Origin of the sequence: Saccharopolyspora sp. NPDC049426 (genome assembly GCF_040676935.1) — a bacterium.
In the GTDB taxonomy this organism is placed as follows: domain Bacteria; phylum Actinomycetota; class Actinomycetes; order Mycobacteriales; family Pseudonocardiaceae; genus Saccharopolyspora.
The window spans coordinates 1-57671 of the sequence record NZ_JBFAPZ010000022.1 but is presented as its reverse complement, the minus strand read 5'-3'; the positions used below and the strand labels follow the sequence as shown (position 1 = coordinate 57671).

Here is a 57671-nt window from a genome sequence, read left to right as displayed (position 1 = left end):
TGCGGGAGGAACAGCGCGTCGTCGAGCAGCGCTGCGAGGCGGCGTCCGGCGCAGCCGGGGACTCCGGCGGGCCAGCGCGTGGCGCCGACGACTACCAGCTGAACCGGTGGGGTGATCATGCCCGTGGTGTTCCATGCCTCCAGGCGGGCCAGGACCTGTTCGGCGTGCAGCAGACTGGGCCGACTGGCCCGGCACACCAACACCGGCTGCGGCATCGGCGTGCCGCGCCGCAACCACGCACCGGCACCAGCCAGGGGGTGTGCGGCCACCCGCCACGGGTCGTGTCCGAGATCGACCACCGTGGCCTGCACCGACCACGTCGCAGGCTTGAAGAAGCGTGGGGGCGGGACCATGCCCGGGGTGATCACCGGAAGCTCGGATTCCACCCGCGCCAGCACTGCCTGTGCGCGCCAGGACATCCGGATCCGCACCGACCGATGCGGCCCTTCCAGCAGTGGCCCGTCTGTGCGGGTCGCTGCGGTAAGCCCGGAGCGGGCGGGGTCGGCGGTATCGACCATGAGCACTCGCCGACCAGCGGTGTGCATCGCGTCGGCAAGGACCGTGGCCACCAGTGATGCCCCACACCCGGGCGAGGCCGCCAGCACCGGGATGACCTGGCCAAACCCCGTCCAGTCCGCAGGGGTGGTACTGCTGGTAGCCAAGCCTTGTCGCTGCACGTGGACTGCCGCCTGAGCTGTGGCGGCCGCTGTGTCGGCACCGACGTCGGTCGTTGCATGTCGGCTTCCTGTTTGAGCCCTGGCGAGATTGGCAGCTTCGACGGCTGCGACCACGTCGGCGGAGGGCAACTCATCCCCTTGCTGGCATGCGGTCCGTGCGAGTTGCTGGTCACGCTGCTCAACCTGGGCGTCCGAAAATTGGTCTGAGGTGGTGGAGCGAGAGCACGACCGCTGGACGACGGCGGCCATCCGTTCGTCCTGCGAGCCCGATAGCTGCGTGGCATGCGCCGTCCTGGGATTCGAGGACGCTGCGGCGCCGCGGAGGCTGTCACGCGAGGTCGCACGGGAGTCCTGGGTACATGTCGGAGAAATCCACGAGCCCAGAAATTCATGAAACCCGTTGCGCACCAAGTGTGTTCGCGGCTGATCAATCATGGCGATTCTCCTTATTGGCCTCATGAGCCATCACGAGTGGAGGGAGGGGTGCACGCCCGCGAGGTGTTCGGTCAGCGAGGCGTGTGATCACTGGCGAGGCGGACGGAAACGTCCGCCTTCAGCCGATGAGGGATCGGTCACCGTCATCGATCTCGACGTCGAAACCTTGATTGACCGAGTTCATGGCGAGCATGCGGGCACGGTCCGGCGGGATGGTGCCACCCCAATATCCCCAGCACTCACCGGCTTTGGCTTCGAGAGCGAGGGCGACGCGGAGGCATTCAGACTGCACAGGGCAGCCATGGCACGCTCGTTGTGCGCGTCGGCGCTGTTCGTCGTGACTCCACCGGCCGCGGGCGATGGTTTTGTCATGCCAGGGATCACGGCGCCGCCGGGTAGCCGGCTTAACAGGTTTGGTGCATTTGCCCCGGTACTCGATGTACTCGTGCAATTCGTCGATCGTCGCGTCACGCATGGTGCCCCCCGAATGGGTGATATAGCCGCTAGGCGTGTCGGGCGCACGAACCGCATAGGAATGCCGCCGGTGGTTGCTCTGATCGAGCCATCCAGGATTGCGCCCGCACCTCTACAGCGCGGCTATGTTCTTTGATGTCAACAGGTTTCACTCCGCCAAAGAGGGTCGGAGCCGGTTCTTCCCTGCTGGTATGTCCACTGTGGGACCGCGAGGGCGCGACTTGCGAGCGTTGCCAAGTTGCCATTTTTGGCAACCGTTGATCGTTTTTGCTGGTTACCATCGATGCGCGCGTCGACCGTGGGGGGTGTAGTGAGCGAGCTCGATTCGTTCGTCGGACGTCAGACAGAGACCGCGCGGGTTGTCGAGCTGCTGGCCGACGGTGCGCGGCTGGTGACGCTGACCGGCCCCGGCGGCCACGGCAAGAGCCGCTTGGCTCGCCACATCGCCGCCAACCAGGAGCTGTTCGACGAGGCTGTCGTCGTGGAGCTCCAGAGCATCGACGATCTCGATCTCGTCGCTGGGCACATCGCGCACGAGATCGGCGGCGGGCAACAGGTCACCGCCGGCCCGCACGGGTGGCAACAGTTGGCGAAACTGCTGTCTGACCAGCACTTCTTGTTGGTCCTGGACAACTGCGAACATCTGCTCGGATTCAACGAGCAGGACGGCCTGGACGAGCTGGTGGGGTTGCTGCTCCGAAGCGCCCCCCGGGTGGTGTGCCTGGCGACCAGCCGGATCGCGCTTCAGGTGCGCGGTGAGCATCCGATTCCCCTGGAACCTCTGACCGCGCCTGACCCTGTCCAGCGCCCGAAACAAGCACACGAGTCCGAGGCATTGACCTTGTTCGTCGATCGCGCCCGCTCAGCCGACGCCGCGATCGACCTGCGCGAGGACGGCAACCGCGCGGCCGCTGCTCGGCTGGTGTACCGGCTTGGCGGGATACCGCTGCTGGTGGAGCAGGTCGCGGCACGCATCGGCTCAGTCTCGTCAGTGGCCGAACTGGAGAGCCGCTTCACCGCTGACTCCTACCGGAAACTGGTCTCGCAGGTGATGCAGTGGACCTGGGGTTCCTGCACCGCCGAAGAGCGCACGCTGCTGGCCAGGCTGACAGTCTTCCGAGGCGGATGGTCACTACCAGCCGCCGAGGTGGTAGCTGGTACCGATCTCGACGACGTCGACCTTCTCCTGGATTCCCTGCGCCGACAGGCCCTGATTCTTCGAGTGCCCGGTGTAGTGCCGGCTCGCTGGCGGATGCTGCAGCCAGTGCGCGAGTGGGTGCAGGATCGCCTCGACGACACCGAGCGGGCCGACATGCGGGCTCGGCATCAGCACTGGTGCGGCCAGATCATCGACGACGCCGCCACTCACGGACACGGGCCAGCCGGCTCCGGGCTGCTACGGACGCTGCGACGCGAGCTGCCGAACGTGCGCGCGGCCCTGACCCGCTGCACCACCCCCACCGACGCCGAATGGGGCCTGCCCGCTGCGGTGACCTTGGCCAACGCGCGTGTCCCGTTCGTGCAGGGCGAGTTGAGCGAGTGGGGACGGCACCACCTCGCGCGCCTTCGTGAGCTCTACCCCCATCAGGACTCCACGCGCGTCGCCTCACTCGCGAGTGAGGCCTGGGTCGCGGTCTGCCAAGGCGACCCCGCCACAGCCCAACTGCTGGCGCAAGCACAGCACGCTGCCACTGAGCAAGGCCAACCCGACCATTGGCTGGTGCTCTACGCCCAAGCCGTCGACGCCACCTTCGGAGCCGGGCCGCCCGAGGAAGCTGGTGAGCTGTGGAATCAGACCCTGAACCAACTGCGTGGGCAGGAGCTCCCAGCCACGCACATCTTCTTGGGGTTGGCCGGGATGTGGCGGGCCGTGCGCTCCGGTGGCTTCGCCGAGCCCGCCGAAGGCGCCGAGATCATCGAGGCATTCAGGCAAGAATGCCGGACACATTCCTCGGACCACCTGCTGAGCTGGGGCGACTGGGCATGGGCACTGCTGTGCGTGCGGCGAGGCGATGTCGAGTCAGCGATCAGCACACTGCGCGAAGCGATCACTGCCCAGCAGCACCACCAGGACTTCTGGGGGCTGCCGTGGTCGCTGGTCGTCTCGGTCCTGGTGGCCGCTGAGCGTCGGCAGTGGCGCGACACCGCCCGTCTGCTCGGCGCAGTCGAGCTGGTCATGCAGCGCACCGAGATTTCCTTCCGACGCCTGCGTGGCCTCGGCGACGCAGTCACCTCCGCCGAACAACGCACCAGAGCCGCAATGTCGGCCGACGACTACGCACGCGAGCACGCCGGCGGATTCACGCTGCCGTTCGAGGACGCCTGCACCCTGCCCCTGGCATTGCGATGGTTCCGCGACGTCAACGCCCACGACGAGCCGGTGACACCGGTGCTCACCGAACGGCAACAGCAAGTCGCCACGCTGGTCATCCAAGGCGCGACCAATCGGGCAATCGCCGAACAGCTCGGGGTCTCCCTCGCCACCGTCGACAGCCACGTACACCAGGTCCTGACGCGCACCGGGGCCGTCAACCGGCGCGACATCCACACCATCGCAGCGCACCTCGGCATTACCGCTCAGTAGCAGACATACGCCGGACCGAGTTATTGAGTAGCCGGGCTTCCTATTGAGGCTATATTGATATTTCTGCCGCCCGTCGAAATCAATAGTGACTGTGGATGTAAGTGACCTTGTGCCCTGGTGACCTGGAGTTCGTACCGGTAACCGACGGAGGGCACGCCGTTGTCTCTGGGGTGGAACACACGAACGCGCCGATGGTCCGATGACCACGACGCCACTGGTTCTGACTTCATCTGCCTACCTGATGCCTTGCGCCCGCGGGTCGTCACCGACCCCGCCGCTCTGTCCGAGGCCGAGGGCGACCTTGGCCACCAACACCACCAGGCTCCGGGCCTGCTCCTGCGCCCGCAGGCAGCCGAGGAAGTCGCCGTGGCCGTCCGGTTCGCCGCTGAGCACGGGGTCCCGGGAGTCGTAGCCCGGGGAACGATGCACACCACCGGCGGCCAGGCCCTCTCGCCCACAGGCGGCGCGCTCTACCTCGACATGCGCGGGCTCAACGACCTCCGCATAGGCGACACGCACCTCGCCGCCGGGGCCGGCGCCACACTCCGTTCCGCTGCCGAGGCCGCCTGGACCTGCGGCAAACGTCTGGCCAGTGGGGTGACCGGCTATACCGGTCTTACCGTTGGCGGCGTGCTTTCCGTCGGCGGATGGTCCCTGGATCACGTCGCCGGAACGATCGGCGACTACGCCGACGAGATCGAACTCGTCGACGGCACCGGCACAGTCCGAACGTGTTCGTCGACGCACAACCCCGACCTGCACCGCTGGATCTGCGGTGGGCTCGGCCAGTTCGGCATCATCACCAGCGCCACCCTCCGGCTGATGCCCGCCCGCCCCTACGCCAGCTTCCGCGTCCTTCGCGGCATGAATCGAAACGACATGCTGCACGCCACCCGCAGCCTGATCCGACGCGGCCAGCTCGACTCGGTCTACGGGCGCCGCCGGGGTACCGACCCCTCATGGGAAATCCTCGCCGCGGCCTACCACGACCACTACGACGACCCGATGCCGCAGATGTTGCGCAGCATGCCCGACCCCACCTCCCACGAAGGCAACCCACAGCCCTACATCGACCAGATCCTGGCCCACGACACTCAGCTCTACGACCCGTTGATCGAACAAGGATGGAACATACTGCCGAAAAGGTGGTGGGACTTCTTCTTGCCTGACACCACCATTTCGGGTTTCCTCGCAGCGGCCGAAAACAGCGAACCGCAAGACATCTACGGCGATCCGTCGGCGGTGGCCTTGGCTCTGCCGAAGTATCGCAACTCCATCCGCACCGGGCTGCACTTGCCGCCGCCGGTCGGTAACAGGGCTCACGAGCTCGTGTGGCTCGCCGACGGTCTGCTCGACCCCGGCCTGGAACACCGAGACCTCACAGGCTGGGTCGCGCGGACCCAGGCATGGATCGAGCACTTGGCCGCTGAGGCCGCCCAGCGCGGCGCCACGGTCTATCACATCGGCAACGTGAAGCATTCGGCGTTGCAGCACTACTCCCGCGCCCTCGATCACGTCACGGCGCTCAAAACCGAATACGACCCGGCTGGCCTGTTCGGCCGGGGCTTGTGGACAACCAACACACCAACAGCGCAGCCAGCACCACCGTCCGCAACAGACCGCACATAGCGGCTTTCATCGCCCCAGGGGACACCCAAGGAGAACTTGTCCCGCTGTTCCTGGGGTTTTTCACCACGGGGGGCAGGTTGCGCATGAGCTGGGGGAAGCACATGCGCAGCAGCACACACGCAACAACCGCTGCAGGCCAGCAGAACGACGTCGAAAAAACCGGCTCTGCGCCGGCGGCGAACACACATCTTGGCTGCGTGGTGCAGGCCTGGTGCGCTCGCAACGAGTACACCCAGGGCGAGCTCGCCGACGCCGCCGGGGTGTCACGCGGTCAACTATCGCGCCTGGTCAACGGGGCGAGGTCTGCCACCAGCCAGATGCTGATGACACTGGAGTACGTCATGCACACTGGTGGCGAGCTTGAGGCGGCGGCCTGCCGTGACGCAGAACGACACGACAACCTGATCCCCGCGCGTCGCCGTCCCGCCCCTGCCCAACTCCCTCCAGCACGTGGCGTGTTGTACGGCCGCGACCACGAAATGGCCGCGCTCGCACCTCGCGGCACCGTTCCCGGACTCCGGTTGCTGATCTGCGGCCCACCCGGCGCCGGCAAGACGGCCCTGGCAGTACAGCACGCGCACCGCGTCGCCCCGTCCTATAGTGCGGGCACCTTGTGGGCAGATCTGCGGGGGCACCGCCGCAGATCTGCCGACCCCAGCCACATCCTCGCGGACTTCCTAGCCACGCTTGGTTTGCCGGTGCCCGACACCTTCGAAGACCGAGTTCGGGAGTGGCGTTCGGCGACCTGGTCGTCGCGACTGCTCATCGTGCTCGATGACGCGTGCAGCACCGACCAGATCACCTCGCTGCTTCCCGCAGGAAACCGCTGCGCAGTCCTGATTACCAGCCGCTTCCGGCTCTCGTCGGTCCTGGCCGACGGCGGCTGCCGAACCATGTCACTGGGCCCCCTTCCGCGAACAGCCTCACTGCAGCTCCTGCGCACAGTGCTGGGTGAGCGGGTCAACGACGAACCCGCGGTCGCCGAGGCCATCGCCGAGGACTGCGGAGACCTCCCCCGCAGCCTGGTTCTGGCCGCAGAACGGCTAGCTGTACACCCCACAGTGCCACTGACCAAACTGGTGGCCGAACACGCCGATCGATGGGAACTCACCGAGATCGGCGACGAACCCGAGACCAGCATGCGAGCCACCCTTCACCAGTTCTCGGCGACCCTGCCTAAGAACCACCAGAGTGCCTGGCATCTCATGAGTCGCGCCCGCGGACACTTGACCAGCGCCGAACTCGCAAACCTCACCGGATGGAACGTCGCGCAGGCCCGGAACGTCCTCGACGGGCTGGTGCTGGCACACCTGGCCGTACGGCAGGACTCCGTCTATACGATGCCGCCACTTTTCGCCGCATGGGGCATGCACATGCGGGGCGAGCCAGAACACACCGCCGCCCCTCGCGCACCATACGAAGACGCCCACCACGACGGCTAGCAAGCCACGAAACAAGTCTGGTCAGAGGGCTGTCACACGGCCCCACCCGACCTCTGCCCAGCTCGCGGTACCAGGAGCGTTGCTGTCTACGCCGACCAGCGCGGCCCCTCGGTGCGGCCCAGGAGGCAATCCCTGAACTAACGAATAGACCCTCGACAAGGCATTTCAGTATTTCGGCACAGGACGAATGCCAGCCCGGTTACAGACGTTCTCTAACAATGGCTTTTTGTCCATAGTGGTCGATCATTTTGTCATGTCAATCCCAAGCACGATCAGTGGCATTCGTCCTACCGTCCACTCCTCTCAACCCACCTGGCCCCACAGCACTCGTCAACGCCCGGGGATCCAGGTTCGCCTACTGGGGAGGTTCTGATGACCACCACGCACCACACCGCCATCGAGCGCACCACCGTGATGGCCAGCCTGCGTGAGGCCGAATGGCAGCGCGGGCCGCACAACCAGTGGCTTGCCCACCTCCTGCACCGCGGCACCGCACCCGGCTGCCACACCTCGCTCCGCGCCGTGCTCATGCCGCCCGGTCACAGTGCCGGCGCGCACCTACACCGCGCCCACGAGGTGCAGGTGATGGTCCTCAAAGGAGTAGCAGCGACGCTGCTGGGAGAGACCCTCGAACCGCTGGTGCACGCTGCCGGCGAACCGATTTGCGTTCCCCCGGGACACATCCACGCCGCGGTGAACCTGTCCTCAACGCGGTGGCTCATGGCCATCGAGACCTTCAGCGATCCCCATTCACGAGACGTGGCCACCCTGCCGCACCTGGATGGGCTGGTCAACGAGGTCGCCTCGCGACTGCGCCGCGAAAACGCCGTGACGATCTTCAACCGCGAGACCCGCACGACCGAGGCACTCGTCGACGAGATCATCGCCGACGTCGCCATCCCCACCACCCGGAACGGACGGTGACCCGTCATGACCGCCCTCCACCCCGGCACCAGCAGCACCCAAGACAGCCCGGTGCGCCCGCAGCAGGCCACCTATCCGGCTGACCCATAACGAGAACCCGTGGCCACCGACACCGCGCGTTCGGGCCGCGCTGGAGCGCACCGCACCCGGCCTGCACCGCTACCCCACCGCCTCCGACGAAGCTCCCCTAGTGGAGGCACTCGCCGAACACCACGACGTACCCACAACCTCGATACTGCTCGGGGCGGGGTCGGCCACGCTGCTCGATCTCGTGACCCACGTCTGCACCCGCCCCGGGGCAACCGTCGTCTGCCCCTGGCGAGGGTGGGAGGCCTATCCCCACATCATCGCCCGCTCACGAACCAACTTTGTGCCGATCCCGTTGACCAGCGCTGATGAGGTCGATCTCGACGCGATCGCCCACGCCATCACTAGCGACACCGCGATGGTGCTGCTGACTAATCCGCATAACCCCACCGGACAGGCCCTCGACCGCCAGTCCTGGCGGCGTTTCCTCGCACGCGTGCCCTCTGGGGTCACGGTCGTGATCGATGAGGCGTATTACGAATTCCTCAGCCCGCCCGAACGCGCCACCACAGCCAGCGGCATCGACACTGTCCGCGACCCCAGCAACAACACTAGGGTGATCGTGCTGCGCACCTTCTCCAAAGCCTTCGGACTGGCTGGAGAACGCATCGGCTACGCCATCACTACTTCCCAGATCGCCGCCGACCTACGTCGGTGCCAGATCCCATTCAGTGTCAGCCGCACCGCGCTCGCGGCAGCGGCAGCCACCTTCCACGACACCGCCGCCCGCGAGGCACAGCTGCATGAGATCCGCGCCGAACGCGACCGCCTCGCACGCGAACTCACCGCACTCGGCTACCCGGTCCACCACAGCAGCGCGAACATGCTCTGGCTGCCCCTGCGCAACCGGGCCGAAGACTTCGCCACCGGTCTCGCCCGGCACGGCATCATCGTGCGCCACTGGCCAGGCGACGGGGTGCGCATCAGCGTCGGCACCCACACAGACCACAACGCCCTGCTGGCCGCCGCCCGTGTCCTCCCCCGCTAACCACCACACCCCCACGGCGACGCCACACACCACCGCGTGGGCGCATGCGGCCGGGTTTGCCGGCGTAGGACTGCTCGCCGCCCTCCAACGAGCCCCGATCGCCGGCCTCGGCAGTCTCCTGCCCGACCTCCATCTAGGCAGCCTCCTCAATGCCGTGCTCACCGCCGCACCGCCCCTCTGCATCGCCGCAGCCGCACTTGCCCTGCCCGCATTCCACACCCGGTTGTCCATCGGGCGGCTCCTGGCCATCTCGGCAGGGATGCAGGCCGTGGGACTCGCGTTGCGCGCACTGGGCAGCACCACCACGTTGCTGGTCGGCTCAGCCCTGGCCTACCTCGGCATGGCCGTGGCTGGCATCGCCCTACCGGTCCACATCCACACCTACTACCCGCGCCACGCCGCACGCATCATCGCCGCCGTGGCCGCCACGATCAGCGCCGGTGTCGCCACCGCCAACGCAACGACACCCCCACTACTGCACGCCGCACACGGCCACCCTGCGATTCCTCTCTTGCTCCCATTCCCAGCTGCACTCATCGCCTGGGCCCTCTGGACCGTGTGCAGGCCCGCGGAGAGTCCCACTAGGACACCGGTGGCGCGGGGGACGTGGCGCTGGATGCTCCGCAATCCACGAACCTGGGCACTGATCGTGTTTTTCGCGCTGCAATCCGGACTCGCCATCGCGATGCTCAGCTGGGAAGCCGCCCTCTTCCGTGCCGCCGGAATCCCGGCGGGACAGGCCGGACTGCTCGTCGCGGGCACGATGGCCGTCTCTATCGCAACCGCACTTACCCTTGGGACACGAACCAACCGCGCCACCAGCCAGGCGCCTGGCCTCGTAACCATGACCAGCGCAGGCATCGCGGGAGTGGCCGGATTCCTTCTCGCCCCCACTACGGCGCCGTGGGGGTGGGCCGCTTTGCTCGGTGTGGGAGTCGCCGTTCTCTCGGTCGCCCTCGCTCTGCCAAGCCTGCGAACGACCAGCCCACAGGACGGCATCGTGCTCGGCTCGATCGTCCAGGGCGCCGGCTACCTCCTAGCCGCCGCAGGTCCACTCGCAGTGTCGCTGACGACTCCGACCACCGGCCTCATCCTGCTCATCGCTGGCGGCCTGGCCCAGCTGGCACTCGTGGGAATCGTCGGCCGCCCACACCACATCGAGCATCCTGCACACCGGCACCGACCCGCTGATACTGCCGGCGTGCGACCACACCGCCACGGCGAGAACACCCCTCGCCCCTACCGACGCTGTGCACACGTCAACCTCACCGGACTCACCGACGAGCAGCAACTCCAAGCCGTGACCGAAACGCTCCGCGTCACCCCAGAGAAAGCCGCCGAAATCCTGTCACTGATCCATACCCCTCCTGACGAGCAGTGACACCCACAGCCGCTTCCTGTCGCTGACCACAACCAGCCGTGCGCCCGCACCGCGCCAAACCGGTGTTCATTCGTTGCTGCGTTCAGGACTGTCCGGGAAACGGATCTGGCCGGAGACTCCGTTGCAGCGCTGACCGGACAGATCCCTGCGTTCTCCTGGGTGTGTTGCACAACGTATGCCCATGCCTGCCTGGGGGCGGGGTCACCGTCGATGTCAGTGGACTGGCGGGCGGCTAGCGGCCTGGTCGTCCTTCCGCCCGCGCATGCAGGTGGGGGGCCACGTCCGATGGAAGCGTGTGGGGGTGTGAAGGGTCGAAATGCCTTGGTCGGAGCCTGCCGGCCGGGCGCAGGCTGGCGCTGTGAGAACGCAGTGGAACGGTGTGATCAGCTTCGGGCTGGTGGCGATCCCGGTCGGGTTGGCGGCGGCGACGGAGTCGAGGTCGATCAGCTTCCGGCAGGTGCACCGAACCGACGGGGCCCGGGTCCGCCACGACCGGGTCTGTACGGCGGAGGACCGCCGGGTGCCGTGGGAGGAGATCGCCAAGGGCTACGAGCTCCCCGATGGCCGGATGGTGGTCCTGTCCGAGGATGAGCTGGCGGAGTTGCCGCTGCCCAGTGCACACACCATCGAGGTCGCCGAATTCGTCCCGGCCGGCACGGTGGATCCGATCCTGTTCGACCGCTCGTACTTCCTGCAGCCCCACCAGGTCGCACTCGGCGCATACGCCCTGCTGCGGGATGCGATGACTGACACCGGCCACGTGGGGCTGGGGCGGGTGGCGATCCGGACTCGGGAGCGGTTGGCACTGCTGCGGCCCTACGGGCCGGGCATCAGCCTGGTCACGCTGTTGTGGCCGGACGAGGTCCGCGAACCGGACTTCGGATGGCTCACCGACCAGGCACCGCAACCCCGCGAGCAGGAACAGCGGATGGCCGAACAGCTGGTGCTGTCACTGTCGAGCTCGACCTTCAACCCCACCAGCTACCGCGACCACTCACGCGAGGCCCTGCAAGCACTGATCGACGCCAAACTCGCCCACCGCCAGATCACCGTCCCGGAACCGCGCACACAGGAAGCCGCGGACCTCGAGGAAGCACTGCGCGTGAGCCTCGACCAAGCCCGTCGGGCGCGCACCGCGCGTACGTGACGACTGGCTTGATGCTGCCATCGAAAACCGCCATTCGAGACGCGCACGCCGTTGTCGTTGTCCGGGGAAACCCGCCGCGTCCTCATAGCACGCGGCCGCGAGGTGATGAGCTGCCAAAAATTGGTTCTCCAAGCCCCGCCTGTACGTCGACGACGCGTAGGTGCGAAAGGGCACGTTTGCGCACGTCACGGCACTTGCGAGTGCCGTCAATGGTCAGCGGCACGCGTGCGCTCTCGGTTAGCCTGCGCGGGACACAGAGCTGGACCGAGGGTCGATGCAGACCACATGGCCAACCGAGAGCGCAGCACCATGAGCGTACGCGGGCTAACGCAAGACGGATCTGGTTAGAGTGCGGCGGCTTTGACTCGTCCTGACGCTCACGACACCTCGGTATCCCAACTCACGTCAAGCCGTTTGCTCGGAGTACAGCACAAGGGGACAACGAGATGGAGAGAGTTGGCAGTAGCGGCCAAGACAAACGCACTAGCCCCACGGGTTGGGCCGAATCCATTATCTCCGCCGTCATCCCCGATCGACGGCCATCCACCGACCTGACGATCCCTCCGCTTCCCGTGCCCGAACTAGGTCCGGTGCCAAACGGCTCGTCGGCACACTGCATGGGGCGTGTGGATCGATCCGGCCGGATCGCTGCCCGGAGCGTCCTCGATGGACTGGGATGGTCGCCGCACGATCGGCTTTCATTCAGCCTGACTTCCGGTGTCGTCGTGATCCGCCGCGACCCAGCAGGCGGCACCGTCACGCTGCCCGGACGCGCCTGCCTCGGGATTCCCTCCAGCATCAGAGCACGTTGCAGCATCGAACCCGGCCGCAGCGTCTTGCTCACCGCCGTACTCAGCCACGATCTCCTGCTCGCCTATCCCGAGGCCGTGCTCGAGCAGATGATCCTTCTTTTCCACACCCAGCTCGTCCCACAGGATTAACATGCACGCCGATAACCACGGGGAAGCCACCGGAAGAGCCCGGGAGGAAGTCGAGGCAGTCCGCGTACTCCTGGCACGGCTCAACCTCGACCCCACCGACCTCACGGCCCACACCGGACATTCCTCGGCACCCGCATTCGCCGAGTACGTACCGCTGGTCGCCGCCACGGTCAGTGCCGGCACCCGACGAACCTACGGCCCCTACTGGCGCCATCTCGTCGACCACTGGCCCGAACGACGACTCACCGAGCCCACCAGTACCGAAATCCGGCTCCTCGCAGAACACGTCCAGACACAGGCACTCACCCGACGCAACAGCCGAGGCGGCCGCAGCGCCACCGAGCACTTCATCGCAGCCCTACGCCGCCTCTACGACCAAGCCGAAGCAGACGGCCTGCTCTCGGAAACGGCCAACCCAGCCCGCCGCGTGCCGAAACCAACCCGCCTGCCCAGCACCCGACGCGCTCTCTCCGACCACCACCTCAGCGAGATCAACCACATCGCCGCCACCACCGGCAACGATCCCGCCCTCGATTCACTTCTCCTCCGCTTCCACACCGAAACCGCATGTCGCCGCGGCGGCGCGCTCACGCTTCGACCACGCGACCTCGACTCCGAACTTTGTGTCGTCACGCTGACCGAAAAAGGCGGCACACGACGAACACAACCAATCTCTCCCAGCCTCATGAACCACCTACGAGCGCACCTTCACCACCGCCAAAACACCGATCCCGACGCGACCGTGTTCCGCTACCGCAACGGCCATCCCATCACCAGCCGCCGCTATGACTCCCTCTGGAACCGCATCGGAGACCACCTGCCCTGGGTCGCCGCACAACAGGTCAGCATCCACTGGATCCGGCACACCACCCTCACCTGGGTCGAACGCCACTTCGGCTACGCCATCGCCCGCGCCTACGCCGGCCACCTCCCCCGCGGACACGAACCCACCGCCACAACCACCTACATCCGCGCCGACATCGAAGAAGTCGCCACCGCCGTCTCCGCACTCACCGGCGAAACACACCCCCTCTCACCCGAAAACCAAAGCCCCTCGGTACCAGCCAGGAACGACCTCAATGAAACTGAATAACGGGACTGCCCAGGGTTCGGTTGACACTCGGGGTTGAGTGTTCTCAGGCCGCTGTAGCGGTCGTGTAGATGGTCTCAAACTCGACTGGGGTGAGTTTGCCGAGGCGGCGTTGTCGTCGCCTGCGGTGGTATTTGGTCTCGATCCAGGACACGATCGCCAGCCGGAGCTCGTCCCTGGTTTTCCAGCGTCTGGTGTTGAGAATGTTCTTCTGTAGCAAGGAAAAGAACGATTCCATGGCGGCGTTGTCGCCGCAGGCGCCGACTCGGCCCATGGATCCGGTCAGCCCGTGCCGGCGCAGCAGACGCCGGTAGCTGGTCGACCGGAACTGGCTGCCGCGGTCCGAGTGCACGATCACGCCGTGCGGGTTGCGCAGGGCGATGGCGTTGCGCAACGCGGCCACGGCCAGCGATGAACGCATTCGAGGGCCGATTGAGTAGCCGACGATGCGGTTGGAGTAGCAGTCCTTGACCGCGCACAAGTACAGCTTGCCCTCGGCGGTGGCATGCTCGGTGATGTCGGTCAGCCACTTGGTATTCGGGGCGGTGGCGGTGAAATCCCGGTCCACGAGGTCGTCGTGCACCGGCGGGCCGGCCTTCGGGTTACGGCCCTTTTTCTTGGCATGCGCCGAGAAAATGCCCTGCAGCGAGCAGATCCGCCACACCCGGTTCTCCGAGGCCGTGAAGCCGCGCCGGGTGAGTTCGTCGGCGATGAACCGATACCCCTCGGTGGGATCGTCGAGGTGGATCTCGAGTGCGACGTTGATCAAGTGCGCGTCGTCGACGTCGCGTTGCGAGACCGGGTCGGATTCCCACTGGTAGTAGGCCTGCCGGGAGATCCCCAGCACCCTGCACGTCACCGCCACCGGCACCCTGATCGGGGCGTCGGTGGCGGCCAGGTCACGGACGAGCGGGAACGCTATTTTCCCGGCAGGCTGCCCTGCGCGAGATAGGCCGCGGCCTTGCGCAGCACCTCGTTCTCCTGCTCCAGCAACCGGTTGCGTTTGCGCAGTTCCCGCAGCTCGGCCGACTCCTCACGAGTCACGCCCTCACGGGCTCCCTCGGCGACCTCGGCGGCACGCATCCAGTTCTTCAGGCAGCCGATCGAGATCCCGAAATCAGCGGCCACCTGCGTCAACGACGCCTCGCGACGACGGGCCACCGCGACCACGTCATCACGGAACTCCTGCGGATAAGGCTTGGGCACGGTCGACATCCTTCCAAGCAAGGCCGAAGCCTCACACATCAGGTGTCAAGCGAACCCTAGGCAGACCCGGTTGTCCTGACCAGTTTCCGTAGCGACCGGAACAACGGACGATCGACCCAGCAACGCCCACTTGCGCGACTCAGGGGAGATAGGCGATGCGTTTCCCGAACACCCGTCTCTCCTGTCGTGATGGGGCTCCTCCTGCAGGCGCCGAGCTGAGCTTTTCCGGTCCGAAAATCGTGCCCTGCACCGCTTCGAAGCAGGCGCGGCAGACTCGACCGGAGAAGGTGCTGGGTTGCTCGGCGAACAGACGCAGGGTTGGGACAGCTGTTCCCTGGCACAGCCCACCGTGTCCGGCCGCGTTGCACATGCAGGCACATATCGACGACACGCTTCTCTCCTTCCACACAGTCAGCCCTTGCGTGTGGTGACCTCGTCGGTGAGCTGATTGGTCTGTGTTCACACGTGGTCCTGACGCAACCGCTCACTGAGGGTTTCGCGGAGCGCAACCAGATCGGTAATGGGCACTGCCGCGCCGGCGACGAGAGGACCTCGGCGTCTCGGGCTTGGCATCCCTTTTCGAGAAACTGGCACTGCTTGGGATGGCGGCCCCGCCACACAGGCGACCGCCCGACAATCGGACTACCTCGCCGCTTGGCCTGTATGTAAAGCGCGACTCTCTTCGAGGGCGTGGTCGGGGACGACGCGACCGGCGGCGAGGCTCCGTGCGACTGCTGCGACCACCGCCGTGGCCAAGTCGCGGGGAGACTCCCCGTCGAGCTCGGCGACCACCTGGTGGACCACACCGTGGGCGAGCAGATCCGCGGCACGCACCTGCTGGGCGGCGGCGAGCTCCGCTGCGTGGGCGGTGTCACCGTGCACGATGACGCTTGCGCCTTCGGGCGGCAGGGGTGAGAGCCAGGCGTGCTCGGTGGCGATCACCTCGTGCGCCGGGAGCAGCGCCAGCGCGCCGCCACCGCAGCCTTGTCCGAGGATGACCGAGATCGTCGGCACGGTCAGCGAGGCCATGGTGGCCAGGCATCGTGCGATCTCGCCGGCCATCGCACGTGCTTCTGCACTCGGCGACAGCTCGGCGCCCGGGGTGTCGATGATCGTCACCAGGGGCAGCCAGAGTTCCTCGGCCAGTCGCATCGCGCGACGAGCGGCCCGAAGCGCGCTGGGCCCGAGTTGCTGATGTTGATCCTGCCGTTCGCGGTCCTGGCCGACCACGACACAAGGCTGTCCGTCGAGTCGGGTGAGCGCGATGAGCACGGAGTCGTCTCGCTCACCCTCGTTGGTTCCTCGCAGGCGCACGGTGCCGCTGGCGCCGTACCGCAGCAGGTCCCGCACACCGATCCGTCCATGCGAACGCGTGCGCTCGATCGACTCCCAGGCCGGCAGCGGTGCCTTCGGAGCGGTGAGTCGCACGGGCAGCGTGGGCGCAGACGGCGTGTCAACCAAGACGCTGAGGGCAGCGTCTGCGAAACCTCGCAGGTCTTCCGGTGCGGCCACGGCATCGATGACTCCGCAGTCGGCCAGGTGCTCGGCGGTCTGGATTCCTTGAGGGAAGGGCACGCCTTCGAGCGCCTCGTAGACCTTTGGTCCGAGGAACCCGATGAGTGCGCCGGGTTCGCCCACGGTGACATGAGCCAGCGAGCCCCAGGACGCATAGACCCCACCGGTCGTCGGGTGCCTCAGGTAGGCGAGGTAGGGCAGTCCGGCCGCCCGGTGTCGCATGATCGCCCGCGTGATCTCAATCATCTGCACGAAGGCGGGGGTGCCCTCCTGCATGCGGGTCCCGCCAGATGCCGTCGCAGCGAGCAACGGCAGGCGTGCCACCGTGGCGCGCTGTACTGCGGTGACGATGCGCTCGGCGGCGGCCCGGCCGATGGACCCGGCTAGGAACTGGAACTCGTTGATCACGACGACGACCGGGCGACCGTTCAGCCTGCCGAGTCCGGTGAGCACTGACTCGTCGACGCCCGAGTGTTCGGCCGCCGCGGCGAGCGTCGCACGGTAGTCCGGTGCATGTTCGGAGATGTCGGCGGGCCGGTCCCAGCTTTGGAAGCTTCCCTCGTCGAGGACGATGTCGATGAGTTCTCGGGCCCCGTACCTCCGGCTCACGGCTCTGCCACCCACGCTCGGATCTGGTCGCCGTGTTGGTCCAGGGTCGGCGGTGCGGCGTGTTCGGACGGGGTTACCTCAGCCCCGGCGGCGTCGAAGAAGCGAAGGGGCGGGCCGGGCAGGCTGACCGGGCCGAGGGTGGCGTGCTCGACATCAATGAGCAGTCCTTGGCTGGCGGTCTGTTCCCAGGCGTAGACCTGGTCCAGGGAGCGGACCCGGCCGGCAGGGACGCCCGCATCCTCCAAGTGCGCCAGCAGGTCGTCACTAGTCCAGGTGGCGAAGAGCTTCTCAACGAACTCGATGACGAGCAGGCGGTTAGCGACGCGTTCCGGATTCGTGGCCATGCCCGCGATTTCAGGGTCGACCCCGAATGCAGCGCAGAAGCGCCGCCACAGCCCCTCACTGCCCACCGCGATCTGCACCGCGCCGTCTGCGCAGCAGAAGAGACCATACGGGGAGATGCTCGGATGGTGGTTGCCCTGCGCACACCCGACCTCGCCGGCCACGGTCCAGCGGGTGCCCTGGAAGGCATGGACGCCCACGACCGCGGCGAGAAGCGACGTGCGCACGACCGTCCCGCGGCCGGTCCGGTTACGTTCATGCAGCCCGGCCATCACGCCGTAGGCGCCGTACATCCCGGCCAACAGATCCGCGATGGGAGTGCCGACCCGCTGGGGATCGTCGGCACCGGAGCCGGTCAATGACATCAGGCCCCCCTCGCCCTGCGCGATCTGGTCGTAGCCGGCTCGCCCACCCTCCGGGCCGTCGTGGCCAAACCCGGTGATGGAGAGCACGACCAGACGGGGATTACGCGCGAGGAGATCGTCGGTGCCGAGGCCGAGCCGCTCGAGGACCCCGGTGCGGAAGTTCTCGATCAGCACGTCGGCGTGGTCCACCAGGTCGAGGAGGACCTGCTTGTCCTTCTCGGCCTTGAGGTCGAGCGCGATCGACTCCTTATTGCGGTTCGCCGAGAGGAAGTACGTCGCCTCGCGGCCCGTTCCTTCTCCGACGAACGGGGGTCCCCAGCCACGGGTGTCGTCGCCGTGTCCGGGGGCCTCCACCTTGACGACCCGGGCACCGAGGTCGCCCAGCATCATCGCGGCGTGTGGGCCGGCGAGAGCCCGCGACAGGTCGATTACGACCACATCCTGCAGCGGTCCACGGTTGCCACGGGTTGGCCGCTGCCCGGCCTCGATGTCAAGCATCGGTGTCAACCTCCTCGCCGTCCACGGTCGGAGCAATAACGGCTTCGCGGCCATAGACCGGTTCGTCCGGGCTCGTCTCTGTCACCGTGATCGCGGGCCGCCGGCGCTTGTCGACGCGCAGGTCGAAAATGTCGAACCGGTTGTAGGTGCCGACGATGTCGTGGGCACGCTTGAGGACGATCTCCTCGTGCAGATCGACCGACGCGGTCACGATGCCCTCGGGCGTCTCCGGCGGGCCGGCGATGATCTCACCCCGCGGGCCTACGACGAGGGAGACCGTGGGGGTGGAGAGGAGTTGCTGTTCGATCCGCTCGTTGCCCTGGGCGACGGTGTCGATCGCTTCCTGGTCGAGCACGGTGGAGGCCACGATGGTGAAGACCTTGCCCTCGAAGCTGTGGGCCGCGCTCCGCAGACGGATGCTCTCGGCCAGGTCGTACTCCGGGGCGCCGGTCCTCTGGTCGAACGGCCACGCCGGCGGATACGTGGCAATGTGGAGCCGCTGGCCCTGTGCGAGCAGCGTGTACTTGGCCAGCGTGTTCGTGTTCTCGCCACAGATCAGCGCGCCGAGGAACCAGCCATCGAGGTCGACCGGCTCCAGGCCGTGGGCGTCGCCGTGCGACCACGTCAGCCGCTCGTGCCAGGTGCCGACAAGCTTGCGCCGATGGTTCACCAGGCGGCCCTGACGGTCGAAGATCAGGTTCGAGTTGAACACCTGCCCCAGGCTGTGCGCCGCTCGCTCGTTGACACCGACCGAGAGCACCACGCCGTGGCGTGCGGCGATGTTGCCCAGCCGAACAGCATGCGGGCCTGGCACCGTGATGGCGGACTCGAAAAGCCGCAGGTGCAATTCGTGCTGGTCGACCGGTGGGAGAACCGATCCCCAGATGGGGAACCCCGAGACGAAGGTCTCGCCGAAGACGACGAGCTCGGCCCCCTGGGCAGCCGCGTCAGCGACCAGCGACTCCAACTTCTCCAGCGTGGCGTCGCGATTGAGAAAAACCGGTGCTGCCTGAACGGCAGCCACCCGGACAACAGGCAGGCGGTCGTTTGCCATCGGACACATTCCTTAGTAATCATGTCGATGCGTCTCGACACTCTCAATTGGGCGTGATTTGACCGTAGAAACCTGGATCACGCAGGGTCAATGGGAAGTCTGTCGACGCTTTTCGACAACAGATCAGAGGGTGAGTGCGATGTGGCAGCAACTCGTTGACGCAGGTCTCGATGCAAAGGACGCCCACTTCTACCTGGCCGTCCTACAGCGAGGGCGTGCGACAGTCGCCGAGGCTGCGCGGCTGGCCAACGTGAGCAGGACCAGTGGCTACGACATTGCGCGACGCCTCGAAGCACGTGGGCTCATCGGCAGGGTGGAGTCCGCCCCGGGCGAGAGTCAGGACCTGCGCACGCAGAGCCACCTGGTGGCGAACGACCCGGCCCAGCTGCTCGACGAGTGGGCCATGCGGCGTCGCGTGCTTGATGATCTCGTGCCCCAGCTGCGCGCACTGTTCTCGGCGAGCCGCACCCGGCCCAAAGTCCGCTACCTGGAGGGCGTTTCCGGGATCCGCACAGCGCTGTTCGAAACCCTGGAATGGGACTCGCCGCTGCGCGGCATCCTCTCCATGAGTGATCTCATGACAGTGCCCGGCGAGTCAGCGATGGCCGACTACATCGCAGGGCGGCGCGAACGCCAGCTTGTTCTTCGTGTCATCCGCACCCGAGATCATGACTGGCCCGGTGGCTGGCTCACCAGCGCACGCGACTACCGGGTGGTCAAACATGCCCCGGCCGAGTACCAGTTCACGATGACCGCCGTGATCGGTTCCCACGAGGTCGTCACCCTCTCCTCCGCGCGCGAAACCTTCGCAATGGTGATCGAGAGCGATGAGTACGCCGAGATGCAGCGGAACTTCTTCGAGGTGCTCTGGGGAGCCAGCATCAGCGCTGAGACCGACGACTCCGGCGCTCCTTGATCGAGCACCCGCGTGCGAGACGACGCCCCTCAGCCGCCGTCGAAGTTGCCGATCGCGGTCCGCTCACCGGATCAGCGCATCGCATTCACGCCAGAATGCCCAAGGACTCCACTCGACAACCGTCGAGTGGAGTCCTTCCAGACTCGCCCTTCGCCCGGAAACGAGAGGTACGTCGGGAGCCCCGAAGTGCTGTGCGCTACAGCCGCGCCGACATCGATGGCCGGCGCGCCCCTCCCCGGTCTTGGTGATGAAGAGCGACCGGAACGTGGCCGAGACGGGCCTCGGCCACAGGCGCGCTTCGAGGCGCGGTCGAGAGGTTGACCAGGTCTCGATCAGCGATGCCCATCGGCGTATTCCAATCACGTTGGAGCGGTCATCACCAACTTCCCGTGAGTGCGACCACTGGCTAGTTCGCCCAACGCGTCGGCCACACCTTCGATGTCGAAGGCGCGGGAGATGAGTGGCGCGATCTGGCCTGTCTGCGCCTTGGTGAAGATGTCGGACTGGGCCTGCCTGACCAGGTTCGGCTGGTGCTGCCAGTACAGATTCCAGTGCAGCCCGGCGATGGTGTAGTTCTTCACGAAGGGGTGGCTCAACTTCGCGAGCGGAATCGTCCCCGACGCGAAGCCGACCACGACGATTTGCCCCTCGAATCCGACGTACCTGCGTGCCTGCTCGTAGGAGTCCCCCCCGATCGACTCGAACACGATGTCAGCCCCACCCTGAGGGCAGAGCCGACGGACCTTTTCGACGACGTCTCCTTCGAGTCGGTCGATGACGAATTCAACGCCCTGGGACTCCAACATGGCCCGCTTGTCTGCGCCCGAGACGATGGCAATCAGGTGCGCGCCGCCGGCCATGGCTAGTTGTGACGCTGCGAGGCCCACGCCTCCGGCGGCCGAGGTCACGACCACGGTGTCTCCTCGGGTCATCCGGGTCCGCCGATGCAGGGCTAGCCAAGCGGTGAGGTAGGTGAGGTGGAGGGTCGCTGCCTCCGTATCGGGGATGACCTCGGGGACCTCGATGACGGTGCCGGCGTCCATCAGCGCGTATTCAGCGAAGCCACCATGCGGCAGGACGGGCTGCCCCAGCACGCGGCGACCGACGAGGTCAGCCGGGGCATCACGACCCACAGACTCGATCACGCCGCATGTCTCCAGCCCGGGGGTGAACGGCATATCTGGGTTGACCTGGTACCGGCCGCGGCACAACAGGGTGTCCGCGTAGTTGCAGGCAGTCGCGCCGACTCTTACCAGTACCTGGCTGGACGTAGGACTCGGGAGGGGGGAATGGCTGAGCCGTAGCGCTTCACTCGGCTCGGCGTGTCGAGTGACCTGCCACGCCTGCATCTCTAATCTCCTGCTTCGTTGGGGAGGCATGCCGGCTCGGGTCGGCTTAGCCCGGCCGACCTGTTGGTCGGCCGGGCCGCGACGTGCCGGTGTGCGTGCAGTGGGCTCACGCCCGCTTGCCCTGCTCAGGGTCCGAGGCGCCGACCAGGACGACGGTGTTGCCGAAGACCTCCTCGCCCCGGCCCATCTCTGCGTGGGCTCGGGGGACTTCGTCCAGGGAAAGCACCCTGCCCACGCAGGGGTCAATTCGGCCGTCGACCACGAGCTGGTTGTACTCGATAGCTTGCTGGTCGTTGGTTCCGTGCGAGCCCTGGAACCGCTTCTGCCGCGTCCAGTGGTATCGGAGATCGACCATGGCGTCGAAGCCGCTGGTTCCGGCGCAGATCACCACCATTCCCCCTGGCCGGCACACGAAGATGCTGGTGGGAACGGTGGCCGCGCCGGGGTGCTCGAAGACGATGGCGGGCTCTTCCTTCGCGCCGGCGATCTCCCAGATCTTCTTGCCGAAGGCTCGGGCGCCGGCGGCCCAGACCTTCTGCCCCTCCGTGTCGTCGACGAGCGGAGGAACCCCCCAGTGGCTGAATTCGCGTCGGTTGATGTAGCCGATGGCCCCGTACTTCATGGCGTACGCGCCACGTTCGTCGTCAGAGACGACAGCAATTGCCCGGCCGCCGGCTTCTCGTACGAGCTGGGATGCCTGGGTGCCGAGCCCACCGGACCCGCCCCAGACGAGCACGAGGTCACCGTCTTGGATCGTGTTGCCGGCCCATCCGTGAAGCATCCGGTAGGCGGTCGTGCCGACGAGGGTGGGTGCCGCGGCCTCGGCCCAGGACAGGTGCGGGGCTTTGGGCAGCACTTGGTGGGCCTGGACGCGCGCGAACTGGCCGAACGAACCGTAGTTGGTGTCGTACCCCCAGATGCGGGCACTGGGTGCGATCATTTCGTCGCGCCCTGCCGCGATCCAGGGATCTTCCTCGTCCCACACGCCCGGGTGAATGACGACCTCGTCGCCTACTTCGACGCCGGTGACTCCCGCTCCGATGGCGTATACGATGCCCGAGGCGTCCGAGCCGCCGATGTGGAAGTCCTCTGTCTCACCGCGTTTCTGTCGTGTCGCCACCTGGTCGACCGGGTATCCGCGAGCCGCCCACACGTTGTTGTAGTTCACTCCGGCGGCCATGACGGCGACGAGCACCTCGCCTGGTCCGATGGCTGGCGTCGGGACGACCTCGCGCTTGAATGCCTGGGCAGGATCGCCATAACGCTCGGGGCGGATGACCTGTGCGTGCATCTGTGCGGGCACCACACCGAGGGGCGGCAACTGTCCCAGTTCGGCGGTTGCGGCTGCGGGGTCGACGACGGATTCGCGTTCTTGATCGCTTAGCACCGTGGCTGCTCCTGATCGTTCGAAAGTTGTAGAACTATCGAACCACATGCAGAATGGCGTCACAAGCGGTCGGCGCGAAACGGGCGGGCGCCGGTTCGAGGATCGAGCTGCTGCCCGTGCTCTACACTCAGCAGAGCCCACGAGTTGACGAACGGGAGGAGTCGAGAGTGCACGACGACGCTTCGATGACTCGCGAATCCCATGTCGAGACGCTCAAGGCCATCGCCGACCCAGTTCGTCTGGACCTGTTGAGGCGGGTGGCTTCGGTACCGGAGATGGCGTGCACGGCGCTGGTCGAGGAGACCCACATCTCCAAGTCAACAGTCTCCTATCACATGCGGACGCTGCGGACCGCCGGCCTGATCGACGTGCGCAAGGAGGGACGCAACTACTTCTACACCTTCGTCCCGGACTCGATGCAGGCCCTTACGTCCGCTTTGGGAGAAATCGGCAGTTGAGAGACCCGGTGTCTCGGGCGCACTATGGTTTCCTCGGTTCGTATGAGGCTCTCCCTCCTGCGACGGCATGAGCATCGCCATAGCGGTGCGAGTACCGACCCCCGGACGTGCCTGGGGAGGTGTCCCAGCGGCGTGACACCTTGTGAGGAGATGTCAATGAGAACCTCGACAGACCAGCACCGTAGCCGACACGACCCATGAGCACCGAAGACGCCCCGCTGTCCCCACCTGATCTCGCCGATGCGACCGAGCAGACGTCGTATGCGCGGAGGCGAGAGGAGGTGCTGCACCGCCTCCTCCGGAAGCGGCACGAACTGGCGGCGCTGCTGGTTGACGAATTTCGCAACGTCATCCCGGAATATCAGAAACTCTCCGACGCGACTATCCGCGACGTCGTGGAGATGTCTGTCCACAACATCACACATGTGACGACAACGTTCGCGGACGCGACAACAGACTTCGAGGGCGACATCGAATGGCTGCGCCGCAGCGCCGTTCGACGACTGCATCAGCACGTGAGTCTGGCATCGCTGCTCAGGACGTATCGGCTATCCGGGACGATGCTGTGGCGCGCCATCTGCGAGGAGTGCGGTGACGACGCGGTCGGCCGAGAGGTCGCCCTCGACTGCGCCGACGCAATGATGCGCTACACCGACAGTGTCTCCTCGGCCCTCACGCAGGCGTACCTGCGAGAGTCGATGTCGGTGGCCTCTGGTGGCCAAGCCTTGAGGACCGACGTGTTGGAGACGTTGGTGACCGGAGAGCCGGTCAGCGAGACAGCGCGCCGACACGCCACTACCTTGGCCATGACGCTGCGGAACCGGTCCGTGTTCGTTGTCCTCGTGCACGTCCACGACCTCGATGCTCCGTCTTCCGGGGTGCACGCGGCCCTTCGGACGATTCGCGACCTCCTCGCGACCCGACTCGACACCACCCTCGTGGGAGCGCGCGACGCGGAGATCGTGGCCATCATCTGCCCGGTGGCAGAGGCCGACCAAGGCGTGCTCAACAACGCGCTTCAAGAGCTTGTCACCGAGCATCCCGACTGGTCGATCGGCGTGGGACGCACCTCCGAAGGCGTCGCCGGTGTGCGCAGATCTTACGAGGAGGCCCGCATGGCGGTCGACCTAGGCATCGAAGCCAGCTGGGCGGGCCGGGTCATCCGCTTCGCCGACGTGATGCTCGACCAGATCCTGCGCTCGGCGCACCACCTCGACGCACTGCTTGAAGAGACCGTCCAGCCGCTGGTGGACTACGACGCCCACAAGCGCGCCGACCTGGTGCCGACCCTTCGGGCCTACGTCCGCTCGAACCTCAACATGAGCAAGGCGGCTTCCGTGCTAGGGGTCAACCCCAACACGGTGGTCTATCGCCTGCGACGCATCCGCGAGCTGACCCATCGTGACCCCAACGACTCCGACGACCTGCTGTTGCTCGCGATCGGTCTCCGCCTCCTCGACTCGGTCCCGCCGGATGCCCGCCTGGGGCGCCCGCATCCGTAAAAACCGCGACATCCGCGGCCGCTGGTGGACTACGACGCCCACAAGCGCGCCGACCTGGTGCCGACCCTTCGGGCCTACGTCCGCTCGAACCTCAACATGAGCAAGACGGCTTCCGTGCTAGGGGTCAACCCCAACACGGTGGTCCATCGCCTGCGACGCATCCGCGAGCTGACCCATCGTGACCCCAACGACTCCGACGACCTGCTGATGCTCGCGATCGGTCTCCGCCTCCTCGACTCGGTCCCGCCGGATACCCGCCTGGGCCGCCCGCATCCGTAAAAACCGCGACATCCGCGCCGGAAAGTTCTCGGACTTCCCGATGACGCGACGCAACTGAACGACCGATGCTTTCGCGATGTGGCGTACGACGCGTTCCCCGCATACGAGCCTCGGAGGGCTCCACATCCATCACCGAGCGCTCGGGCTCAGCATCCGTTCAATTGAGGAGTGTCCCCATGAGCAAGCCTTCAGGCTCCCCCAGCGTCGGGTCTCCACTTCGACGCCGTAGCCCCGCCTGGCTCTCCCTGAGTGCCGTCATTCTCGCCGTGCCCGTCGTCCTGGCGTGCGCTACCCCGCTGTACCAGCGTCAGTCGCCCACGCTCATCGGGATGCCCTTCTTCTACTGGTTCCAGTTGGCATTGCCGCTGCTTACCGCTGCTGCGACCGGCACCGTCTACCTGCTGCTGTTCGCAGGACTTAATGACGACGAGTCCGAGGAGGTCAGGGGATGAACGCCCAGCCTGTCACCGTTGCAGTATTCGTCGCGCTGTTCCTCCTCATCACGGGTATGGGATTCCGGGCCACCCGTTGGCGCAACAAGGGCAAGCTCACCGATCTCGACGAATGGGCCCTCGGCGGCCGCACATTCGGATCGTTCATCGTCTGGTTCCTGCTCGGCGGTGAGATCTACACCGCCTACACGATCATTGCCCTGCCCGCCGCGGTCTTTTCCGTCGGCGCGTTCGGGTTCTACGCGCTTCCGTACGCCGCGTTGGCTTACACGATGGGCTTCATCGCACTCCCCAAGCTCGTATCCCTGGCGCACAAGAACCAATACGTCACCCTGACCGACTTCGTTAACGACCGCTTCCAGTCGAATTGGCTCGGCCTCGCGGTCACCATCACAGGGCTTATCGCCCTGCTTCCTTACATCGCCCTTCAGCTCGTCGGCCTGGAAGTCGTCTTCGGTGCTCTCGGCATCGGCGGATCCTCCGACAATTGGCTGGTCAAGGACGCCCCACTCCTCATCGCTTTCGGAGTGCTTGCGGCGTACACGTACTCCGCAGGTCTGCGAGCGCCCGCGCTGATCGCCTTCGTCAAGGACATGCTGACCTACATCGTGCTTATCGCGGCCGTCATCGTCATCCCGATCAAGCTCGGAGGCTTCGGCTCGATCTTCGAGCGCGCCGCGCAGGCATCACCGACCCTCACCTCGGAGTCCCTGGTCACGAGCAACCCGGCCATCTATCTCACCACCGCGATCGGCTCGAGTTTGGCGCTCTTCTTGTACCCACACGCCGTCACGGGCCTGTTCGCCGCCCGCAGCCCCAAGGTCGTGCGTCGCAACATGTCGTTGCTTCCGATCAACGCGGTGTTCATGGGAATCGCCGCCTTGCTCGGAGTCATGGCGCTGGCGGCTGGAATCTCGCCGAAGGACGGGAACCCTCAGTACGCGGTCCCGCAACTCCTGATCGAGATGTTCCCGTCGTGGTTCGTCGGCGTCGCCTTCGCCGCCCTCGCCATGTGCGCGCTGGTGCCAGCAGCGATCATGGCGATCGCGGCCGGAAACCTGGTGAGCCGCAACCTGTACCGACAGTTCTCCCGGCGTGAGATCTCGGCTGCCTCGGAAACCTTGGTCTCCAAGGTCGTGTCCGTGTTCGTCAAGATCGGTGCACTCGTGTTCGTCCTGACGATGGACACCACGATCGCCGTGAACTTCCAACTGCTCGCCGGTATCTGGCTTTTGCAGATCCTCCCGACGATCCTGACCGGACTGATCGGCCGCTACCCGACCATGTCCCGCGCTCTCCTGTCCGGCCTCACGGTCTCTGTCGTGTATGGCACTTGGGCGGCCTACCAGGTCAAGACCCCGGACGGCGCACCCTTCGGAGGATCGACGGCACCCCCGTTCTTCCTCAGCACCCCGATCTACATCGCCGTCTCCGCCCTCGTCGTCAACCTCCTGGTCGTCGCCGTCGTCGGAGCGCTCACCTGGGTCACGCGATCCCGCAACCGCGACAAGGTCGGACTCCCGGTCGAGTCTGCCCCCGCGACGCGCGAAGTCGCGGGCGTAGAGCGCAGCGTCGACCCGACCGCCTCGTCGTCGTGACGAGCGACCTCAACCGGAAGGAACCACAACACATGACGCCAAACGTGCGATCGACGAACGAAGGACCTGTCAGGGTCCTGACCATCGACAACCCCGCCAAGCGAAACGCCTTCTCCGGAGACATGGCATCCACCCTCTACCGGGAGTTGGACCTTGCCGATGCCGACCCTTCGGTGCGAGTCATCGTCGTCACCGGCGCCGAGGGGTACTTCTCCTCCGGTCACGATCTGGACGAAGTACTGGAACACCCCGACACCGGCGGCGACCCCATCGCGAACGCGGCTTTCGCCCGACCGTCGGAAATCCTCACGCCGGTGATCGCTGCAGTCGACGGCCCGGCCTACGCCGCAGGATTCCTGCTCACGATCAACTGCGACCTCAGAGTCGCCACGAGGCAGGCACGCTTCTGTGGCGTCGGCGCGGCGATCGGTCTCGTACCGATCGCGGGGGCATTGAGCAGGCTCGTGGACATCGTGGGATATGCCACCGCCTATCACTGGTTGGCAACGGCTGCGCCGTTTGGTGCCGAGGAGGCAGAGCGCCGGGGCTACGTGACGAGCATTCACGAAGGAGACCGGGCGCTGGATGGTGCGATGGAGCTAGCGCAGGCGATCGCGTCTGTCTCGCCTGCTGTGGTCACCGCGGTCAAGGCCGGCTTCAATCACAGCCTGCGACACGGTGCCGACGCAGGCCGAGCGGCTGAGACCCGGCTCTCCGAACTCGTGCGCGCACTCCCCGACGGAGACGAAGGCGTCCGGTCGTTCCTGGAACGCCGTGCACCCGTCTTCCCTGACGCTCCTGAAGCCCTACGAACGCTCGTGACGGAGGCGCTGGCATGAGCACGATCGAACACGCGCCGGTCAACCGGCTCCGCGACGACGCCATCCGAGACCTGGCGGCTGCCTACGGCATCCCGGCGAACCCGATGAACTTCGCCGTCACACCTGCCGAGGCCGCCGAAGCCGCGGCGTCGTACGGCAGAGAAGTGGCCGTCAAGCTGGTCGCAGAAGAGGTTGTGCACAAGTCCAAGTCCGGTGGCGTGCTGCTCGGACTCGCGCCTCATCACGTCCACGACGCGGTGGTGCGACTCTTCGAGGAACAGCGCGCCCGCGGAATCACTCCCACAGGTGTGACGGTCGAGCCCATGGTGGCTCCCGGACCCGAGGTGGTCGTAGGAGCCCTCTACGAACCCAGCTTCGGTCCCATCGTCATGGTCGGCTCTGGCGGTGTCGACGTCGAGACGCTGGGTGACGTCGCCTTCGCACAAGCTCCGCTCGACGCGGCAGGCGCTACCGAGCTCGTCGACCGTACGCGCATCGGGACGGTCCTGAGCAGGCGCTTCCCTGCGGCCTACTCGCAGTTGGTGGAGCTGCTGGTCAGACTCGCCGGCACTGACGGACTGCTGCTCACCGAGCCCGTCGACCAGATCGACTTCAATCCCGTCGTGGTCGGGTCAGAGGGAATCGTCGCGGTAGACGCACGAGCGGTGGCCAGAGATTCGTCCATGGCGGGTGCCGCGGCGCTGCCCGATCCCTCGACGGCCTACCGCGAACTCATGCCGGCCATCTACCCGACCTCGCTGGCTGTCATTGGTGCGTCTGCCGACCCTGGCAAGATGGGCAACAGGGCGGTGCGCACGGCCATCGAGCAGGGCTTCGAGGGCGCGCTTTACCCGGTGAGCCGGTCCGCGACGGAGATCTTGGACCGGCCGGCGCTCGCCTCGATCGAAGAACTGCCCGAAGGAGTGGACCGTGCCGTGGTGACACTCCCAGCACCCGCGGTCGGCGACGCGCTGCGACGGCTCGCCGCGCGCGGGACCCGGACCGCGCACGTCTACACTTCCGACACCGAGGACTTCGGCGCGGTCGTCGCCGGGAGCGGCATGCGGGTGCTCGGACCGAACGCACTGGGTATGTACAGTCCGTACTCCCGGCTGACGATGATCGGCTGTAATGCGTCGTCGAACGAGGTGGGCTCGATCGCGATGATCTCTCAGTCGGGCACCTACGCCGGCGACGTGGTGCGACGCGGCAAGGAACTGGGCGTCCGGTTCAGTTTCGTAGCCTCGAGCGGCAACTGTGACGACGTGAAGCCATCGGAGTACCTGGCGTTCTGTGAGGCAGATCCGCGCACCAGGATCGCGGCCTTCTATCTCGAGGACGACAGTGACGCCGAGCGGTTCTTCGCATTGGCCAAGCAGGTGTCGGTTCCGATCGTGCTGTTCAAGGGCGGCAGGAGCGTCGCAGGGAGCGTGGCCGCCTCGTCGCACACAGGCGCCTTGGCGGCCAATCCTGCCGTGCTGCGCGACGCGGCCGCCGCAGCCGGCGTGATCCTGGTGGAGAGCATCGAGGAACTTCTCGACACCTTGATGGTCGCCCAGTACGCGACCGGATTCACAGGCCGACACCTGGGCATCGTCGGCGGCGGCGGAGGGGTGGCCGTGGTTGGCGCGGACACCGCCTACGAGCACGACCTGATTCTGCCGCGGACCGCCGAAGAGACCGCCGACGCGCTCGCTCGATTCGATGCCCCTGGTGTCAGTCTCAGCAACCCGATCGACATCTCCATCTGGTCGCTGTACGACGAGACGGGTCCCTTCACCGGATCACTCGTCACGGAACTGGCCCACGATCCGAGCATCGAGGGTCTGTGCGCCTATCTCGACCTGGGGACCGCGTGGGACATCCAGAGCCCAGCCGAGGCCGCCGCACTCATCACCATGCTGAGCCGCGACATGCTGGCCGCGCCGCGCGGCGACGTCGCGATGGTCATGGCCCTGCGCAGCAGCCTCAGCGAGGACCAGGACGCACTCGTGCGACAGCTGCGGTCGGAAGCAGCCGAACACGGTGTGCCCCTGCTGGACTCAGTAGATCGCGCGATCGCCGCGTTGGGGCGCGTGCGTGCCATGAACTTGGCCAGGCAGCGCCTCGCTGGTGGCGCCGCCTGAGGGACCACTCGCCGACGACCCCGTAGACGGCCGATCGCATCGGCAGTCGCGGTAAAGCGCCGTCCGGCAAGGCGGGACGCCTCGCAGCACGGCCGGGTCGTTCGGGCCCTTCCTCAAGCCACGGCTGGGGAAGGGCCCGGCTCGCAGCTGCCCGTGGCGGCACGGGCAGCTGCGAGCCGGCGACAACTGATGCCTGCCTGCGGCCCGTCTGGTGTTCATACACCAAGACGCATCACCGGTTCGCTCGATACTCGACAAGGAGTCAGATGATCCAGGCACGACACGACACCTCGGCACGGGCCACGCGCATCGCCCGCACCGCGATCGGCGGTTTCGTCGTGATGGCCGTGGTGGGCTCGATGTACGGCATGAGCGCACCGCAATTCCTGTTCCCTGAGCGCAACGCATCGGACGCACCGGTATCGGCCGCGGGCTTCGGCGTGGTGTGCCTCGGGCTGGCTATCGGGACACCGTTGGCAGGCAGACTGCTGCGCTTACATGCGCCACGCACGATCGCGACTGCCGGAGCAGTGGTGTGGTCCGTCGCCGTCGTGGTCAGCGGCCTCCTCATCGGATCGGGCGGGTGGGCCCTCGCGCTGGTCCCACTGATCGTGGGCGGTGTGGGTGTGGGATTGACATACCTCGCTGTCGTCGACTGCTTGGGCCCGCAGTTCCCCCATAGGCCTCTGGTGGGCGCGGCAATCGGGCCGGCCGGTTTCACCACTGGCACCGCCGCTGTCTACCTGCTGGCCCTCTTCGTCATCGAGCCTGCATCGGACGACAGGCAGATTGGAACTGTCATCGCAGTAATGGGGGCAGCAGGCGTAGCGCTCAGCCTCACGGGCCTCTGGCTACCCACCAGGCCCGCCGGGACCAACGATGTCGCCGAACCTGTCGGCTGGCGCGCCCAGCAGCTACGGATGTCCATCCTCCTCGCAATCAACGCCATGCCCGGCATGCTGCTCCTGAGCGTGGCGTTTCCACTCGTCTCGGCGTGGAGCTCGCTGCCGTACACGCAGACTGCGACGGTACTGACGGCGACCGTGCCCGCGCTTTTCTTCGGCGGCCTCGTCTCTCCGTGGCTCAGCCGTCGGCTCAGCTCCCGGGGAACGTTCGTGGCACTGCTCACCGTCCGTGCGGTAGCGCTCGTCGTCGCCGCCTTTGTGCACGACCTCAGGGTCCTGATCCCGCTGTTGGCCATCGTGCTGGTCGGACATGGCAGCGGGTTCGCAGTACTGCCGGGAATCGTGCGATCGATGAACCCGGCGCCACAGTTCGCGTCCTACTACGGCACGGTCTTGACCGCGTGGGGCATCTCAGGCGCCTTTGCAGCACTGATCGCCGTCATCTCATGGGCGCCCGCAAGCGGACCCGGTGCGGGCTTGCTAGGACTCGGCATCTTGCTCCTGGTGACCGCTGCCGTCCTTGCACGCGGCGGAATACGGCGACCGCTCGCCCACTGAACAATCGGTTCACGCCGGCACTTTGGTATTTGCACGCATCTGCTACGACCACTTTGGCTGGCGCCCTGGCCTTGGCGATTACCGATGCCCTGCTCTCCCAAGGGCTTATTAACTAGGACTACGGGCCAAGACTCACTCCATCGGGCGCTGACTGGCTCAGAAGGCTGGAGATCGCCGACGAACCAACGGGGACCCGCACCGTCCGCACGTTCGGACATGCCTCGACTGGACGGAACGGCGCCTCCACCTGGCAGGGGAGCGCGGGCGCAGCCATCTTCCACCACGCACTGTCTGAGTCTTGGCTTGTTCCGCATGTGGCAGATTAGGCTGACAGACAGGTGCCGCGATGCGACGCCTGCACCTATGCCTTCCTGACGAAGCGCTGAACTGCGGCTAAGTTCCACCAATTGGGCTTCCGGCATCAAGTCGCTAAATAGTCACTATTTGATTCCACGAGTGAGTTCGCGATCTGCCGAAGAGAGTCCAGCGCAACCGAAACCGCACGTCGAGTTGTCTGTTCAGGACGAGTGAGGGCGTCGATATTGCGCACTGCTCGGACCCCTGAGAGTGGCCGCAGAGTCACGGCAGGTCCTGCCGGCGAACCCGCTGTGTAGCGCGGAAACAACGCCACGAGATTGCTATGAGCGACCATCGCCGCAGCCGTCGTGAAATCGTTGATCCGGTGCACCACCCGCATCGGTTGGCCAGCTGACGCCCCGATCGCTTCGAGCATGTCGGCCGGTGAAAACCCGGCGTGCGTGGACACCCACGATTCGTCGACGAGATCCGTCGGGCTGAGAGACTTGCGCTGAGCGAGGGGATGATCGGCACGCATCGCCACATCCATTGGCTCCCGCAAGAGCGGTACAACGGACAGGCGTTGGGACGGCCACGGATGCGTGTGACTCATCCGGTGGGCAATGACGATGTCATAGGACGCGGTCAGTGCGGGAAATGCGTCCTGGGAGACGTCCTCGTCGACGCATTCCACCGGGGGGTGGTGAGGCTCGCTCGACATCGCGGCCAGGGCGGGGAAGAACGTGACCGTGGCGCTGTGAAATCCGGAGATCCGCACAATGGCTGACAAGTCCCCAAGGTAGTCCTCGACGGCCACCTGGGCCCGCGCCATTGCGGATGCCACCAACACTGCGGCATTCGCCAAAGCTCGCCCAGCATCAGTGAGCTCGACCGAGCGGCCGCGCTTGTGCGTGAGCGGCGTGGCGAACTGGCGCTGCAACGCTGTCAGCACTTGCGAGACGGCAGACGGGGTGACGGATAGCGCCTGAGCCGTGGCCGCGATGCTGCCGTGGTCGGCGAGCTCACGGAGCACCCGAAGCTGATGCAGATCCATTAGGCAAATCTAAACCATTGTTATTGAGATTGACAGTTCATCTTGCGGGTTGACCGCTCTAATATCGGCGTATCCCCGGCTTGCAGCCGAGGGACTCCATCCCCCGTGAGGCACAAACACCACACCGCAAGATCTTCTGTTCGGAGGCCCCTCGAATCTTGATGGATGCTCGAAGGAGAACCTACACATTGTAGATCAGCGACATCCTTAAACTCTTGCATCATAGCCCTCTAAGCCACATGGGCACGTTCAAATGCTCAGAGCTACAAGCAGACGGGCGAAACCCCGCCGCGCGCTCGATGCACCTTACCTCACGACCCGGGCAACCAATCGGCTGATTCGTTGCCCTCAGGGCACCGTCTGGCAACAACGTGCCCTCACCTTCCGTTCCGGCCGCATCCTGCCCGGCCACCACCACTTGCGGCGCAGCCGCACAAGGAGCGAGATGCCCCCCGTAACACCCACGTGCCTACTGCTCGACCTCGATGGCACCCTGGTGGACTCCGCACCCGGCATCTTCGCCAGCGTCGCTACCGCCCTACGGTCGGTCGGCGCTGGTGTTCCCGACACGCGCGTACTACGCACCTTCGTCGGCCCGCCGATGTATGAGACCTTCCGGCATATCGTCGGTCTTGACGAACCGACCGCACGGCGTGCCCTCCAGGTGTACCGAACGGCGTACGCTGAGAAGGGCGCCCTCGACAGCAGACCTTACGATGGCATTCCCGCACTACTGGATACGCTGGCTGAAGCCGGACTCCCGATGGCGGTGGCGACCTCGAAGGTGGAGGATCAGGCCGAGCGAATCGTGAGACACCACGGGCTGGAGTCGCGTCTAGTGACGGTGTGCGGCACGTCTGATGCAGCGGGACGCGAGACCAAACGTGCAGTGATCAAGGAGTGCCTCACTCGGCTCCAAGGCCGCGGGCTCGATGTCTCCAATCCACTCATGGTGGGTGATCGGGGCTACGACGTGGACAGCGCCACTGCCGAGGGCATACCCGCGATCCATGTGCTGTGGGGCTACGGGGAGGCGGACGAGACGGCCGGGGCGATTGCATCCGCCGATTCACCGCAAGTGCTGGCGAAGATCTTGTTGGACGAGACGATGCACTCTTGATAAGCCTCACCGCGGTCGACTGATTGCCGCGCGGAGAGCTGGCCGGCAAGCCATCGTGTATCGAGCCGTGTCCGGACAGTCCAAGGCCATCTCCCCCGGGACCTGCGTTAGCGGGTCCCCGATCACACTCGTCCGTCGACACTCGTTTGAGGTGCGACGCCGAATGAGGTCTGGCCAAGGCGTCGTGTGGCGCTTCGGTGACTGTCGGCCAGATTGGAAACATGCGCCCGTGGCCGAACATGACTACTGGGCTCATGCGAAGGAGATCACCTACTGTGGACGCCATCGACGAGAAGATCCTTTCCGAGTTGTCTCGCAACGCGCGAACCTCGCATGCCGAGTTGGGCCATCGGGTCCTGCTGTCGCGCAACGCCGTGCGCCAGCGGATCGACCGGCTGGAACGGAAGGGATACATCCGCGGATACACGATCGTCCGCGATGAGGACAGCGACACCGGCGATTTCGTGTCTGCGCTGGTGCTCGTCTACCGACAGGACCGCATGCGCGGTGGGGAGGTTCTGGCTGCCCTCAGACGCATCCCAGAGGTTGTCATCTGTGAGGTCCTCAGTGGCGATTTCGATCTCATGGTGCGGCTCGAAGCTCAGTCCCTGGAACGCATACGCGGCATCTGGGAAGATATCGCCCAGATGCCTGGCGTAAGCAACACAGTGACTGGATTCGGGCTGTCCCGGGTGATCAACCGTCCGCGGGTAATGCGCTCTCAAGACTCGGAGCCATGAGCGCAGTCGCCTGCTCCCGGCTGAGCAGGCCGGCCCGCTCGACCAGATCAGCCACGCTGGATCCGGTTGCCAGCGCCTGCTTGGCGATCGCCGCGGCGGCCGCATAACCGATGTGCGGAGTCAACGACGTCACAGAGCCGACCGAAGCAGCGACCTGCCGGGCCAGCCGCTCGCCGTTGGCGGTGATGCCCTCCACACACTTGGTTCGCAATGCAGCGCAGCCACGCGTGAGCCACTCGATCATGGTCAGCAGCTGATGACCGATCAGTGGCTCGAACGCGTTAAGCTGGAGCTGGCCGTTTTCGGCGGCCATCGTAATCGTGACATCGGCCCCAGCCACCGAGTAGGCGACCTGATTGACCATCTCGGGGATCACCGGATTGACCTTGCCCGGCATAATCGATGAGCCCGCCTGGCGCGGTGGCAGGTTGATTTCCGCTAAGCCGCTCTGCGGACCGCTCGAAAGCAGCCGCAGGTCGTTACAGACCTTCGACAGCTTGACGGCCGTACGTTTCAGCACGCCCGAAACCAGCATGAACACGCCAGTATCGGCCGTCGCCTCGACCAGATCGACGGCCGGTCGCAGGTCCAGCCCAGTCAGGGCGCGCAGGTGGCGCACCGCAGCCTCGGCGTATCCGGGTTCGGCCGTGACACCGGTGCCGATGGCCGTTGCACCGAGGCTGGTCTCATGCAGCAGCGGCAAGGTCTCACCGACACGGACACGGTCTTCAGCCAAGGTGACGCCGATGGCGGTGAACTCCTGGCCGAGCGTCATGGGTACAGCATCCTGGAGCTGAGTACGACCGACCTTGACGATGTCGGCGAATTCATAGCCCTTGGCGTCGAACGCTTCCGAAAGCCGACCAAGCTCTGCCAGCAGCCCACGCAGGGCCATGCTGACAGCGAGTCTCAGCGCTGTCGGGTAAACGTCGTTCGTTGACTGACAGCGATTGACGTCATCGAGCGGGGACAGCATGTCGTAACGCCCACGCCCGTAGCCCAGGTGCTCCAGTGCGAGGTTGGCGATGACCTCGTTGGCGTTCATGTTGGTGCTTGTGCCGGCACCGCCCTGGATGACATCAACACGAAACTCGTCGTGGTGACGGCCTGCTTCGACGTCCTGGCAGGCTGCGACGATCGCATCCGCCTTGTGCGGCTCGATGGCGCCGATCTCCTTGTTGGCCAGAGCCGCAGCATGCTTGACCGTGACCAGTGCCCGCACAAGCACCGGGTGCGAGGAGAGAGGGATTCCGCTGATTTGGAAGTTCTCCACCGCGCGGGCAGTATGCACACCCCAATAGGCCTCCGCTGGGACCGCCACCGCACCCAGCGAGTCTGATTCCGTCCGGTACACAGTCACCCTACGTCGTCCCTCTGATTGATGCAGACCACCTTCGACTGGGTCATCTCCTCGTAGGCGAAGCGAACGCCCTCGCGGCCCATGCTGCCGTACTTGAAACCACCGAAGGGCATCGCATCGAAACGGTAGTCGGATGAATCGTTAATCATAACTCCACTCGCCTCCAACAACTGCACGGCTGACAGCGCCCGATCGAGGTTCGACGTGAAAATTCCAGTGTGGAGGCTGAAGTCGACCTCGTTGGAGCGTTGGAGCGCTTCGTCAAAAGAATCGAATGGTTGCAGACACACCACGGGCGCAAACGCCTCCTCGTGCCATATCGCGCACTCCGCGGGCACGTTCGCCAGCACCGTCGGTGTGAAAAGGGAACCGTACAACTGGTTGCCGCACAGCAGCGTTGCGCCGCTGGTGATGGCCGTGTCCACCTTCGCCCGGGCGGTACGGGCAGCTACCTCAGTGATCATGGGGCCCACGTCGGTGCTCTGGTGTTCGGGGTCGCCGACGCGCAACCGCTTCGTACGGGCGACAAAGGCATCGCGGAAGTCCTCATACACCTCGCGGGAAACCAAAATTCGTTGCGTACCCACACAATTCTGGCCTGCCGCCCAGAATGCGCCGGAGACGCACGAGTCGACCGCAAGGTCTAGGTCGGCGTCCTCCATGACGATGACAGCGGCGTTCCCGCCGAGGTCCATAGCGAGTTTCTTCAGTCCTGCCGACCGTGCGATGACCTCGCCAGTTGCAAAGCCGCCCGTAAACGACACCATCCGCACCTCCCGGGCACTCACGATCGCGGCGCCCACCTCGGCATTGCCGTTGACGACCGTCACGACCTCCTCCGGCAGGCCCGCCTCGACGAGCACACGCACCAGGCGCAGCGCCGATAGCGGCGTGAGTTCGGAAGGTTTCAGAATCACCGCGTTGCCGCCAGCAATCGCCGGGCCGAGCTTGTGCGCGACCAGGTTGAGCGGATCGTTGAAAGGTGTGATGGCAGCGATGATGCCAAGCGGCTCCCGGGTGAACCATCCCTTGCGGTGTTCCGAGCCCTCCAAAGCATCGAAAGGAACCATCTCACCGGCGTTACGCCGGGCCTCAGCTGCAGACAAGGCCAGGGTGTTCACTGCACGTGCGGTCTCCTTATCAGCCTGGGTGATCGTCTTACCCGACTCTTTCACAATCAGGGATGCGAAGAACGCAGCACGCTGCTCGACGAGTCGAGCAGCCGCCTCCAGCACATTCGCCCGCGACGCGCGCGACATGGCCCGAGCGGTACGGCTGCCGCTGCGGGCACGCCGGAGGATGCTGTCGATGGCACCAGCGTCCACCGTCGGCACCGAGCCGATCGCCTCACCGGAATAGGGGTTGTACACGGCCGACAACTGGTCGTCGACGGTGCACTCGGCTTTGAGAGCGGTGTCAGCCATGGACGGTCTCCTCGAGGACGTGTCCGCTGGAAGCGGCGGCGCCGTTTGCTTGTGCGTGGTGGATGGCGATGATGTCGGACAACAGGGCATAGGCGGTTTCGATAGGTCCAGCGCCCGGACCGGAGATGGTGACGGTGCCGAGGAGATCGGTGCGGAAAGCCACGGCGTTGACTGGGCCAGAGACGCCGACCAGCGGGTGGTCGGCCGACAGAGCGACCGGTTCCACCCGAGCATCGACGCCGCCGTCGGCGCGGCGCGTGACCGAACCGACCAGCTTCCAACGCAGCCCCTTGTCGGCAGCGTCCTTGATGTCCACCGTGGTGATCCCGGAGATCCCTCGGCAGACGACGTCCTCGCGACGCAGGTCAGCACCGAGGACCTCGTTGGCAAGGATCATGACCTTGAGCTGAACGTCATGTCCCTCAACGTCAGCCGTGGGATCGGCCTCCGCATATCCCAGGTCCTGAGCCTCACTGACGGCAGCTTCGAAGTCGGCACCGTCTTCCAGCCGGCCCAGGACGAAGTTGGAGGTACCATTCATGATTCCTTCAACGCCGGTGATCCGGAGACCGCTAAGCAGACGCCGCGCGGTACGAAGGACTGGCGTACCGCTGAGAACTGCACCCTCGAACTCGAAGCTGACGCCATGCTGGGCAGCCAGTTCGCGGAGCTCGCGGCCGTGCAATGCGACCGGTCCCTTATTCGTCGTGCACACGTGCTTGCCCGCTTCCAGAGCCCAGCGCACGTGCGACACGGCGGGCTCGCCGTCGGCGGGATTGGTGAACGTCGCCTCCGCAACGATGTCGGCCTGAACTTCGCGGATCACCCACTCGTTCCGCGGATCGCGACTACCGCCCTTCATGTCTGCGAAAGCCAGCTCATCGGGAGTCGTGGCCAGCAGAGGGGCGAGATCGACGCCATCGGCGTCAACCAGCGACCCGGCACGCAGGTCGGTGATCGCGACCACCCGAAGTGCGAAGCCCAGCTCCTCGAACAACTGCTCGCCACGCTCCACGATCAGCGCGGCGAGCGCCCGATTGACACCGCCGAATCCGATGAGCGCAAGGTCATATCGCCTCATGTGATGTCTCCTTCACAGTGCGCACCACCCTCACGGTGCGGATGCGGACAAGTCTCACCCTGAGCAGCGTCACCGTGACCATGCCGCGATGCCCTCAAACCATGCCGATCCGCACTGTCCCGATGGCGATTCGCCTCTGAACGCGGCATCGGCATTCGCGACGCCTCGGTGAGCCAGGCCAGTCACAGCCCTAAAGCAGGGCTCTCCGGTGAAACCAGCGCCGGCGATCCCGGCAGGGTTCTGGGCCGCAGACGACCCGAAGTCCCGCTGCGACGAGACCAGTGCTTGCGAGACGGCGAGGGATCGTTTAGCGCCGCCGCGGTCGCCGTGGCGCTGTCGTGGTCTCCGAGTTCACGGAGCACCGCGGCTGATACGGATCCCTAAGGTTCATCTTAAGCGTGCACGTAGTCGCTGACCCTCGATTGTTTCCCTCAGTCGTCGTAGCGTCGTCGGCACCTCACGACTGAGTGTGACCGCACCCGTCGCAACCAGGTCCCGCATCGCCACAAGCGGTCCCGGACCTTCGCCCGGGCGGACGGACGTCGTGGATTCGCCCACGCCTTCGCTCCGTTGCCCCGTCGTCGCGAAGCGGCCTCAACTACAAGAACCAGCCAATCGGCACGAACAAGGATGTTCCATGTCCGAAAGCATTCCGCCCCGTCAGACCCAACGAGCACGGTCGGGGCCCACCGTCGACCTCCGGGCGGAGGACGCCGGGTACCAGCACCGTCTCAAGCCCCGCCAAGTCCAGATGATCGCAGTCGGCGGCGCGATCGGCACCGGGCTGTTCCTCGGTGCCGGCGGGCGGCTGGCGCAGGCAGGTCCAGCTCTCGTCGCTATCTTCGCCGTATGCGGGCTGTTCGCCTTTCTCATCATCCGGGCGCTCGGCGAGCTCGTCATGCACCGGCGCTCGTCGGGATCGTTCGTGTCCTACGCGCGAGAGTTCTTCGGTGAGAAACTCGCTTATGCAATCGGGTGGATCTACTGGCTGAACTGGACGACCGTCGCGATCTTCGACATCACCGCCGTCGCCCTCTACCTGAACTTCTTCAAGAAATACGTTCCCTTGATGGGCGCGGTACCTCAGTGGGCGTACGCTCTCGGCGCGCTGATCCTGGTTGTGGCGCTGAACCTCGCCTCGGTCAAATTCTTTGGCGAGTTCGAGTTCTGGTTCTCCTTCATCAAGGTCGCTGCCCTGGTGATCTTCCTGGTCGTCGGCGTGTGCTTCGTCGTCCTCGGCAGTCCGGTCGCCGGGCAGGAAGTCGGATTCTCCCTGATCTCCGACAACGGTGGCTGGATCCCGAAGGGAGTGCTCGCCGCAGTCGTCCTCACGCAGGGCGTCATTCTCGCCTACGGGTCGATCGAGCTGGTCGGCACCGCGGCGGGTGAAGCGAAGGACGCCGAGAAGGTCATGCCCAAAGCCATTAACTCCGTCGTGTTCCGGATCGCAGTGTTCTACGTCGGTTCGGTGTTGCTACTCGCCCTGTTGCTGCCGTACACCGCGTACCAGGCCGGTGTCAGCCCCTTTGTGACGTTCTTCAGCTCTGTTGGTGTGCAAGGCGCCGATGCGATCATGAACTTCGTTGTGCTCACCGCCGCGCTGTCGTCGCTGAACGCCGGTATGTATTCGACTGGCCGCATTCTCCGGTCGCTGTCCATCGCCGGCTCTGCGCCGAGAGTGGCACAACGGATGAATGCCGCGGGTGTTCCCTACGTCGGCATCCTGCTCACCGCACCGGTCGCGCTCCTCGGTGTGGGCGTCAACGCTGTCGTGCCGGAGCAGGCGTTCGAGATCGCCCTGAACATCTCCGCCCTGCTCTTGATGTGCTCCTGGGCCGCCATCGTGGCCTGCCAGCTGCGACTGTGGTCCTGGTCCCGCACAGGCATCATGGTGCGGCCGTCGTTCCGCATGCCGTGGTCGCCCGCCAGCGGCATCGCGGTACTGATGTTCCTGTTCGCCTGCGTTGTCCTGACGACGCTCGACTGGCCGGTGGGTACCTATACGGTCGCCTCTTCGCCGATCGTGGCGGTCGCGCTCGTCATCGGCTGGTTCGTCGTCCGCCGTCGCGTCCGCGAGATCGCCGCCGCACGTGAGGAGGCGACGGCCACAGCGTCCGGCAAAGCGCACAACGATCACGAATCCCATGTTAAATAGGGAGAGTTGAGGAGGTGCAGGGGACGGACGTTCGTGACGCTGGCTCTCCCGGCATGTTCTTCCACAGGCCGCGGTTCATCGTGATGCGTTGTCCACGGCGCCGACCCACCCAGCGGTACGGCCTTCGCGCCGGATCGGGTCGGTCGTGTGAGAACCGCCGACTCAGAGAAGCTTGCCAGCGCGCATCACGCTCCAGCCAGACACCTCACTCACCGCTATCGCACACCGACCGCGTCCGATCGACCCATCGAAGGATCAGACCTTGAACATCCCTCCCGACAAGCACGACCCGACCACCGTTCAGGACGCCACTTGGGCAGTGCATGGTGGTAACCGCATCGACAGTGGTTCCGGCGCGCTCCGCAACCCGCTGGTGATGGCGAACGCCTACGCCTTGCCTGAGGACCCCTCAGTGATGAACTGGTCGGCGACCGAGGGACTCGTCTACACCCGCAACGGGGCCGCGAACCAGGTCGCGCTTGAGGAGAAGCTGGCCGCCATGGACGGCGGCGAGGCCGCTGCTGCGTTCGCTACTGGAGTCGCTGCCCTGCACGGAATCTTCTTCACCCTTCTCCGTAGCGGAGACCACGTCGTCGTCTCGGACGTCACCTACGAGGCCACCTGGCGCCTGTTCGCCGAGCTCCTCTCGGAGCGATACGGCATCGAAGCCACCTTCGTCGACGTCGCCGATCTCGATGCCGTCCGCGCGGCGATCCGCCCCAATACCCGGCTCATCCACGTGGAGACGATCGCCAACCCCACTACGAAGGTCGCCGACATCCGCGGCCTCGCTGCCATTGCGCACGGAGCCAGGGCATTGCTCACCGTCGACGGGACATTCACTCCGCCGCCGTTCTACCGCCCCCTCGACGACGGTGCCGACCTGGTCGTCCACTCGCTGAGCAAGTACATCAACGGCCACGGCGACGCTTTGGGCGGCGTAGTCGTCGGCGACGCGGCCACCATCTCGCGCATCCGGCACGACGCCGTCGTCGACGTCGGCGGTGTCATATCGCCGTTCAACGCCTGGATGATCATGCGCGGCTCGGTGACCCTCCCACTGCGGCTACGGCAGCAGTTCACCTCCGCCGCGAGAGTGGCCGAGTTCCTCTATGCCGACCCCCGAGTCGCCTTTGTCGCCTACCCCGGCCTCACCTCACATCCAGAGCACAAACTCGCCACCGAGCAGTTCGGCGGACGCGGCTACGGCGCCGTACTCGCCTTCGCACTCGACGCCGATCCCGCCACCCAGAATCGGTTCGTCGACAACCTGGGCATCATTACCTCAGCCGTATCCCTCGGGCACGACGAGTCCCTCATCGTCCACACCGGACCCGAAACCCGAGGCGGCAGCGAGGCCTACCCACCCGCGTTCCTCACCTATGGACACCTGCGACTATCAGTCGGACTTGAGGATCCCGACGACCTCGTCGCCGACATCGCCGGGGCCCTGGATCAGGCTCTCGCCTGAGTCGCTGCGCCCACCCTGTCCGCCGGGGCCCCGGAATCCGAGTTCAAACCGGGGCTTCGGCAGATCACTCATTTTCCGGTTCTGTCTGCAAGGCACCCCGTCATTGCAGCAGGCTGGATCCAGACTCCGGACGTTAGTGGCCTTCAATCACCGTCCGACGGACGAAACCCTTCACACAACTCCGGGATCGACCCACGGCTCCACTGGGACGTAAGCAGGCCGGGAAGCCCGATGACGCACCGTTTTGCCTTCGAGCACGGTGGTCATGCAGGTGCCGCAGACACCTTCCCAGCAGGAGTATGCGACTTCCTGCCCAGATTCCTCAATGGACTTGAGCACGGACTCGCCGGGCGAGACAGTGACGGTGACACCCGCGCGCCAGTGAGACATCAACGGTCTCAGACTTCATCGGGGTGTCCAGTTCCTTGGCCGCGAAGCGCTCGACGTGCAGCAAACCGTATGGCCAGGCGGCGCATCGTTCTTCCACAGCGGCGAGGAGTGATTCGGGGCCACAGCAATAGACGTGCGTCCCGGGACGCGGGGCGCCAAGGAATCGGTCAAGATCGATGAGACCGTACTCGTCTTCCGGGAGGATGCGCACCCGGCTCGGGTGCTGAGTTCGAGTTCTTCGCGAAAACCAATCGACCTGATCTTTCGCCCACCATACACCAACTCCCACTCCACTCCTCGCAGTTTTGCTTCCGCTAGCATCGGGATGATCGGTGTGATACCGATTCCACCAGCAATGAAGAGGTACCGTTCGGCGGGCTCCAAGCGGAAGTGATTGCGAGGGCACGTACCCGCAGGGTGTCACCTTCCCCAACATTGTCGTGGATGTGCCGCGACCCGCCCCGGCCTTCTTCCTCGAGCAACACGGCGATGCGCCATACGCGTGGATCAGGATTCGAGGAGCACAACGAGTACTGGCGCAGCACACCCTCGCCAAGGTCGAGTTCAATACGTGCGCCCGGGTTCCAAGCCGGTAAGGGGCTCCCTCGGCGCGACGAACTCGAGCGAGACCACTCCGACAACCTCCTCTCGCCGGTGAACGACGATCAAGTCGAGCTCGGACTCGATGCCACTCGTGATCATCAGTAGATCTCCACATGCGCCTTGATGGACGAGTGTCCGGTAGATATCAGCTCCAGAGTGCGTGAAAAAGTGCCTCGATCTCATTGACCGTCGGCACCCGGGGGTTATTGTCGGGTGAACCAGATTCCTTGGCCTGCCGTGCCATTACGGGGATCCGGTCTCGCCACTTGTCCTCCGGGATGCCGCACTCCCGCGGACCTGGCACATCGAGATCTTCGTTCAGCACCACCAGAGCGTCGACCATTTGCTGGGCAGCCGCTTCGTCGCTCACCGAATCGGTCGCGACACCCATTGCACGTGCACATCGCGCGTACCGTTCGGTCGCCGCGTCCAGGGAGAATGCGGTGACAGCGGGCATGAGCATGGCGTTGGACAGGCCGTGGGCGATGTGGAAATGGCCGCCGATCGGCCTGCTCATCCCGTGCACCAAGGCGACGCTGGAGTTGGAGAACGCGATGCCCGCCTGTGTCGCGCCGAGCATCATCGCGGCGCGAGCAGACTCATCCTTCGGATCCTCGTATACAACCCGAAGATTGCGGAACAACGTTCCCATCGCTGTGAGTGCCAGGGCATCCGTGAACGGACTGGCGCACTTGCTGACGAAGGCTTCGACAGCGTGTACCAGTGCGTCGACACCGGTGTCAGCGGTGAGTCGACGTGGCATATCCATCGTGAGTTCGTAGTCCACGAGCGCGACGGTGGGCAGGAACGCCAGGCCGGAGCACAGCATCTTCTCGTCAGTGGTGCTGTCAGTGATGACCGTGAAGCGAGTGCATTCCGAACCACTCCCGGAGGTGGTCGGGATCGCGATCAGTGGCAGCGTTGGGGTGTCGGTGACCACGGGCGCCTTGAAGTCACGCATCGAGGCGTCACGCCCCCCTAGTAGGGCCACAGCCTTGGCCGTGTCCATGGGGCTGCCGCCACCAATTCCGATCACGCAGTCAAACACCCCCGAGCGCAGCACGCCGACACCTTGTTCGACCGAGTCTGTGGTCGGGTCAGGTTGAGCGCGGGTGAAAAGCCCTGCCTCAATCCCCCGGCTACGGAGTCCATCTTGAATTTGGGCGAGAAAGGGTTGTTCGCCGAGGAACGAGTCGGTGATGATCAGTGGTCGTTTGAGGTTGAACGACTGCAGCACGTTGGGAAGTTCAGCGGAGCAGCCGCGTCCGATCTTGAGCACGCGGGGAAGGGCGATTGAGGCTGTCATGGTCGCATTCACCTTCCGGGGAAGTTGAGGTCGATGTCTCCGCGTGGCGCCTTCGTGTGCGGCCAGCGGCTGGTCACGACCTTGGATCGGGTAAAGAAGTGAATCCCGTCCTCCCCGTAGGCGTGCGCGTCCCCGAACAGCGACGATTTCCAGCCTCCGAAGGAATATGCGGCAGCTGGCACCGGGATGGGCACGTTGATGCCGACCATGCCCACTTCAACCTCGCTTTGGTAACGCCGGGCAAGCGCGCCGTCACTGGTGAACAGCGCAGTACCGTTGCCATAGATGCTCGCGTTGACAAGATCAAGCGCCCGGTTGAAGGAGGGCACACGCACCACGCTGAGGACCGGGCCGAAGATTTCGTCCTGGTAGATCGAGGTCTCCGGGGAGACGTGATCGAAGAGCGTGGGGCCAAGCCAGAAGCCATCGCTCCCACCGTCAACGTCGACGTCCCGTCCGTCGACGGCGAGCTCAGCTCCAGCCCTCAGGCCAGCCTCGATGTAGGAAACGACCCGGTCTCGATGCACGCCGGTCACCAACGGCCCCATATCAGCGCCAAGGCGGCCGTCGCCGGTTCGCAGCTCTGCGATCCGCCGCTTAATCCCCGCGACCAGTTCATCGCCAATCGGTTCGACCGCCACGACCACGGATACGGCCATGCAGCGCTCGCCTGCCGAACCGAACGCTGCGGACACCGCTGCGTCCGCAGCGGCATCGAGGTCGGCATCAGGCAAAACCACCATGTGGTTCTTCGCCCCACCCAGGGCCTGCACCCGCTTGCCATGGCTGGTCCCGGTCTCATACACATGCCGGGCCACAGGGGTCGAACCAACGAAACTTACCGCTCGAACGTCCGGATGCGTGAGCAACCGGTCAACGGCGACCGCATCGCCCTGAAGCACATTGAACACCCCATCAGGGAGTCCGGCCTCAGCCCAGCACTCGGCGAGGATGACCGCGGCGGAGGGCACTTTCTCGCTCGGCTTGAGCACTACGGTGTTGCCGCAGGCAATGGCGATCGGAGCGAACCACAGCGGCACCATCGCGGGAAAGTTGAACGGCGTGATCAAGGCGCACACACCGAGCGGCTGCCGGATCGACGCCACGTCGACCTGGGTCGAAACCGACTCCGAGAACCCGCCCTTGAGCAAGGCCGGAATCCCGCAGGCATATTCGACGACTTCAAGACCACGGGCGATCTCGCCGTCGGCGTCATCGAGGACCTTGCCGTGCTCTGCCGTGATCACTCGCGTGAGTTCATCCCGGCGACGCAGGACGGCCGCCCGGAAATCGAACAAGATCCGGGCTCGGCGGGACAGGGTCGTCCAGCGCCAGCTTTGCCATGCCGAGCTTGCGGCCTTGACCGCGGTGTCAACATCCAGCTCCGAGGCGAGGGAGACATGCCCGGTCACGCTGCCATGGGCGGGGTCAAAGATCTCGCCGCGGCGGTCTGACGATCCGGTCCAGGGCTTTCCATCGACCCAGTGAGTGAGACGGTCGCTCATCGAGACTCCTTCTGTCGGTGCGCTCGAAAGAAAGTTTCGCCCTGCGTTCTTGCACCGACAATGACCACTCATGCACATCGCTGGGCAAAATTGCACAGCACTGCTACGGTGAGCCATGGTTTCAGCGGATGCCCTCCGTTACTTTCTCCAAGTAGCTCGCCGCGGCCGGTTGGTCTCGGCGGCTTCCGCACTCGGCGTTGACCACACCACCGTCGGGCGCCAGATCAGCCGCCTCGAACGAGACCTGGGTTATCGGCTTTTCGATCGATCACCGACAGGATGGGTGCTCTCCGACGCCGGCCAACGCCTGCTTCCCCATGCCGAAGCCGTCGACGCCGCCGTTCTCGCGGCAACCGCCGACGACCATGAAACGGGCCAACTCAGTGGAACCGTCCGGATCGCCACCCCTGACGCATTCGGTGCTTTCATCCTCGCCCCCGGGCTCGGGACATTCCGGGAGGAACATCCGAACGTCGATGTCCACATCGTGACCTCGACACGAAACGTCGCCCTCAGCATGCGCGAATTCGACATCGCCGTGACACTTCAGGAACCCCAGCCGCGCCACGCCATCTACCGTCGACTCACCGATTACACGTTGCGGCTATACGCCACTCCCGAGTACCTGGCTGAACGCCCGCCGATTCGTGATCGCACGGACCTGCGTGACCACACGCTGATCTGGTACGTCGACGACTTGCTCGACATCACACCGCTCCGCTTGCCCGACGACATCCTGCCCGGACATCGCGTATCGATCCAGACCAACAATGTCACCGGCCACTGGCAAGCTGCGGTCGCAGGCCTCGGCCTGGCTCCGCTACCCCGCTACCTCGGCGATCAGGACCAACGACTCGTACCGGTCCTTGCCGACACCTTGCAGATCAGGCGCACTTATTGGCTCGCCATCCCGAGGGAATCCGCTCGCCTCGGCCGTGTGCGCGCCCTCGCCGCACTGCTAGAACAAATTGTTTCCGACCGCCAGGATGACTTGTTCGGCGATGCCCGAAATCACCACGAGAGTTGATGCTTCAGCCGACGAATCATGCGGCGATCGTCTCCTCACCCACCTCGAGCTGCCACGCCGCGACGTCTCCTGATCTCGCGCCGCTGTCCGCAACACGCCGACAATTCCGGCCCGTCGACGCCCCGCACACGGCGACGCATACTCACCCCACAACACATTCGCCGCGTGCTATGATTTTGGTGTGATTTCCCCAAACACGGGAAATTGCACGCATGTGGGGGTTCAAGTCCCCCCTCGGACACCAGTGGGTGGGATCCGTCCCACATAACCACAGATTGTTTCAGGCGCGAGACGGCGAGGTGCATTGCACCCGCCGTCTCGCCGTGTCTTCTCCCTCTGAGGTGCGGTTCGGGGGTGAGGGCCGTGGCTGAGTCGGCCGTTCCCGCGATTGAGCTGCACCCGTTGTCGGTGGATGAACGTGCCGAGTTGATCGCCGCTCGCGGTACGGCGCGTCGGGTGCCGCTCACGCAGCTGGCCGCCCTGCCGTGCACGACCTCGATGGTCTATCGGATCGCCTCGCTGGACCCGCAGGGCCGTATCGCCGAGAGCAGCATCGTCAACACCCTGGGCTGGCGAGCTGGGCTGCGGCTGCGCCTGGAGGTGCTGTCCAACACGACGGTAACCATCCAGGCCGACGCCGACGGGGTATTCACCCTCGCCCGCCGAGCCCACCTACCCCTGCCGGCCGCGGTGCGCCGCTGGTGCGGCCTCAATCCCGGCGATCGGGTGTTGCTGGCCGCCGCGCCCGAGCCCGGGCTCCTGCTGATTCACACCATGCGCGCTCTCGACGCGATGGTCTCCGCCTTCCACACCCCCGGAGCTGATCCCGAATGACGCACCACCCCGACGCGCCCGAACTCGACGCCGCCCGCCTGCTGCTGGCCAAGATGGGCGTCTCCCCCGAAGATCTCCTCGGCACTGCGGCGCCGAAGCCGCAGGCTCCGACGTTCGCCGATTACATCCCCGAGGTCGCCAAAGCCGTCTCCCCTGGCACCAAGCGCGTGTATGGCACGTACTGGAACCGCATCCTCGAACACTGGGGCGACCGGCACCTCGACGAACCCACCACCCTGGAGATCCAGCAGCTCGCCGAGACCGTCCGCTCCCAGGTCGTCGTGCGCCGTAACGCCCGAGGCGGACGCGGCGCGGCCGAGCACCTCATCGCAGCCATCCGCTGCCTCTACAACCACGCCGTCGCCGACCGCCTCATCACTGAGGGCGACAACCCCGCCAAGAACGCGACCAAGCCCCGACGGCTCGCTAGTACGCGGCGGGGTCTGCCGGATAACCGGCTCAACGAGATCAACCACGTCGCCGCCACGACCGGCGACGACCCGGCACTGGACACGCTCCTCCTGCGGCTGCACATCGAAACCGCCTGCCGCCGCGGTGGAGCCCTCGCGCTCACCCTCCGCGATCTTGATCCGGACCAGTGTCTGGTCCTGCTGCATGAGAAGGGCGAGACCGTCCGGTGGCAGCCCGTCTCCCCCACCCTCATGACCCACCTGCGCGAGCATGCTCAGCAACGCGGCGCTACAAAACCCACTGACCAGCTTCTGCGCTACCGCAACCACCAGCCCATCACCCGACGTCGCTACGACCACCTTTGGACCCGAATCGGCGAGAACCTGCCTTGGGTCCACACCCAAGGCGTCAGCACCCATTGGCTACGCCACACCACCCTCACCTGGGTCGAACGCAACCACGGCTACGCCATCGCCCGCGCCTACGCAGGCCACACCGCCACCAGTAGCGACACCGGCACCACCGCCGCCTACGTTCAAGCCGGGATTCCCGAAATCGCCACCGCACTCGCCACCCTCACCGACGAACCCCACCCACTCGCCACCAACACCACAACCCAACCCGACCACTAGCCCGACAACGCCCGCTAAACCGAACAGCCCCGTAGGAGATTTCGCGAGGCGAGGCTGTTCGGTTTGCCGTTGGCCCTTCTCTGTGTGGAGCTAGCAGGATTCGAACTCTTGACTGCCAGGCACATCACACGGGTGTGCTACATGCCGGGGACTGCCCAGGGTTCGGTTGACACTCGGGGTTGAGTGTTCTCAGGCCGCTGTAGCGGTCGTGTAGATGGTCTCAAACTCGACTGGGGTGAGTTTGCCGAGGCGGCGTTGTCGTCGCCTGCGGTGGTATTTGGTCTCGATCCAGGACACGATCGCCAGCCGGAGCTCGTCCCTGGTTTTCCAGCGTCTGGTGTTGAGAATGTTCTTCTGTAGCAAGGAAAAGAACGATTCCATGGCGGCGTTGTCGCCGCAGGCGCCGACTCGGCCCATGGATCCGGTCAGCCCGTGCCGGCGCAGCAGACGCCGGTAGCTGGTCGACCGGAACTGGCTGCCGCGGTCCGAGTGCACGATCACGCCGTGCGGGTTGCGCAGGGCGATGGCGTTGCGCAACGCGGCCACGGCCAGCGATGAACGCATTCGAGGGCCGATTGAGTAGCCGACGATGCGGTTGGAGTAGCAGTCCTTGACCGCGCACAAGTACAGCTTGCCCTCGGCGGTGGCATGCTCGGTGATGTCGGTCAGCCACTTGGTATTCGGGGCGGTGGCGGTGAAATCCCGGTCCACGAGGTCGTCGTGCACCGGCGGGCCGGCCTTCGGGTTACGGCCCTTTTTCTTGGCATGCGCCGAGAAAATGCCCTGCAGCGAGCAGATCCGCCACACCCGGTTCTCCGAGGCCGTGAAGCCGCGCCGGGTGAGTTCGTCGGCGATGAACCGATACCCCTCGGTGGGATCGTCGAGGTGGATCTCGAGTGCGACGTTGATCAAGTGCGCGTCGTCGACGTCGCGTTGCGAGACCGGGTCGGATTCCCACTGGTAGTAGGCCTGCCGGGAGATCCCCAGCACCCTGCACGTCACCGCCACCGGCACCCTGATCGGGGCGTCGGTGGCGGCCAGGTCACGGACGAGCGGGAACGCTATTTTCCCGGCAGGCTGCCCTGCGCGAGATAGGCCGCGGCCTTGCGCAGCACCTCGTTCTCCTGCTCCAGCAACCGGTTGCGTTTGCGCAGTTCCCGCAGCTCGGCCGACTCCTCACGAGTCACGCCCTCACGGGCTCCCTCGGCGACCTCGGCGGCACGCATCCAGTTCTTCAGGCAGCCGATCGAGATCCCGAAATCAGCGGCCACCTGCGTCAACGACGCCTCGCGACGACGGGCCACCGCGACCACGTCATCACGGAACTCCTGCGGATAAGGCTTGGGCACGGTCGACATCCTTCCAAGCAAGGCCGAAGCCTCACACATCAGGTGTCAAGCGAACCCTAGGCAGACCCCCGCGCCTGTCGCGCTGACCAGCACCGGCGGTCCTCACCTGTCCACATCGGTCCACAGCCGTCACCACCGATTGACAGGCAGTTAGACAGGCAGACAGTTAGCCGCAAAAGCGCGCCATCCAACCACAACGGGAGCGGTCTGACTTCCACGCTCGTCAGCCACGGCTCATCTCAAGAGGCAATACAGCCTGCCGACCGTCGGCCTCGTAGGTATACGGCCGGTATGACAACAATTTTCTGAACCACAGAGGTCCGCGTCTCGCGACTCCGTTGACCGCACGCGGCGTCACGAAGACCTGCAGCAAATTTCACCTGTCAGGATGACCCCTGCCACGCAAGAGACAGCTTTTGGCGATAATGTCCCGTAGTTCGACTCACAATAGTCGACGGGAGGGTTCTTATGCCCTGGTGGCAGAGCTTGGTCGTCGCAGCGACAACCATATTTGGAATATGGCTGACGCAAATACTGGTGCAAAGAGGCCAGAGGAGAACTCGATGGATGGAGCGCAAGCTAGAAAGTTATGCGCACTTTTTCGAACCGCACAGAAAGTTCACTATCGAATCGATAGATTCGCGTCCGAAGCAGCCGAGGCTTCACGAGGGTTCGACGAAATTAAACCAAAAATAGAAGAGCTCAAATCAAAGGCCGCCAAACTGAAATCGAAAGAAGACGATCTGGACGCAAAAATCCATGCAATCATGTCGCGGAACACCGGCTCCAGCCCGCTCAGCGATAGCGCCGAAACCGAACTTGCTGACCTCAACCGCCAACTCTCCGAAGCCAAGTCCGACAACACGAAAGCTGGGGCAGAACTTGCCGAACTCCGCCCGCAAGTTTCCAGCCTGAAGGACAAGATTGATTCCATCGAGTCTCATGTTCAGATCCTCGAAAAGACGCTATTTCAGGCGGAGGCAGCGACAAGCGCTAACAAATTCTCCACCGAACAACGATCCAGTCAAAAAACTCCGGCAAATACTGAGGAAATAAACGAAGAGTTGTTGATCCAGATCTCAACACTAGACCTGCTTGGCCCCCAAAAGGTCCGCGACGCGGCCGCCGCATTTTTTACAGCCAGCATAGAACATGCCAAGTCGACTCGCGAAACACTGAAGAAACCCGACTCGAACGCCGAAACCCTTAAACAGAAGTCTTCAGAATCCAAGCGGGAACTACGTCGCTTCCTGGAGGTTGCTCGTTCAGATTTGGAGATCAAGCCCTCCCGCTGGAATCTATGGCGAGACTAAAGATCTTTTCTGAATCCAATGGTTGGTCCGCGCTGTGGGAACTGTCAGTCCTCTGCAAACGAACTTGGACCTTAACGCGGCCCGACTGAGTTGGCTGGCACAAGCTGGGTGACCACAAGGCCGGGTTTGCCTGAGCGATTGGTGAGTTCGAAGGTGGCGAGGGCCCACCAGTCGCCGGTGATGGTTTGGTGCCAGGCCAGCAGGACGCCGGGGACGGTGGTGGAGATGTCTATGCCAGCGGCGCGGACTCGGAGTGGGACGCTGTCGAGTCCGCGGGGGCGTGGGCTGGGTGGGAGTACGTAGGCGAGCTTGATCCAGATGGGGACTGGGGCGTCTGGTCGTCGCCGGGTGCCCTGCCAGTCCCCGTCTTTGTGCGTCATGTGGTGCCCGCTCTGGAGTGCCCGTAGGGCGGGTAGGCCGAGATGGGGTGCAGTCGGCCGGCCCGCATCGAGCCGGGAGATCTTCCCCATCGTCCCGACCCGACTTGCCAGCATCCTAGAACGCGCGTTCGAATGATCGCCAGTTTTGTGTTGCACTCGATCGGGGCGTGTTGGTGCTGGCATGCTGGATCTTGCCTCCCGCCGGAGGTGTTAGCCCCCAGGGGGCGCTCTGGGGGCGCCGGTGGGGGTTTCCGGCGGGAAGGTAGAGGACCATGTCCGAGGAGTCTTTCGGGCAGGCCTTGCGGCGGCATCGTCGTGCGGCCGGCCTGTCTCAAGCCCAACTTGCCCAGGACCTTCACCTCGACCAGGGCAATCTGTCCCGGTATGAGAATGACCGGCAACGCCCCGAGCCTGCGACGGTGGACGCCTTAGACGCGCTGCTGTGCGCCGGCGGCGAGCTCCGCGCCCTGGCCAAAGCCGCCACCCCACAACCGGCGACCAGGGGTATCCCGGCCGCCGCTGATATGCAGCCGAGCGATGAGACCGACGCGATGGAGCTGGCCCGCAGGGTCGCGGCGTCCGACATCAGCACGGAGACGCTGGCGCAGCTGGAAATGGCCTTCGATGATCTGGCCACTGCCTACCCCGCGTCCAGCCCGCACGATCTGCTGCCCCGGTTGCGGGAGCACCTGGGCTACATCTCCCAGCTGATCGACGCACCCCGCAAAACTCTCGCTGCCCACCGCCACCTCCTTGTGCTCGGTGGCTGGTTTTCCCTGCTTGCGGCGACGGTGCACATCGATTTGAACCAGCACGCGCCGGCCACCGCTCGCCTGCGTACCGCCTCCGGCCTGGCTACCCACGCCGAGCAGGACGAGATCCGCGCGTGGTGCTACGAGACCGAGGCCTGGCGCACCCTCACCGGCGGCGACTACCGCCGCGCTGCCGAGCTCTCCCAGCACGCCCAGTCGATCGCGCCGTCCGGGAGTTCCGCGGAGATCCAAGCGACCGCGCAGGAAGGCAGGGCATGGGCACGGCTAGGCAGCGCGGATGCCACCTACCGCACCGTCGAGCGGGTCCACTCCCTGTCCGCGCACCTGCCGAAGCCGGTGCCGGCTGAGCACCACTACCGCTATGACCCCGGCAAAGCCGCCGCCTACACCGCCACCACACTTGCCTGGCTCGGCGACCCCGAGGGTGAGCAGCACGCGAGCGAGGTCATCGCCCGTTTCCGGCCTACCGATGATTTCCAGCCCTGGCCCCGCCGCTACGCCACCGCCCACGTCGACCTGGCGCTGTGTGCAGCGAAATGGCCGCTTGGACGAAGCCGCCGACGCCGCCCAGACCGCGATTGAGTCGGGGCAGGTCGCGCCGTCGAACTGGTGGCGCGTGCGCGAGGTCGTCAACCACGTCACCGCAGGAAAGCTCCCAACCGCAGGCGAGCTCCAGGACTCCTACCGGACCATGACCAGCCACTAACCAGCATGACCATGCGCATCAGCACTGGGTTGATGCGCATAGCCCCACATTCAAGGTCACGAACCGTGGTGGTTCGGCAGCGTTGGGTGCATGGATGCGGCACGACCAACGCCCCCGCTCGACGCGGGCCTGTGGACCAGCCCTGACGGCTGCGTCCACATCCGCAACGCCGGCACCGGAAACACCTTCTGCGACCAACCCGTCGGCAACTACAGCACCCAACCCACCCACGCCTGCGACGACTGCGTCGCCGTGAGCCTGCGCGAGTACGCACGCATCCACGCCTGCACCCGCATCTGCCGGAAACAGGCCGAGTCATGAGCACCCCGACCAAGACCGAGCAGCGCTACGCCCAGGTGTGGACCGACCACCTCGGCGTCGTGCACGAACGCCTCCAAGACGACCACGGCCAGACCCTCTGCGGCCTCAACGCCGGCGAGAGCAACCACCCGATCACCGCCCGAGCCTGCCGCACCTGCATCACCCCCTTGCATCCGAAATCCCCTAGCAGCCGAGGGAGGATGTTCACCCAGCCCAACGGCAAACTCGTCGGTCCGCGCCGAGACCTCGTGAGTGGAAGGCAGTGCTGATCGATGCGGGTGTTCGCAACGCCCGCCTACACGATGCCTGAACCATCTTGTCACGCCTGGCGTCAGTCCTCGGTTCTACTCCAGATGCCCCACCTTCCAATGGTTGCTCAGCCTTGCTCGTAGATCAGCAACTTGGGGAGCGTGAATTTCCTCAAATAGGGTGAGAGCTTCCAGCCAAGCATTCCGAGCCTGGTTGAGTTCTCCGGCACGGTGGAGCGTGTCGCCGAGTTCTTGAAGCGTTGCGGGGATCTCGTGATGGTCGTCTACTTCGCGGTAGATCGTAACCGAGTGTCGAAAGCACGCGATCGCATCGTCGTGTTGTGACTGGTCCGCGCAGGTCCGACCCATCCACCGCAGACACAAAGCCTCATTCCACCGATTGTTGGTTCGCCGGAGAATATCCAGGGATTCGCCAAGATAATCCCGGGCTTCATCGAACCGTCGCTGTTGTCGGCGGACCTCGCCGAGGCTGCCGAGCATGAGTGCTTCACCACGACGCTTTCCAATCTCTTGGTAGATCGGCAGCGCAGATAGATAATGACCGGCAGCTTTGTCGAGGTTCCCTTGCACCCGGAGGGCGTTTCCGAGGGTGTGCAGCGCGCCGGCCTCTTGTCCGCGGTCTCCGAGCTCTCGCGCTCTACGTAGCAAGCGCTGACATGTGTCGACACATTCGTCAAGGCGTCCGGCCTGCATGTATGCGTCGCAGAGCCCGGCCAGGCCAATGACCTCAAGTTGTGGATCACGAAGATGATAGGCACTGGTGAGCGCAATCTGGTGGACCGTGATCTGATCGGCCCATCGAGCTCGGAGAATCAGGTAGACGTCGAAGTTGGTGGGCAGGCGAGCGGCGATGTCGTGATGTCCGTGATCGGCGGCATACTGGACCACCGCGAACAGGTTGCCATGCTCCACTTCGTACCAGTTCAACGCGTCGTCACGCGTTGAGAATGCGAGCGGCTCGACATCAGTGACAGAGTCAAGCGCAATGACCACGCCATGGTGCGGGTACAAGAGATCTGACGCAGCGCTGGCCGTGTGGAGATACCAGTTCAGGATTCGTCGAGTGGCGCTGGTCAGTTCAGGGTCGCAGGTAACGAGTTCGGCAGCGTAGTCCCGGATGAGGTCGTGCAGTTGAAAATGCTCACTCCCGATCTCCGTCAGCAGATGCCCAGCCCTGAGCATGTGCAGATGACGGCGAGCCTGATAGGTGGAGGTGCCAGCCAGAGCGGCGGCTGCCGGAATGCTGATCGTTCTTCCGGCATGCAGGCCGAGCAGGCGGAAAACACGGGCCGTATCGGTGGGCAGAGCCTGGTATGACCAGGAAAAGACTGCACGAACCGCGGTGGCTTCGTCGTCTTCTGCTTCCAGGATGTCCAAGCGCTGCTGTTCGTCCGCCAGAGTGGTGGCCAGGTCAGCGATGGCTTGGTGCGGTCGGTCGGCTACGCGATCGGCGGCGATGCGCAAGGCTAATGGGAGGTAAGCACAGCGGCGAGCGAGGTCGCGGGTGGCGTCGGGTTCTGCGTCGATCCGTTCGGGCCCAACGATCTGGCGTAGCAATGAGACAGCTTCGCTGGGAGCGAGTTGGTCGAGCGTGATGCGATGCGCGCCGTTTCGGGCAACAAGGCCGGACAGGCGGCTTCGGCTGGTAACCACAACAAAACATGTGGGGGTGCCAGGCAGTAAGGGGCGGATCTGCTCGGCGGTCACGGCGTTGTCTAGCACCACGAGAACGCGACGGTCGGCCAACAGCGACCGGTAGCAGGCCGTCATGCTGTCAAGATCGTGAGGAATCGTGTCGCCGGTCATGCCCATAGCCCGGAGAAATCCGTCCAGTGCTTGAGCTGGTGTCAGGGGCGGGCTCGGGTCGTAACCCCGCAAGTTGACATACAACTGGCCATCCGGGAATCGGTCACGTACCTGATGTGCCCAGTGGACGGCGACCGAGGTCTTGCCCATACCTCCAGCTCCGGCGATCGCTGAGATCACCACAGCGGGCCCACTCGGCTCTGCGGTTCCGCCCTCGTGCAGAAGTGCGTCGAGCTTCGCGAGTTCCTCAACACGACCGGTGAAGTACGAGACGTCGGGAGGTAGCTGTGCTGGTCGTACTTGAGTATTCGGAGAGCCCACGGAAATGTTGTGGATTGAACCAGCCTGCACCACGGTGCCAGTCACCGGAGCAGCGGATGTGTTTTGTGTGCTCGCCTGATCAGACACAGAGTCATTCTGCACGTTGCTCGCCGATTGCACCGCGACGGCGGGCATCGTCACTCACCCGGAGCAGCAGGTCAAGGCTGCTGTTGTGACGCCAGCTCAGCGCGCACTTAACCTGTCCGAAGGTCATCAGCCGCGATACGAACAGCCCGATCCGACAGAGCCTCCGCGGCTGCAGAGAACCGACACGCCACCAGTTCTCTGGGACTGGCGGTGCTCGCGACCAAATCCCTTGCCGCTCCCTACCGCTGTGCGTGCGCACCAGGCGCGTGAGTTGCCTGCTGGCCGCCGTGCGTTGCAGTCCGCGCCGACATCCCGGACACATCTATGCCCAGTAGATGGTCACCGATCAGCCACTCCGGCACCAAGGGTTGTTAGTGAACCAGGCTCCGCGGCAGTTCTGAAAACCTGACGTAGGAGCTCGTGAGGTGTTTTTGAAGCTCAACGGTGTGTGTTGGGGTCGTACTCCTCGATCTCGCAGTGGTCGAGGTTTCCCTGCCGGAACGAGGGGTGCTGTCGGGAAGTAGAGAGGTCTCCGGTAGATGGATCAACGACCAAGAAGATCGACATCTATCCGGAGACCTCGGTGGGAAGCGTATCGGTTGGCGCGCGTAAGGATCTGACGGACCGGCAATGGGCGGCGTTGCAGCGTGTGTTGCCGCCTCAGCCTGTGGTGGGACGTCGTCCGAAGTGGACACGTCGGCAGTTACTCAATGGGGTCCGGTGGCGGGTGCGGGTCGGTGCTCCGTGGCGGGACGTGCCGGAACGCTATGGGCATTGGCAGTCGATCTACCAGCTGTTTCGCCTGTGGCAGCGTGAGGGCGTGTTGCCCTGGATTCTCTCGGCGCTGCGGGCGTGGGCGGAACAGGCGGGCCTGATCGACTGGCAGGTGTCGGTGGATTCCACGATCAACCGGGCCCACCAGCACGCCGCCGGAGCTCGCCGCCGGCCCGATGAGCAGGTCGAACCGCCCGGCGACGAACCGGCCGATCACGCGCTGGGACGCTCCCGTGGTGGGCTCACTACGAAGATCCACCTGGCCTGCGAACAAGGCCGTAAGCCGTTATCGCTACTGATCACCGCCGGTCAACGTGCCGACAGCCCTCAGATGACCGCCGTACTGGAGGCGATCCGGGTCGCACGTGGCGGACGCGGACGCCCGCGCACCCGCCCGGAGCGGGTGCTGGCCGACAAGGCCTA

General features: G+C 65.2%; 48 protein-coding genes (1 of these 48 running past the window's edge). 29 read left to right on the top strand and 19 right to left on the bottom strand.

The window, feature by feature from the left end:
* Together AB0J78_RS31925 and AB0J78_RS31920 are read right to left on the bottom strand one after the other, a co-directional pair.
* Nucleotides 1-662, bottom strand: partial view of a hypothetical protein gene (locus AB0J78_RS31925; RefSeq protein WP_363795527.1) — the 5' portion only. It extends 166 nt beyond the left edge of the window; 662 of the gene's 828 nt are visible here — the first part of the coding sequence; its start codon is at nucleotides 660-662; the stop codon falls past the left edge of the window.
* A 568-nt stretch (nucleotides 663-1230) separates the two neighbouring features.
* Nucleotides 1231-1587 carry a WhiB family transcriptional regulator gene (locus AB0J78_RS31920; protein WP_363795525.1) on the bottom strand — a complete coding sequence of 119 codons (357 nt, stop codon included), beginning with the start codon at nucleotides 1585-1587 and terminating at the stop codon, nucleotides 1231-1233.
* A gap of 309 nt (nucleotides 1588-1896) precedes the next feature.
* Here AB0J78_RS31920 and AB0J78_RS31915 point away from each other — a divergent pair, with 309 nt between their 5' ends.
* Nucleotides 1897-4170, top strand: coding sequence for a LuxR C-terminal-related transcriptional regulator (locus tag AB0J78_RS31915; protein ID WP_363795523.1), 2274 nt, complete (start codon nucleotides 1897-1899; stop codon nucleotides 4168-4170).
* Nucleotides 4171-4404: 234 nt separating this feature from the next.
* Here AB0J78_RS31915 and AB0J78_RS31910 read toward each other — a convergent pair whose 3' ends face one another.
* Nucleotides 4405-4599: a hypothetical protein gene (locus AB0J78_RS31910; protein ID WP_363795547.1), complete on the bottom strand. Its 195-nt coding sequence runs from the start codon at nucleotides 4597-4599 to the stop codon at nucleotides 4405-4407.
* Here AB0J78_RS31910 and AB0J78_RS31905 point away from each other — a divergent pair.
* The 6 genes from AB0J78_RS31905 (at nucleotide 4537) to AB0J78_RS31880 (ending at nucleotide 11768) form a co-directional block, all read left to right on the top strand.
* Nucleotides 4537-5799, top strand: coding sequence for an FAD-binding oxidoreductase (locus AB0J78_RS31905; protein ID WP_363795545.1), 1263 nt, complete (start codon nucleotides 4537-4539; stop codon nucleotides 5797-5799). The genes AB0J78_RS31910 and AB0J78_RS31905 overlap by 63 nt on opposite strands.
* A gap of 101 nt (nucleotides 5800-5900) precedes the next feature.
* Nucleotides 5901-7241: an NB-ARC domain-containing protein gene (locus tag AB0J78_RS31900; protein ID WP_363795521.1), complete on the top strand. Its 1341-nt coding sequence runs from the start codon at nucleotides 5901-5903 to the stop codon at nucleotides 7239-7241.
* Nucleotides 7242-7613: 372 nt separating this feature from the next.
* Nucleotides 7614-8165 carry a hypothetical protein gene (locus AB0J78_RS31895; protein ID WP_363795519.1) on the top strand — a complete coding sequence of 184 codons (552 nt, stop codon included), beginning with the start codon at nucleotides 7614-7616 and terminating at the stop codon, nucleotides 8163-8165.
* Nucleotides 8166-8238: 73 nt separating this feature from the next.
* Nucleotides 8239-9240: an aminotransferase class I/II-fold pyridoxal phosphate-dependent enzyme gene (locus AB0J78_RS31890; protein ID WP_363795543.1), complete on the top strand. Its 1002-nt coding sequence runs from the start codon at nucleotides 8239-8241 to the stop codon at nucleotides 9238-9240.
* Between the two features lie 154 nt (nucleotides 9241-9394).
* Nucleotides 9395-10621, top strand: coding sequence for a hypothetical protein (locus tag AB0J78_RS31885; protein WP_363795517.1), 1227 nt, complete (start codon nucleotides 9395-9397; stop codon nucleotides 10619-10621).
* Nucleotides 10622-10979: 358 nt separating this feature from the next.
* Entirely contained in the window at nucleotides 10980-11768 is a 789-nt protein-coding gene (locus tag AB0J78_RS31880) for a Ku protein (protein ID WP_363795515.1), read from the top strand.
* Between the two features lie 698 nt (nucleotides 11769-12466).
* On the opposite strand, the gene AB0J78_RS31875 is transcribed toward AB0J78_RS31880, so the two are convergent.
* Nucleotides 12467-12712, bottom strand: a complete 246-nt coding sequence (locus AB0J78_RS31875; RefSeq protein WP_363795513.1) for a hypothetical protein — start codon at nucleotides 12710-12712, stop codon at nucleotides 12467-12469.
* On the opposite strand from AB0J78_RS31875, the gene AB0J78_RS31870 reads away from it, so the two are divergent.
* Entirely contained in the window at nucleotides 12711-13802 is a 1092-nt protein-coding gene (locus AB0J78_RS31870) for a site-specific integrase (protein WP_363795511.1), read from the top strand. The genes AB0J78_RS31875 and AB0J78_RS31870 overlap by 2 nt on opposite strands.
* 43 nt (nucleotides 13803-13845) lie before the next feature.
* Here the strand turns inward: AB0J78_RS31870 and AB0J78_RS31865 are convergent.
* The 4 genes from AB0J78_RS31865 to AB0J78_RS31850 form a co-directional block, all read right to left on the bottom strand.
* Nucleotides 13846-15005, bottom strand: a protein-coding gene (locus AB0J78_RS31865) for an IS3 family transposase (RefSeq protein WP_363795457.1) whose coding sequence is annotated in 2 segments (ribosomal slippage) — nucleotides 13846-14724 and nucleotides 14727-15005 — 1158 coding nt in all. Because the reading frame shifts where the segments join, the coding sequence is not laid out codon by codon here.
* A 642-nt stretch (nucleotides 15006-15647) separates the two neighbouring features.
* Nucleotides 15648-17129 carry a carboxyl transferase domain-containing protein gene (locus tag AB0J78_RS31860; protein WP_363795509.1) on the bottom strand — a complete coding sequence of 494 codons (1482 nt, stop codon included), beginning with the start codon at nucleotides 17127-17129 and terminating at the stop codon, nucleotides 15648-15650.
* Complete coding sequence (locus tag AB0J78_RS31855) at nucleotides 17126-18334, bottom strand: CoA transferase (RefSeq protein WP_363795507.1); 1209 nt, start codon at nucleotides 18332-18334, stop codon at nucleotides 17126-17128. The genes AB0J78_RS31860 and AB0J78_RS31855 overlap by 4 nt, the downstream gene beginning before the upstream one ends.
* Nucleotides 18327-19388, bottom strand: coding sequence for a carbon-nitrogen hydrolase family protein (locus AB0J78_RS31850; protein WP_363795505.1), 1062 nt, complete (start codon nucleotides 19386-19388; stop codon nucleotides 18327-18329). The genes AB0J78_RS31855 and AB0J78_RS31850 overlap by 8 nt, the downstream gene beginning before the upstream one ends.
* A gap of 139 nt (nucleotides 19389-19527) precedes the next feature.
* Between AB0J78_RS31850 and AB0J78_RS31845 the strand changes: the two genes are divergently transcribed.
* Nucleotides 19528-20304, top strand: coding sequence for a helix-turn-helix domain-containing protein (locus tag AB0J78_RS31845; RefSeq protein ID WP_363795503.1), 777 nt, complete (start codon nucleotides 19528-19530; stop codon nucleotides 20302-20304).
* 359 nt (nucleotides 20305-20663) lie between these two features.
* Here the strand turns inward: AB0J78_RS31845 and AB0J78_RS31840 are convergent, their stop codons facing one another.
* A complete protein-coding gene (locus AB0J78_RS31840; RefSeq protein WP_363795501.1) occupies nucleotides 20664-21653 on the bottom strand; it encodes an NADPH:quinone oxidoreductase family protein in 990 nt (329 codons plus the stop codon).
* A gap of 106 nt (nucleotides 21654-21759) precedes the next feature.
* Complete coding sequence (ccrA, locus tag AB0J78_RS31835; RefSeq protein WP_363795499.1) at nucleotides 21760-23040, bottom strand: crotonyl-CoA carboxylase/reductase; 1281 nt, start codon at nucleotides 23038-23040, stop codon at nucleotides 21760-21762.
* 167 nt (nucleotides 23041-23207) lie between these two features.
* Between ccrA and AB0J78_RS31830 the strand changes: the two genes are divergently transcribed.
* From AB0J78_RS31830 to AB0J78_RS31795, 8 genes are all read left to right on the top strand, one after another.
* The gene (locus AB0J78_RS31830; protein WP_363795497.1) at nucleotides 23208-23498 is read left to right on the top strand and encodes a metalloregulator ArsR/SmtB family transcription factor; all 291 of its coding nucleotides are present in this window, start codon (nucleotides 23208-23210) and stop codon (nucleotides 23496-23498) included.
* A 197-nt stretch (nucleotides 23499-23695) separates the two neighbouring features.
* Nucleotides 23696-25000 carry a helix-turn-helix domain-containing protein gene (locus AB0J78_RS31825; protein ID WP_363795495.1) on the top strand — a complete coding sequence of 435 codons (1305 nt, stop codon included), beginning with the start codon at nucleotides 23696-23698 and terminating at the stop codon, nucleotides 24998-25000.
* 24 nt (nucleotides 25001-25024) lie between these two features.
* Nucleotides 25025-25279 carry a helix-turn-helix domain-containing protein gene (locus AB0J78_RS31820; protein ID WP_363795493.1) on the top strand — a complete coding sequence of 85 codons (255 nt, stop codon included), beginning with the start codon at nucleotides 25025-25027 and terminating at the stop codon, nucleotides 25277-25279.
* A 176-nt stretch (nucleotides 25280-25455) separates the two neighbouring features.
* Complete coding sequence (locus AB0J78_RS31815) at nucleotides 25456-25731, top strand: DUF3311 domain-containing protein (RefSeq protein ID WP_363795491.1); 276 nt, start codon at nucleotides 25456-25458, stop codon at nucleotides 25729-25731.
* On the top strand, nucleotides 25728-27329 hold the full coding sequence (locus tag AB0J78_RS31810; RefSeq protein WP_363795489.1) for a sodium:solute symporter family protein: 1602 nt from the start codon (nucleotides 25728-25730) through the stop codon (nucleotides 27327-27329). The genes AB0J78_RS31815 and AB0J78_RS31810 overlap by 4 nt, the downstream gene beginning before the upstream one ends.
* Nucleotides 27330-27361: 32 nt before the next feature.
* Nucleotides 27362-28168, top strand: a complete 807-nt coding sequence (locus tag AB0J78_RS31805) for an enoyl-CoA hydratase/isomerase family protein (RefSeq protein ID WP_363795487.1) — start codon at nucleotides 27362-27364, stop codon at nucleotides 28166-28168.
* Entirely contained in the window at nucleotides 28165-30276 is a 2112-nt protein-coding gene (locus AB0J78_RS31800; protein ID WP_363795485.1) for an acetate--CoA ligase family protein, read from the top strand. The genes AB0J78_RS31805 and AB0J78_RS31800 overlap by 4 nt, the downstream gene beginning before the upstream one ends.
* 266 nt (nucleotides 30277-30542) lie before the next feature.
* Nucleotides 30543-31739 (top strand): hypothetical protein, encoded by a 1197-nt coding sequence (locus AB0J78_RS31795; protein WP_363795483.1) that lies wholly within the window; start codon nucleotides 30543-30545, stop codon nucleotides 31737-31739.
* Nucleotides 31740-32160: 421 nt separating this feature from the next.
* On the opposite strand, the gene AB0J78_RS31790 is transcribed toward AB0J78_RS31795, so the two are convergent.
* Nucleotides 32161-33090: a LysR family transcriptional regulator gene (locus AB0J78_RS31790; protein ID WP_363795481.1), complete on the bottom strand. Its 930-nt coding sequence runs from the start codon at nucleotides 33088-33090 to the stop codon at nucleotides 32161-32163.
* Nucleotides 33091-33535: 445 nt separating this feature from the next.
* On the opposite strand from AB0J78_RS31790, the gene AB0J78_RS31785 reads away from it, so the two are divergent.
* Nucleotides 33536-34210, top strand: a complete 675-nt coding sequence (locus tag AB0J78_RS31785) for an HAD hydrolase-like protein (RefSeq protein ID WP_363795479.1) — start codon at nucleotides 33536-33538, stop codon at nucleotides 34208-34210.
* A gap of 275 nt (nucleotides 34211-34485) precedes the next feature.
* A complete protein-coding gene (locus AB0J78_RS31780; protein WP_363795477.1) occupies nucleotides 34486-34950 on the top strand; it encodes an Lrp/AsnC family transcriptional regulator in 465 nt (154 codons plus the stop codon).
* Here the strand turns inward: AB0J78_RS31780 and AB0J78_RS31775 are convergent.
* The 3 genes from AB0J78_RS31775 to AB0J78_RS31765 are packed head-to-tail and all read right to left on the bottom strand — an operon-like array spanning nucleotide 34907 to nucleotide 38815.
* Nucleotides 34907-36304 carry an aspartate ammonia-lyase gene (locus AB0J78_RS31775; RefSeq protein WP_363795541.1) on the bottom strand — a complete coding sequence of 466 codons (1398 nt, stop codon included), beginning with the start codon at nucleotides 36302-36304 and terminating at the stop codon, nucleotides 34907-34909. The two genes, AB0J78_RS31780 and AB0J78_RS31775, sit on opposite strands and share 44 nt — an antisense overlap.
* A gap of 2 nt (nucleotides 36305-36306) precedes the next feature.
* The gene (locus tag AB0J78_RS31770) at nucleotides 36307-37734 is read right to left on the bottom strand and encodes an aldehyde dehydrogenase family protein (RefSeq protein WP_363795475.1); all 1428 of its coding nucleotides are present in this window, start codon (nucleotides 37732-37734) and stop codon (nucleotides 36307-36309) included.
* A complete protein-coding gene (locus AB0J78_RS31765; protein WP_363795473.1) occupies nucleotides 37727-38815 on the bottom strand; it encodes a homoserine dehydrogenase in 1089 nt (362 codons plus the stop codon). Before AB0J78_RS31765 ends, AB0J78_RS31770 begins: the two co-directional genes overlap by 8 nt.
* Before the next feature lie 637 nt (nucleotides 38816-39452).
* On the opposite strand from AB0J78_RS31765, the gene AB0J78_RS31760 reads away from it, so the two are divergent.
* Both AB0J78_RS31760 and AB0J78_RS31755 read left to right on the top strand, forming a co-directional pair.
* Nucleotides 39453-40970, top strand: a complete 1518-nt coding sequence (locus AB0J78_RS31760; RefSeq protein ID WP_363795471.1) for an amino acid permease — start codon at nucleotides 39453-39455, stop codon at nucleotides 40968-40970.
* Nucleotides 40971-41142: 172 nt separating this feature from the next.
* Complete coding sequence (locus tag AB0J78_RS31755) at nucleotides 41143-42441, top strand: aminotransferase class I/II-fold pyridoxal phosphate-dependent enzyme (RefSeq protein ID WP_363795469.1); 1299 nt, start codon at nucleotides 41143-41145, stop codon at nucleotides 42439-42441.
* A 171-nt stretch (nucleotides 42442-42612) separates the two neighbouring features.
* Here AB0J78_RS31755 and AB0J78_RS31750 read toward each other — a convergent pair whose 3' ends face one another.
* The 3 genes from AB0J78_RS31750 to AB0J78_RS31740 all read right to left on the bottom strand — a co-directional run bounded on the left by AB0J78_RS31750 (nucleotide 42613) and on the right by AB0J78_RS31740 (nucleotide 46245).
* A complete protein-coding gene (locus tag AB0J78_RS31750) occupies nucleotides 42613-42831 on the bottom strand; it encodes a 2Fe-2S iron-sulfur cluster binding domain-containing protein (RefSeq protein WP_363795539.1) in 219 nt (72 codons plus the stop codon).
* 748 nt (nucleotides 42832-43579) lie between these two features.
* A complete protein-coding gene (locus AB0J78_RS31745; protein WP_363795467.1) occupies nucleotides 43580-44740 on the bottom strand; it encodes an iron-containing alcohol dehydrogenase in 1161 nt (386 codons plus the stop codon).
* Nucleotides 44741-44748: 8 nt separating this feature from the next.
* Nucleotides 44749-46245 carry a CoA-acylating methylmalonate-semialdehyde dehydrogenase gene (locus tag AB0J78_RS31740; RefSeq protein WP_363795465.1) on the bottom strand — a complete coding sequence of 499 codons (1497 nt, stop codon included), beginning with the start codon at nucleotides 46243-46245 and terminating at the stop codon, nucleotides 44749-44751.
* Between the two features lie 115 nt (nucleotides 46246-46360).
* Here AB0J78_RS31740 and AB0J78_RS31735 point away from each other — a divergent pair, with 115 nt between their 5' ends.
* The 3 genes from AB0J78_RS31735 (at nucleotide 46361) to AB0J78_RS31725 (ending at nucleotide 49149) form a co-directional block, all read left to right on the top strand.
* The gene (locus AB0J78_RS31735) at nucleotides 46361-47272 is read left to right on the top strand and encodes a LysR family transcriptional regulator (protein WP_363795463.1); all 912 of its coding nucleotides are present in this window, start codon (nucleotides 46361-46363) and stop codon (nucleotides 47270-47272) included.
* A gap of 363 nt (nucleotides 47273-47635) precedes the next feature.
* The gene (locus tag AB0J78_RS31730) at nucleotides 47636-48106 is read left to right on the top strand and encodes a hypothetical protein (RefSeq protein WP_363795461.1); all 471 of its coding nucleotides are present in this window, start codon (nucleotides 47636-47638) and stop codon (nucleotides 48104-48106) included.
* On the top strand, nucleotides 48103-49149 hold the full coding sequence (locus AB0J78_RS31725) for a tyrosine-type recombinase/integrase (protein ID WP_363795459.1): 1047 nt from the start codon (nucleotides 48103-48105) through the stop codon (nucleotides 49147-49149). The genes AB0J78_RS31730 and AB0J78_RS31725 overlap by 4 nt, the downstream gene beginning before the upstream one ends.
* A gap of 189 nt (nucleotides 49150-49338) precedes the next feature.
* Here the strand turns inward: AB0J78_RS31725 and AB0J78_RS31720 are convergent.
* A protein-coding gene (locus AB0J78_RS31720; RefSeq protein ID WP_363795457.1) for an IS3 family transposase occupies nucleotides 49339-50498 on the bottom strand; the annotation gives its coding sequence in 2 pieces (ribosomal slippage) (nucleotides 49339-50217 and nucleotides 50220-50498; 1158 coding nt in all).
* A gap of 476 nt (nucleotides 50499-50974) precedes the next feature.
* On the opposite strand from AB0J78_RS31720, the gene AB0J78_RS31715 reads away from it, so the two are divergent.
* The 4 genes from AB0J78_RS31715 to AB0J78_RS31700 all read left to right on the top strand — a co-directional run bounded on the left by AB0J78_RS31715 (nucleotide 50975) and on the right by AB0J78_RS31700 (nucleotide 54260).
* A complete protein-coding gene (locus AB0J78_RS31715; protein WP_363795455.1) occupies nucleotides 50975-51811 on the top strand; it encodes a hypothetical protein in 837 nt (278 codons plus the stop codon).
* A 652-nt stretch (nucleotides 51812-52463) separates the two neighbouring features.
* On the top strand, nucleotides 52464-53546 hold the full coding sequence (locus AB0J78_RS31710) for a helix-turn-helix transcriptional regulator (RefSeq protein WP_363795453.1): 1083 nt from the start codon (nucleotides 52464-52466) through the stop codon (nucleotides 53544-53546).
* A gap of 214 nt (nucleotides 53547-53760) precedes the next feature.
* Complete coding sequence (locus AB0J78_RS31705) at nucleotides 53761-53991, top strand: hypothetical protein (RefSeq protein ID WP_363795451.1); 231 nt, start codon at nucleotides 53761-53763, stop codon at nucleotides 53989-53991.
* Nucleotides 53988-54260 carry a hypothetical protein gene (locus AB0J78_RS31700; protein WP_363795449.1) on the top strand — a complete coding sequence of 91 codons (273 nt, stop codon included), beginning with the start codon at nucleotides 53988-53990 and terminating at the stop codon, nucleotides 54258-54260. Before AB0J78_RS31705 ends, AB0J78_RS31700 begins: the two co-directional genes overlap by 4 nt.
* Before the next feature lie 75 nt (nucleotides 54261-54335).
* On the opposite strand, the gene AB0J78_RS31695 is transcribed toward AB0J78_RS31700, so the two are convergent.
* Nucleotides 54336-56522 carry a tetratricopeptide repeat protein gene (locus AB0J78_RS31695; protein WP_363795447.1) on the bottom strand — a complete coding sequence of 729 codons (2187 nt, stop codon included), beginning with the start codon at nucleotides 56520-56522 and terminating at the stop codon, nucleotides 54336-54338.
* 535 nt (nucleotides 56523-57057) lie between these two features.
* Between AB0J78_RS31695 and AB0J78_RS31690 the strand changes: the two genes are divergently transcribed.
* A partial coding sequence (locus AB0J78_RS31690) for an IS5 family transposase (RefSeq protein ID WP_363795445.1) occupies nucleotides 57058-57671 on the top strand: 614 nt, incomplete at its 3' end.

What these genes read in the sequence shown, in the direction of transcription:
- AB0J78_RS31920 (WP_363795525.1), bottom strand. Translation starts at nt 1,587, where the DNA reads ATGCGTGACGCGACGATCGACGAATTGCACGAGTACATCGAGTACCGG.
- AB0J78_RS31900 (WP_363795521.1), top strand. Translation starts at nt 5,901, where the DNA reads ATGCGCAGCAGCACACACGCAACAACCGCTGCAGGCCAGCAGAACGAC.
- AB0J78_RS31895 (WP_363795519.1), top strand. Translation starts at nt 7,614, where the DNA reads ATGACCACCACGCACCACACCGCCATCGAGCGCACCACCGTGATGGCC.
- AB0J78_RS31870 (WP_363795511.1), top strand. Translation starts at nt 12,711, where the DNA reads ATGCACGCCGATAACCACGGGGAAGCCACCGGAAGAGCCCGGGAGGAA.
- AB0J78_RS31875 (WP_363795513.1), bottom strand. Translation starts at nt 12,712, where the DNA reads ATGTTAATCCTGTGGGACGAGCTGGGTGTGGAAAAGAAGGATCATCTG.
- AB0J78_RS31855 (WP_363795507.1), bottom strand. Translation starts at nt 18,334, where the DNA reads ATGCTTGACATCGAGGCCGGGCAGCGGCCAACCCGTGGCAACCGTGGA.
- AB0J78_RS31850 (WP_363795505.1), bottom strand. Translation starts at nt 19,388, where the DNA reads ATGGCAAACGACCGCCTGCCTGTTGTCCGGGTGGCTGCCGTTCAGGCA.
- AB0J78_RS31845 (WP_363795503.1), top strand. Translation starts at nt 19,528, where the DNA reads ATGTGGCAGCAACTCGTTGACGCAGGTCTCGATGCAAAGGACGCCCAC.
- AB0J78_RS31840 (WP_363795501.1), bottom strand. Translation starts at nt 21,653, where the DNA reads ATGCAGGCGTGGCAGGTCACTCGACACGCCGAGCCGAGTGAAGCGCTA.
- AB0J78_RS31825 (WP_363795495.1), top strand. Translation starts at nt 23,696, where the DNA reads ATGAGCACCGAAGACGCCCCGCTGTCCCCACCTGATCTCGCCGATGCG.
- AB0J78_RS31815 (WP_363795491.1), top strand. Translation starts at nt 25,456, where the DNA reads ATGAGCAAGCCTTCAGGCTCCCCCAGCGTCGGGTCTCCACTTCGACGC.
- AB0J78_RS31810 (WP_363795489.1), top strand. Translation starts at nt 25,728, where the DNA reads ATGAACGCCCAGCCTGTCACCGTTGCAGTATTCGTCGCGCTGTTCCTC.
- AB0J78_RS31805 (WP_363795487.1), top strand. Translation starts at nt 27,362, where the DNA reads ATGACGCCAAACGTGCGATCGACGAACGAAGGACCTGTCAGGGTCCTG.
- AB0J78_RS31800 (WP_363795485.1), top strand. Translation starts at nt 28,165, where the DNA reads ATGAGCACGATCGAACACGCGCCGGTCAACCGGCTCCGCGACGACGCC.
- AB0J78_RS31795 (WP_363795483.1), top strand. Translation starts at nt 30,543, where the DNA reads ATGATCCAGGCACGACACGACACCTCGGCACGGGCCACGCGCATCGCC.
- AB0J78_RS31790 (WP_363795481.1), bottom strand. Translation starts at nt 33,090, where the DNA reads ATGGATCTGCATCAGCTTCGGGTGCTCCGTGAGCTCGCCGACCACGGC.
- AB0J78_RS31785 (WP_363795479.1), top strand. Translation starts at nt 33,536, where the DNA reads ATGCCCCCCGTAACACCCACGTGCCTACTGCTCGACCTCGATGGCACC.
- AB0J78_RS31770 (WP_363795475.1), bottom strand. Translation starts at nt 37,734, where the DNA reads ATGGCTGACACCGCTCTCAAAGCCGAGTGCACCGTCGACGACCAGTTG.
- AB0J78_RS31765 (WP_363795473.1), bottom strand. Translation starts at nt 38,815, where the DNA reads ATGAGGCGATATGACCTTGCGCTCATCGGATTCGGCGGTGTCAATCGG.
- AB0J78_RS31760 (WP_363795471.1), top strand. Translation starts at nt 39,453, where the DNA reads ATGTCCGAAAGCATTCCGCCCCGTCAGACCCAACGAGCACGGTCGGGG.
- AB0J78_RS31750 (WP_363795539.1), bottom strand. Translation starts at nt 42,831, where the DNA reads ATGTCTCACTGGCGCGCGGGTGTCACCGTCACTGTCTCGCCCGGCGAG.
- AB0J78_RS31745 (WP_363795467.1), bottom strand. Translation starts at nt 44,740, where the DNA reads ATGACAGCCTCAATCGCCCTTCCCCGCGTGCTCAAGATCGGACGCGGC.
- AB0J78_RS31740 (WP_363795465.1), bottom strand. Translation starts at nt 46,245, where the DNA reads ATGAGCGACCGTCTCACTCACTGGGTCGATGGAAAGCCCTGGACCGGA.
- AB0J78_RS31735 (WP_363795463.1), top strand. Translation starts at nt 46,361, where the DNA reads ATGGTTTCAGCGGATGCCCTCCGTTACTTTCTCCAAGTAGCTCGCCGC.
- AB0J78_RS31725 (WP_363795459.1), top strand. Translation starts at nt 48,103, where the DNA reads ATGACGCACCACCCCGACGCGCCCGAACTCGACGCCGCCCGCCTGCTG.
- AB0J78_RS31710 (WP_363795453.1), top strand. Translation starts at nt 52,464, where the DNA reads ATGTCCGAGGAGTCTTTCGGGCAGGCCTTGCGGCGGCATCGTCGTGCG.
- AB0J78_RS31705 (WP_363795451.1), top strand. Translation starts at nt 53,761, where the DNA reads ATGGATGCGGCACGACCAACGCCCCCGCTCGACGCGGGCCTGTGGACC.
- AB0J78_RS31700 (WP_363795449.1), top strand. Translation starts at nt 53,988, where the DNA reads ATGAGCACCCCGACCAAGACCGAGCAGCGCTACGCCCAGGTGTGGACC.
- AB0J78_RS31695 (WP_363795447.1), bottom strand. Translation starts at nt 56,522, where the DNA reads ATGCCCGCCGTCGCGGTGCAATCGGCGAGCAACGTGCAGAATGACTCT.